Source organism: Vibrio sp. YT-17, from assembly GCF_033337375.1.
In the GTDB taxonomy this organism is placed as follows: Bacteria; Pseudomonadota; Gammaproteobacteria; order Enterobacterales; family Vibrionaceae; genus Vibrio; species Vibrio alginolyticus.
Genome location: NZ_JAWOQP010000025.1, coordinates 1 through 57,671, shown reverse-complemented (window position 1 = coordinate 57,671; position 57,671 = coordinate 1). Strand labels below are relative to the sequence as shown.

The 57,671-nt window shown below is 46.2% G+C and carries 50 protein-coding genes and 1 tRNA gene; 19 read left to right on the top strand and 32 right to left on the bottom strand.

What is annotated here, in order from left to right; genetic code table 11:
* Window positions 1–41 precede the first annotated feature (41 nt).
* From acs to R7F67_RS20075, 3 genes are all read right to left on the bottom strand, one after another.
* Window positions 42–1,994 carry an acetate--CoA ligase gene (gene acs / locus R7F67_RS20085; RefSeq protein ID WP_086047083.1) on the bottom strand — a complete coding sequence of 651 codons (1,953 nt, stop codon included), beginning with the start codon at window positions 1,992–1,994 and terminating at the stop codon, window positions 42–44.
* A 237-nt stretch (window positions 1,995–2,231) separates the two neighbouring features.
* On the bottom strand, window positions 2,232–2,861 hold the full coding sequence (locus tag R7F67_RS20080) for a 3'-5' exonuclease (RefSeq protein ID WP_005382363.1): 630 nt from the start codon (window positions 2,859–2,861) through the stop codon (window positions 2,232–2,234).
* A 33-nt stretch (window positions 2,862–2,894) separates the two neighbouring features.
* On the bottom strand, window positions 2,895–4,721 hold the full coding sequence (locus R7F67_RS20075) for a DUF294 nucleotidyltransferase-like domain-containing protein (RefSeq protein ID WP_318057319.1): 1,827 nt from the start codon (window positions 4,719–4,721) through the stop codon (window positions 2,895–2,897).
* Between the two features lie 233 nt (window positions 4,722–4,954).
* Here R7F67_RS20075 and R7F67_RS20070 point away from each other — a divergent pair, with 233 nt between their 5' ends.
* Window positions 4,955–6,142, top strand: a complete 1,188-nt coding sequence (locus R7F67_RS20070) for a 3-phenylpropionate MFS transporter (protein WP_053307400.1) — start codon at window positions 4,955–4,957, stop codon at window positions 6,140–6,142.
* A 135-nt stretch (window positions 6,143–6,277) separates the two neighbouring features.
* Window positions 6,278–9,709 (top strand): PAS-domain containing protein, encoded by a 3,432-nt coding sequence (locus tag R7F67_RS20065; RefSeq protein WP_017635559.1) that lies wholly within the window; start codon window positions 6,278–6,280, stop codon window positions 9,707–9,709.
* A gap of 90 nt (window positions 9,710–9,799) precedes the next feature.
* On the opposite strand, the gene R7F67_RS20060 is transcribed toward R7F67_RS20065, so the two are convergent.
* The 5 genes from R7F67_RS20060 to R7F67_RS20040 all read right to left on the bottom strand — a co-directional run bounded on the left by R7F67_RS20060 (window position 9,800) and on the right by R7F67_RS20040 (window position 14,374).
* The gene (locus R7F67_RS20060) at window positions 9,800–11,185 is read right to left on the bottom strand and encodes a class II fumarate hydratase (protein WP_017635560.1); all 1,386 of its coding nucleotides are present in this window, start codon (window positions 11,183–11,185) and stop codon (window positions 9,800–9,802) included.
* Between the two features lie 17 nt (window positions 11,186–11,202).
* On the bottom strand, window positions 11,203–11,580 hold the full coding sequence (locus R7F67_RS20055; RefSeq protein WP_005382370.1) for a hypothetical protein: 378 nt from the start codon (window positions 11,578–11,580) through the stop codon (window positions 11,203–11,205).
* 199 nt (window positions 11,581–11,779) lie between these two features.
* Window positions 11,780–12,262 (bottom strand): hypothetical protein, encoded by a 483-nt coding sequence (locus tag R7F67_RS20050; protein WP_005382371.1) that lies wholly within the window; start codon window positions 12,260–12,262, stop codon window positions 11,780–11,782.
* Window positions 12,263–12,370: 108 nt separating this feature from the next.
* Complete coding sequence (locus R7F67_RS20045) at window positions 12,371–14,098, bottom strand: sodium:solute symporter family protein (protein ID WP_005382372.1); 1,728 nt, start codon at window positions 14,096–14,098, stop codon at window positions 12,371–12,373.
* Window positions 14,099–14,110: 12 nt separating this feature from the next.
* On the bottom strand, window positions 14,111–14,374 hold the full coding sequence (locus R7F67_RS20040; protein WP_005382373.1) for a DUF4212 domain-containing protein: 264 nt from the start codon (window positions 14,372–14,374) through the stop codon (window positions 14,111–14,113).
* Between the two features lie 520 nt (window positions 14,375–14,894).
* On the opposite strand from R7F67_RS20040, the gene R7F67_RS20035 reads away from it, so the two are divergent.
* Window positions 14,895–16,646 carry a potassium/proton antiporter gene (locus tag R7F67_RS20035; RefSeq protein WP_005382374.1) on the top strand — a complete coding sequence of 584 codons (1,752 nt, stop codon included), beginning with the start codon at window positions 14,895–14,897 and terminating at the stop codon, window positions 16,644–16,646.
* Here R7F67_RS20035 and R7F67_RS20030 read toward each other — a convergent pair.
* The 4 genes from R7F67_RS20030 to aspA all read right to left on the bottom strand — a co-directional run bounded on the left by R7F67_RS20030 (window position 16,643) and on the right by aspA (window position 22,405).
* Window positions 16,643–17,272: a response regulator gene (locus R7F67_RS20030; RefSeq protein WP_005382375.1), complete on the bottom strand. Its 630-nt coding sequence runs from the start codon at window positions 17,270–17,272 to the stop codon at window positions 16,643–16,645. The genes R7F67_RS20035 and R7F67_RS20030 overlap by 4 nt on opposite strands.
* A gap of 194 nt (window positions 17,273–17,466) precedes the next feature.
* A complete protein-coding gene (locus R7F67_RS20025; protein ID WP_258475766.1) occupies window positions 17,467–19,308 on the bottom strand; it encodes a protein-disulfide reductase DsbD in 1,842 nt (613 codons plus the stop codon).
* 161 nt (window positions 19,309–19,469) lie between these two features.
* Window positions 19,470–20,777 carry an anaerobic C4-dicarboxylate transporter gene (locus R7F67_RS20020; protein WP_005382378.1) on the bottom strand — a complete coding sequence of 436 codons (1,308 nt, stop codon included), beginning with the start codon at window positions 20,775–20,777 and terminating at the stop codon, window positions 19,470–19,472.
* A gap of 176 nt (window positions 20,778–20,953) precedes the next feature.
* A complete protein-coding gene (gene aspA / locus R7F67_RS20015) occupies window positions 20,954–22,405 on the bottom strand; it encodes an aspartate ammonia-lyase (RefSeq protein WP_005382379.1) in 1,452 nt (483 codons plus the stop codon).
* A gap of 431 nt (window positions 22,406–22,836) precedes the next feature.
* Here aspA and R7F67_RS20010 point away from each other — a divergent pair, with 431 nt between their 5' ends.
* Complete coding sequence (locus R7F67_RS20010; protein WP_005386383.1) at window positions 22,837–23,355, top strand: FxsA family protein; 519 nt, start codon at window positions 22,837–22,839, stop codon at window positions 23,353–23,355.
* Between the two features lie 70 nt (window positions 23,356–23,425).
* Here R7F67_RS20010 and trmL read toward each other — a convergent pair whose 3' ends face one another.
* The 4 genes from trmL to R7F67_RS19990 form a co-directional block, all read right to left on the bottom strand.
* On the bottom strand, window positions 23,426–23,905 hold the full coding sequence (gene trmL, locus R7F67_RS20005) for a tRNA (uridine(34)/cytosine(34)/5-carboxymethylaminomethyluridine(34)-2'-O)-methyltransferase TrmL (protein WP_025768811.1): 480 nt from the start codon (window positions 23,903–23,905) through the stop codon (window positions 23,426–23,428).
* A gap of 136 nt (window positions 23,906–24,041) precedes the next feature.
* A complete protein-coding gene (locus R7F67_RS20000) occupies window positions 24,042–24,650 on the bottom strand; it encodes a superoxide dismutase (RefSeq protein WP_005382382.1) in 609 nt (202 codons plus the stop codon).
* 174 nt (window positions 24,651–24,824) lie between these two features.
* Entirely contained in the window at window positions 24,825–26,219 is a 1,395-nt protein-coding gene (cpxA, locus tag R7F67_RS19995) for an envelope stress sensor histidine kinase CpxA (RefSeq protein ID WP_318057318.1), read from the bottom strand.
* Window positions 26,219–26,908, bottom strand: coding sequence for a response regulator (locus R7F67_RS19990; protein ID WP_005382384.1), 690 nt, complete (start codon window positions 26,906–26,908; stop codon window positions 26,219–26,221). Before R7F67_RS19990 ends, cpxA begins: the two co-directional genes overlap by 1 nt.
* A gap of 190 nt (window positions 26,909–27,098) precedes the next feature.
* On the opposite strand from R7F67_RS19990, the gene R7F67_RS19985 reads away from it, so the two are divergent.
* The 3 genes from R7F67_RS19985 to pfkA all read left to right on the top strand — a co-directional run bounded on the left by R7F67_RS19985 (window position 27,099) and on the right by pfkA (window position 29,877).
* Window positions 27,099–27,611 (top strand): CpxP family protein, encoded by a 513-nt coding sequence (locus tag R7F67_RS19985; RefSeq protein WP_005386388.1) that lies wholly within the window; start codon window positions 27,099–27,101, stop codon window positions 27,609–27,611.
* 111 nt (window positions 27,612–27,722) lie between these two features.
* A complete protein-coding gene (fieF, locus tag R7F67_RS19980) occupies window positions 27,723–28,631 on the top strand; it encodes a CDF family cation-efflux transporter FieF (RefSeq protein ID WP_318057321.1) in 909 nt (302 codons plus the stop codon).
* 283 nt (window positions 28,632–28,914) lie between these two features.
* Window positions 28,915–29,877, top strand: coding sequence for a 6-phosphofructokinase (gene pfkA, locus R7F67_RS19975; RefSeq protein ID WP_182016935.1), 963 nt, complete (start codon window positions 28,915–28,917; stop codon window positions 29,875–29,877).
* Window positions 29,878–29,968: 91 nt separating this feature from the next.
* Here pfkA and R7F67_RS19970 read toward each other — a convergent pair whose 3' ends face one another.
* Window positions 29,969–31,351, bottom strand: a complete 1,383-nt coding sequence (locus R7F67_RS19970) for an MATE family efflux transporter (RefSeq protein ID WP_017821828.1) — start codon at window positions 31,349–31,351, stop codon at window positions 29,969–29,971.
* Window positions 31,352–31,591: 240 nt separating this feature from the next.
* Between R7F67_RS19970 and R7F67_RS19965 the strand changes: the two genes are divergently transcribed.
* From R7F67_RS19965 to R7F67_RS19955, 3 genes are all read left to right on the top strand, one after another.
* Entirely contained in the window at window positions 31,592–31,882 is a 291-nt protein-coding gene (locus R7F67_RS19965) for a co-chaperone GroES (protein WP_005381516.1), read from the top strand.
* 77 nt (window positions 31,883–31,959) lie between these two features.
* Window positions 31,960–33,606, top strand: a complete 1,647-nt coding sequence (gene groL / locus R7F67_RS19960; protein ID WP_005381509.1) for a chaperonin GroEL — start codon at window positions 31,960–31,962, stop codon at window positions 33,604–33,606.
* A 313-nt stretch (window positions 33,607–33,919) separates the two neighbouring features.
* Window positions 33,920–34,483 carry a VC2662 family protein gene (locus tag R7F67_RS19955; RefSeq protein ID WP_005395435.1) on the top strand — a complete coding sequence of 188 codons (564 nt, stop codon included), beginning with the start codon at window positions 33,920–33,922 and terminating at the stop codon, window positions 34,481–34,483.
* A gap of 100 nt (window positions 34,484–34,583) precedes the next feature.
* On the opposite strand, the gene R7F67_RS19950 is transcribed toward R7F67_RS19955, so the two are convergent.
* Both R7F67_RS19950 and epmB read right to left on the bottom strand, forming a co-directional pair.
* On the bottom strand, window positions 34,584–35,081 hold the full coding sequence (locus tag R7F67_RS19950; protein ID WP_005381504.1) for an MgtC/SapB family protein: 498 nt from the start codon (window positions 35,079–35,081) through the stop codon (window positions 34,584–34,586).
* Between the two features lie 95 nt (window positions 35,082–35,176).
* Window positions 35,177–36,199, bottom strand: a complete 1,023-nt coding sequence (epmB, locus tag R7F67_RS19945; protein WP_053350697.1) for an EF-P beta-lysylation protein EpmB — start codon at window positions 36,197–36,199, stop codon at window positions 35,177–35,179.
* A 32-nt stretch (window positions 36,200–36,231) separates the two neighbouring features.
* On the opposite strand from epmB, the gene efp reads away from it, so the two are divergent.
* Together efp and R7F67_RS19935 are read left to right on the top strand one after the other, a co-directional pair.
* Window positions 36,232–36,798 carry an elongation factor P gene (gene efp / locus R7F67_RS19940; RefSeq protein ID WP_005381500.1) on the top strand — a complete coding sequence of 189 codons (567 nt, stop codon included), beginning with the start codon at window positions 36,232–36,234 and terminating at the stop codon, window positions 36,796–36,798.
* Between the two features lie 267 nt (window positions 36,799–37,065).
* Window positions 37,066–38,469, top strand: a complete 1,404-nt coding sequence (locus R7F67_RS19935) for an SPFH domain-containing protein (protein WP_005381498.1) — start codon at window positions 37,066–37,068, stop codon at window positions 38,467–38,469.
* 102 nt (window positions 38,470–38,571) lie between these two features.
* On the opposite strand, the gene frdD is transcribed toward R7F67_RS19935, so the two are convergent.
* The 4 genes from frdD to frdA are packed head-to-tail and all read right to left on the bottom strand — an operon-like array spanning window position 38,572 to window position 41,904.
* Window positions 38,572–38,949 (bottom strand): fumarate reductase subunit FrdD, encoded by a 378-nt coding sequence (gene frdD / locus R7F67_RS19930; RefSeq protein ID WP_005381493.1) that lies wholly within the window; start codon window positions 38,947–38,949, stop codon window positions 38,572–38,574.
* An 11-nt stretch (window positions 38,950–38,960) separates the two neighbouring features.
* The gene (frdC, locus tag R7F67_RS19925) at window positions 38,961–39,344 is read right to left on the bottom strand and encodes a fumarate reductase subunit FrdC (RefSeq protein ID WP_005381491.1); all 384 of its coding nucleotides are present in this window, start codon (window positions 39,342–39,344) and stop codon (window positions 38,961–38,963) included.
* 2 nt (window positions 39,345–39,346) lie between these two features.
* Window positions 39,347–40,105 (bottom strand): succinate dehydrogenase/fumarate reductase iron-sulfur subunit, encoded by a 759-nt coding sequence (locus tag R7F67_RS19920; protein WP_005381489.1) that lies wholly within the window; start codon window positions 40,103–40,105, stop codon window positions 39,347–39,349.
* Window positions 40,105–41,904 carry a fumarate reductase (quinol) flavoprotein subunit gene (gene frdA, locus R7F67_RS19915; RefSeq protein ID WP_005381487.1) on the bottom strand — a complete coding sequence of 600 codons (1,800 nt, stop codon included), beginning with the start codon at window positions 41,902–41,904 and terminating at the stop codon, window positions 40,105–40,107. Before frdA ends, R7F67_RS19920 begins: the two co-directional genes overlap by 1 nt.
* A 435-nt stretch (window positions 41,905–42,339) precedes the next feature.
* Between frdA and epmA the strand changes: the two genes are divergently transcribed.
* The 4 genes from epmA to R7F67_RS19895 all read left to right on the top strand — a co-directional run bounded on the left by epmA (window position 42,340) and on the right by R7F67_RS19895 (window position 45,453).
* Window positions 42,340–43,311: an elongation factor P--(R)-beta-lysine ligase gene (gene epmA, locus R7F67_RS19910; protein ID WP_005381485.1), complete on the top strand. Its 972-nt coding sequence runs from the start codon at window positions 42,340–42,342 to the stop codon at window positions 43,309–43,311.
* 9 nt (window positions 43,312–43,320) lie between these two features.
* The gene (locus R7F67_RS19905) at window positions 43,321–43,695 is read left to right on the top strand and encodes a VanZ family protein (protein WP_005381482.1); all 375 of its coding nucleotides are present in this window, start codon (window positions 43,321–43,323) and stop codon (window positions 43,693–43,695) included.
* A gap of 21 nt (window positions 43,696–43,716) precedes the next feature.
* Window positions 43,717–44,352: a TetR/AcrR family transcriptional regulator gene (locus R7F67_RS19900; protein ID WP_005381480.1), complete on the top strand. Its 636-nt coding sequence runs from the start codon at window positions 43,717–43,719 to the stop codon at window positions 44,350–44,352.
* A gap of 144 nt (window positions 44,353–44,496) precedes the next feature.
* Window positions 44,497–45,453: an acetyltransferase gene (locus tag R7F67_RS19895; RefSeq protein ID WP_054577184.1), complete on the top strand. Its 957-nt coding sequence runs from the start codon at window positions 44,497–44,499 to the stop codon at window positions 45,451–45,453.
* 74 nt (window positions 45,454–45,527) lie between these two features.
* On the opposite strand, the gene R7F67_RS19890 is transcribed toward R7F67_RS19895, so the two are convergent.
* The 5 genes from R7F67_RS19890 to R7F67_RS19870 form a co-directional block, all read right to left on the bottom strand.
* Window positions 45,528–46,673: a murein hydrolase activator EnvC family protein gene (locus R7F67_RS19890; RefSeq protein WP_005381476.1), complete on the bottom strand. Its 1,146-nt coding sequence runs from the start codon at window positions 46,671–46,673 to the stop codon at window positions 45,528–45,530.
* A gap of 27 nt (window positions 46,674–46,700) precedes the next feature.
* Window positions 46,701–47,522: a serine O-acetyltransferase gene (cysE, locus tag R7F67_RS19885; RefSeq protein ID WP_005381475.1), complete on the bottom strand. Its 822-nt coding sequence runs from the start codon at window positions 47,520–47,522 to the stop codon at window positions 46,701–46,703.
* 78 nt (window positions 47,523–47,600) lie between these two features.
* Window positions 47,601–48,638 carry an NAD(P)H-dependent glycerol-3-phosphate dehydrogenase gene (gene gpsA, locus R7F67_RS19880; protein ID WP_262643760.1) on the bottom strand — a complete coding sequence of 346 codons (1,038 nt, stop codon included), beginning with the start codon at window positions 48,636–48,638 and terminating at the stop codon, window positions 47,601–47,603.
* Window positions 48,639–48,833: 195 nt separating this feature from the next.
* The gene (gene secB / locus R7F67_RS19875) at window positions 48,834–49,298 is read right to left on the bottom strand and encodes a protein-export chaperone SecB (protein ID WP_262643759.1); all 465 of its coding nucleotides are present in this window, start codon (window positions 49,296–49,298) and stop codon (window positions 48,834–48,836) included.
* Window positions 49,299–49,523: 225 nt separating this feature from the next.
* A complete protein-coding gene (locus tag R7F67_RS19870; protein WP_005381472.1) occupies window positions 49,524–49,958 on the bottom strand; it encodes a rhodanese-like domain-containing protein in 435 nt (144 codons plus the stop codon).
* A 547-nt stretch (window positions 49,959–50,505) separates the two neighbouring features.
* Here R7F67_RS19870 and gpmM point away from each other — a divergent pair.
* Window positions 50,506–52,038, top strand: a complete 1,533-nt coding sequence (gpmM, locus tag R7F67_RS19865; protein ID WP_005386416.1) for a 2,3-bisphosphoglycerate-independent phosphoglycerate mutase — start codon at window positions 50,506–50,508, stop codon at window positions 52,036–52,038.
* A gap of 86 nt (window positions 52,039–52,124) precedes the next feature.
* Here gpmM and R7F67_RS19860 read toward each other — a convergent pair whose 3' ends face one another.
* The 4 genes from R7F67_RS19860 to rsgA form a co-directional block, all read right to left on the bottom strand.
* The gene (locus tag R7F67_RS19860; protein WP_005386417.1) at window positions 52,125–53,012 is read right to left on the bottom strand and encodes a DMT family transporter; all 888 of its coding nucleotides are present in this window, start codon (window positions 53,010–53,012) and stop codon (window positions 52,125–52,127) included.
* 132 nt (window positions 53,013–53,144) lie between these two features.
* Complete coding sequence (locus R7F67_RS19855) at window positions 53,145–54,560, bottom strand: SLC13 family permease (RefSeq protein ID WP_005381467.1); 1,416 nt, start codon at window positions 54,558–54,560, stop codon at window positions 53,145–53,147.
* 166 nt (window positions 54,561–54,726) lie between these two features.
* Entirely contained in the window at window positions 54,727–55,584 is an 858-nt protein-coding gene (gene asd / locus R7F67_RS19850) for an archaetidylserine decarboxylase (protein ID WP_005381465.1), read from the bottom strand.
* Window positions 55,585–55,700: 116 nt separating this feature from the next.
* Entirely contained in the window at window positions 55,701–56,765 is a 1,065-nt protein-coding gene (rsgA, locus tag R7F67_RS19845; protein ID WP_005381463.1) for a small ribosomal subunit biogenesis GTPase RsgA, read from the bottom strand.
* A gap of 129 nt (window positions 56,766–56,894) precedes the next feature.
* Here rsgA and orn point away from each other — a divergent pair, with 129 nt between their 5' ends.
* A complete protein-coding gene (gene orn / locus R7F67_RS19840) occupies window positions 56,895–57,440 on the top strand; it encodes an oligoribonuclease (protein ID WP_005381461.1) in 546 nt (181 codons plus the stop codon).
* Between the two features lie 156 nt (window positions 57,441–57,596).
* A tRNA-Gly gene (locus tag R7F67_RS19835) sits at window positions 57,597–57,669 on the top strand.
* Window positions 57,670–57,671: the final 2 nt, after the last annotated feature.

Below are 57,671 nucleotides of genomic sequence, written 5' to 3'. Positions count from 1 at the left end.
GATGGCGGTTTTTAAAGTGCTTTTAAAACAGTTGGTTGAATTTATGCCAATTCTGCTTTCTCTGCGATAAGTTTATCTACAACGCTCGGATCGGCAAGCGTTGATGTGTCTCCGAGGTTGCTAGTATCACCCGTTGCAATTTTACGCAGGATTCGACGCATGATCTTACCAGAACGAGTCTTCGGTAAGGAATCCGTCCAGTGCAGTACATCTGGTGTTGCAATTGGACCAATTTCTTTACGCACCCAATCTTTCACTTCTTTGTGTAGCTCTGCTGACGGGAATTCACCATCGTTCAAGGTAATGTAAGCGTAGATAGCTTGGCCTTTGATATCATGCGGAATGCCCACAATAGCGGCCTCAGCAATTTTATGATGTGCGACAAGAGCCGATTCTATTTCAGCGGTACCCATGCGGTGACCCGACACGTTTAGTACGTCATCAACACGGCCCGTGATCCAGTAGTAACCGTCTTCGTCACGACGAGCCCCATCACTAGTAAAGTACATTCCCTTGAAGGTTGAGAAGTAGGTCTGTTCAAAGCGCTCGTGGTCGCCATAAACAGTACGCATCTGACCTGGCCATGAATCAAGGATCACCAAGTTACCTTCTGCTGCGGTTTCTTCAATGATGTTGCCCATGTTATCAACCAGTGCAGGTTGGACTCCGAAGAATGGTCGAGTTGCTGAGCCTGGTTTTAAGTCTGTTGCACCTGGTAGTGGTGCAATTAAGATACCGCCGGTCTCTGTTTGCCACCAAGTATCAACGATAGGCGAGCTTTCGTTACCAATCGTTTTGTAGTACCACTCCCACGCTTCAGGGTTGATAGGCTCACCTACTGAACCCATCACACGTAAGCTTGAACGAGATGTCCCTGCTACCGCTTCGTTACCTTTTGCCATTAGTGCACGAATAGCGGTTGGCGCAGTGTAGAGAATGTTCACTTGGTGTTTATCAACCACTTCACTCATACGAGCCGTGCTTGGGTAGTTTGGAACACCTTCAAACAGAATGGTTTTGGCCCCGTTCGCTAGTGGACCATAAATTAGGTAAGTATGGCCTGTAATCCAGCCCACATCCGCGGTACACCAGAAGGTTTCACCTGGTTGATAATCGAAGACATATTTAAAGGTCATTGCCGCGTAGACGAGGTAACCGCCTGTAGTATGTAGTACGCCTTTAGGTTTACCTGTCGAGCCAGATGTGTAGAGGATGAACAGCGGGTCTTCGGCTTTCATCTCTTCTGGTGGGCAAACGTCAGAAACGTTGGCTGTTGCTTCGTGCCACCAAACATCACGGTGTTCATGCCATTCAACATTACCACCTGTACGTTTAAGCACGACGACTTTATTGATGGTTTTTACGTCTGGGTTGGTTAGTGCTTCATCCACGTTCTTTTTCAGTGGAACAGCGCGTCCGCCACGTACGCCTTCGTCTGCGGTGATCACGACTTTAGCGTCAGAGTCGATGATACGGCCGGATAGCGCTTCTGGTGAGAAACCGCCAAATACTACGGTGTGAACCGCACCAATACGGGTACAAGCGAGCATAGCCACAGCGGCTTCTGGCACCATTGGCATGTATAGACACACCACGTCGCCCTTGCGTACGCCTTGCTCTTTCAATGCGTTGGAGAATTTACACACTTCTTTGTGCAGTTCGTTGAAAGTGAGTGTTTTGTCGTCGGCTGGATCATCGCCTTCCCAAATGATGGCGACGTCATCCCCGTGTTCTGCAAGATGACGGTCAATACAGTTGGCCGAGACGTTCAGTGTGCCATCTTCAAACCAGCGAATATCAACATGGCCAGTGTCGAAAGAAGTGCTTTTTACTTTGGTGAAAGGTTTGATCCAATCAACGATTTTGCCGTGTTCGTTCCAGAAGCCCTCTGGATCGGTTACCGACTGCTGATACATGGCTAAGTAAGTATCATTATCCGCGTGTGTATGAGTTTTAATATTTTCTTTTACCGGATAAACGTGGGCTTCGCTCATGGCTTCTCTCCTTGTGCCTTATTTCTCGGCCTTACACCAATCTAGATAAGATTTTGAATATATTTTTGTAGGGCTGTTTTTTGGTTCTAAATAACTTGGTCGTGGTAATGACGACGTTGTGCTTATAACTGTCAGTCACCGCGCGTAATTCCACAATTAGACTTTAGGATGAGAGTGATAGAAGCGCCGGGAAATCGCTGAAACAAAAGTATTTCTGGGAGCTAGGTCAACTGATTTTTATGTATACGGTGCGGTTAGGTTGGGTAAATCGCCTTTCGTTAAGCGGACAAAGACCAAAGCGGCAGAAATCGCGTCTTGCAAGGCGTCGTGTTTGTCTTGGATAGGAAGTTCGAGGTGTTTACAAATGGCATCCAGACTTAAGTCGAAATAGGCATTCGGCAAATGTCGTTCCAACTTATCGTGATAAATCTGACTGACCTCGATGAGTGGGTTAGGAAGTGGGAAGCCAAGTTGCCTCAGACAAGCAAGGTCTAAGATCTTTTTATCGTAACGAATGTGATAGCCCACAAGTGGTCGGTTGCCGATAAAGTCGAGCAGCTCGAGCAGCGCCTCTTTTTCACTGATGCCATCGACTAAGTCTTGGTGGCGAATTCGATGGATCTTGACCGAGCCTGAGTCGAGCGATTGCGGCGCGCGTAAGCGGACTTCAAATGGTTGACTGGTGATGATGCGGTTGTCGATGATCTTGGTGGCTGCAATAGTCACCAGCTCGGCGCGATTTGGGTCAAGGCTGGTGGTTTCGCAGTCAAGAGAGACGTATTCTGTTTTATCTGGCGTGCAAAACAGCGACTGATAAGGCGAGCCTTTCAATTTGTAATGCCAGTATTTGCGTTGTAACCAGTTCATTGCTTACGCCTCTGTGATTTATGAAAATCAGGGTTAATCACGAATTTGATAATGGAAGCCTAAAAATTGCTTAAATTTCTTCACCACATGTAAGCTGTGGCGAAGCAAATCACGCTCAGTTCTATCCAGTTGTTTAATATCAATGTTATTCAACGCTTCTTGCTTTTTGAGTTGCTGATTAAGACGAAGTTTAAAGAACAATTTAAGTGCTTCGTTGAGATTATCTGCCGTTTCGGATTCTAAGATGCGCTTATTTCTCAGAGCTTCAATGCGTTCAAACGTGTTCTGCTCTTCAATGGCATACTCCAAAGACAAGGTGCGAATGCCGTGTACAATTGGGAAAATACCGCCGCGTTTAATGTCCAATCCGTCTTTAGCACTTTTTACGTTGCCAAATAGAGTTAGGGGCACCGAAAACTGCAAGGCAGGGCGAGTAAAATCAGACAATATCAACATGCGATCTTTCATTGTGTCACGAAGATGCGCCGCAATTGGAGCCAGCAGCTCGCAATTCCCAGCAACAGCATGGGCGTCACTGAAAATGGCTAAGTCCATGATTTGTTCTGGTTCGGCTTTAGCTATCCAGTGGTTTAGGGTGTTTATCCATTCTTGCTGTGTTTTGACCCACTTCGGGTTGTTAACCATCACTTTGCCAGGGCAAAGTGGATAACCGAGCTGTTGTAGGGTGTGTGTGAAGGATTGCATCACTTGTTCGCAATGAGGCCATTCCAGACCATCTTGAATAATCAGGGCATTGTCTTGATCGGTTTTGAGAATTTGCTCTCCTCGGCCTTCAGAGCCGAGTACGATCAAGCAACAATGGTCGTGCAAGGCTGGTGGTATCACTAACTCGAACGCTTTCTCGATAATTTGCTCGTTTACGGCTGAGATAAGCTCCATGATGAAGCGAGTGCGGATACCGTTTTTCAATAAGCTCTCGACCAATTGACATTGGCGGTTTGAGGCCAAAGCGAGCTCTTCCACGCTGCTTGCTCGAGCAATACTGAGCGTTAACACGTGGGAGTGGGTTGAGAACGCGCTGAGAATTTGGGTCATATCCAGCATGCCGACGGCTCGGTTGCCTTCACATACCATGAGGCGTTTCATTCTATTTCTGGTCATTGTGATCATGGCGTTGAATAGAAAGTCACCATCATCAACGTGATAAACAGGAAAGCTCGCGATCTCACCCACTGGTGTGTCGAGCGCGCAACCATCTATCATCACAGAATGCAGCATATTAGTACGAGTCACTATTGCGTACGGGTGGGCTGATGGCCATTTTTCCAATCGTGGATCATCGCCATGGAGTTGAACCAATGCGGCGTCAATCCCATTTTCTTTTAAGGAACGTGTTACCTCGTTAATTGGTGTATTTGGTTCAAGGATCATCGGTGGGTGATAAATGCTGCGGTCAACTTTAGTGAGAATAAACTCCGCTAAGTTTTGCTGTTGATGGGCCGCTTCGATGAGCTCTTGCCGTTTCGATAAATTGTTATCGAAATAGGCTGCAAACTGGCCATTTTCGTTGTAAAGGGCAAGGAAAATTTCTTTCGGCAGTAGGTAAGAGAGCGTGTCCTCAAGCGCGATGTAGTGATGACGTACCTTGTCTTCAAGTAACGAGCGTACATCGAACATATCGTCGTTGGCATAATGTGCGAACACTTCCTGTTGATCGTTGGAGCGCTCTTCTACCGCGCCTTTGATCAGAATATGTAAGTGGGGGTTCTTCTGTCCGCAGGATAAAATAACATCTCGAGCTCGATAGTAGGCGACGTCCAGAGACGATCGCAGTCGCGTTTGTTGTGCTTCAGTTAAGCGATCGAACGGTGGAGATTGCATGTTAAATTTGTCAGGCATGAGAACACCCAATAATGATGGAAGGAACACTCTCTAAGTCTGACAAATTTCTTACCGGAAGCCAGACGACTTTGGTCTAAATTACGATGTTTTCGCTTGAAGATGCCAAATGTCGCAAAGTTAGTATTCCATCGAGGAAACGATAAGTTTCTTATTCTTCCCTTTTTATAATACGTATGGCGATCCATAATTCCCGGCTCGAACGTTGGTGTTCCCGTTTTAGGATATTAGTAATGTTGAAACCTTCTCCGTATGGCTGGATTTCCCAGTACTTTCTCGGATTCTTCTTTGCGTATGGCGTGTATCTGCCATTTTGGTCACTTTGGTTTAAGGATCAGGGCGTATCTTCGACAGATATCGGTTTGCTGGTCGGGTTAGGCCTTGCGACACGTTGTGTTGCCAATATCGTGATCACCCCACGAGTACACAAAGTCGAACATCTTATGCCTGCTTTACGTTGGTTGAGTTTCGCTGCCCTCCTTTTTGTTGGATTTCACTTTTTTACGGGTGGTAGCTTTTGGTTAATGGCACTAGCGACAGTGTTGTTCAATCTTTGTTGTGGACCGATTATTCCGTTGTCGGACGCGATGGCAAATTACTACGCTCGCCTGAAAATGCTCGATTATGGCCGCACGCGGCTATGGGGTTCGATCGCCTTTATCGCAGGCTCGACGGCAGTGGGCTACCTGGTGGCTGAATTTGGCTCCGATATGATCTTGTACACTGCGATGTTCGGCGTGTTTATCTCGTTGCTGTTTGCTATGCGACCGACTAACCCAATGCCTGTAACGCACGGTGGGCAAAGCGCAGAACGTCCAAAGCTGACCGCTCTTTTGACCGACAAGCCGATACTAAAATTCTTAGTGTTGGTGTCACTAATTCAGGGCAGTCATGCGGCTTACTACGGCTTTAGTGCGATTCACTGGAAGGCCGCTGGTCACTCGGAAGATGTCATTGGCTACTTGTGGAGCTTAGGAGTGGCCGCAGAAGTGGCAGTGTTTGCATTGAGTAAGCGCTTATTCGTAGGTTGGTCAATACGCGCGCTGTTTATTGCTGCTGCCGTTGGTGTAATGATGCGTTGGGGTATTACGGCGTCGACAACATCAATTATTGCTTTGGTGGTTGTTCAACTATTGCATGGTGTGACTTTTGCTACCGCACACATTGCCGCGATCCAATATATCCAAAACTCCGAAGAAAATAAGATCGTAGCGTTGCAAGCGTTGTATAACGCGATTCCGTTGGGCGCATTTATCGCGTTAATGACCGTATTGAGTGGCTGGGGTTATGAGCACTGGGGACCGCTTGTGTTCTGGGGCATGGCCGCGATGGGGTTATTGGCTCTGTTCATCAAGCTTGATTCGCAAGACCCACATCAGGTGGTTGATGTATCAGACAAGCCACTTGAAACTCAGAATTAGACTTATGTAACAAAGGTTAAAAACTAAGCTTTGTCTCCGTTATCAAAGCAGTGTTAAATGAAACCTCTCCCTCATGGAGAGGTTTTTTTATTCTCTTGCTTTAAAAGTAGCAAGAAAGGCAAGAAAGGATATCGGATGCAAGGATGGCTGGTGGTTCCCGTTTCTTTAGCGTATTTGGGAGCTTTATTTATCATCGCGTGGTACGGCGACATTCAGAAAAGGTGGCTAGCGCGCTGGCGGCCTTGGATTTATAGCCTTTCCATTGCGGTGTACTGTACATCGTGGACCTTCTACGGCACGGTCGGGCAGGCCAGCAGTAATCCTTGGTCTTTCTTGCCCATTTATATTGCTCCCATTTTAGTGTTTACCATCGGATGGCGCGTTTTAGCTCGGCTTATTTTGATTGCTAAACGGGAACACATCACGTCGATTGCTGACTTTATCGGAGCACGCTACGGTAAATCCCAAGGTTTGGCCGTGGTTGTTACGCTCATAGCGGTTGCGGGAATTTTGCCGTACATCGCTTTACAGCTGCGTGGTATCACTATGGGGCTTGAAATCATTGCTCCGGAGCTGGCTACTGATTTTGGTTATCAAAACGATAGCGTGTCGTGGTTTGTTGTGGTCGCATTGGCGATTTTTACGATGCTATTCGGTACCCGCCACATTGATAACACGGAACACCATCGTGGGATGATGATGGCAATTGCCTTCGAATCCATTATCAAACTGCTGGCTTTTTTAGTGGTTGGTGTCTTCATTGTTTGGTTGGCGATGAACACCGAGAATTTGAGCTTACTTGATGTTGCCGCACAGACGTATCAGTCACCAAATATCCCGACTATATTGATTCATACTGTACTGACCATGCTGGCGATCGTTTGCCTTCCGCGACAATTCCATACGATGGTGGTGGAAAATGAACGTGCTCAAGATTTGCACGTGGCTCGTTGGTTGTTCCCCATTTATCTGATCTTAATGGGGATTTTTGTTTTACCTATTGCGTGGGTAGGGCAAGGTCTCTTGAGTGGCGCTTCGCCTGATACTTATGTCATCAGTGTGCCGATGTCGGTAGGGGCGAGTGAAATCGCCTTACTTGCGTTTCTAGGCGGTACTTCAGCGGCAAGTGGCATGGTTATCGTATCGACGATTGCCTTAGCGATCATGGTCTCGAATGACTTGGTTATGCCATTGCTATTGCGTCGCATGCGACTGACGCAGCGTAACCATCACCATTTTTCTGAATTATTACTGCGGATCCGCCGTGGTTTGATTTTAGTTTTGTTGATTGGCGCGTGGTGTTTCTATCAAGCGTTGGACACCATTCATTCACTTTCTGCTATCGGCTTTCTCTCGTTCGCGGCTATCACGCAATTCGCTCCTGCGCTGGTTGGTGGTATGTATTGGCGTCAAGGGAATAAGAAAGGTGTGTATGTTGGCCTCGCGGTGGGTTTTGCTACCTGGTTGATTACGTTAATGAGCCAAACAGACATGCTTGCCGGAGACGCCAGTAATAACTTCCTGATCTGGTTGATTACGCCACCAGAGGTATTGGCTAGTTTTGATATCGCGATTTCAGATTGGGGGATGATCCTCAGCGTGGTCGCTAATGCAGTGTGTTTTGTTGTGGTTTCTATGGCTACCCGACCAAGCCTAAGTGAGCGCTTACAATCGGCATCATTCGTTGGTACACCGTTGCCTGAAAGCGAAAATATGAGTCTGTACCAGAGCCGCGTTACGGTTGCAGAACTGGAAATGCTAGCGTCCAGATTTGTAGGACGAACGCGAGTTAAAGCGGCGTTTCAAGCCTACTGGAGCCAGCAACGAGAAGAGTTGATGCCGAATCAACAAGCGCCATCTTCTCTGATTCGGCATACGGAGCGTGTGCTAGCAGGGGTATTTGGAGCATCTTCTGCCAAGTTAGTACTTACTTCCGCTCTGCAAGGAAGAAACATGCAGCTTGAAGAGGTGGCGACTATCGTCGATGAAGCCTCTGAACTGTACGATTTTAGTCGGGGTTTACTCCAAGGCGCGATTGAGCATATTGGACAAGGTATTGCGGTCGTCGATAAGCAACTACGCTTGGTTGCGTGGAACCAACGCTATTTAGAACTCTTTGAATTTCCGCCAGGCCTGATTCAAGTAGGTCGACCGATTGCGGATGTGATTCGGCACAATGCAGAGCAGGGGTTGTGTGGCCCTGGTGACCCTGATGACCACGTCCGTCGCCGTGTTTATCACCTTGAGCAAGGGACTCGGCACACCTCTTCTCGGGTTCGTCCCGATGGTCGCGTGATAGAGGTGCAAGGTAACCCAATGCCAGGTGGTGGCTTTGTGATGAGCTTTACCGACATCACCGTATTCCGTGATGCAGAGCAAGCACTGAAAGACGCCAACGAGACATTGGAAGAAAGGGTACGTCTGCGGACTCGAGAATTAGAACAACTTAACAAGCAGCTGGTGGAAGCGACGCAGCGCTCGGATTTGGAATCGAAGTCCAAATCACGGTTCTTGGCGGCAGTAAGCCATGACTTGATGCAACCGCTCAACGCGGCGCGTCTATTCGCATCTTCACTATCGGAAGTCGCCAAAGACAGTGAAGCCAAAAAGCTGTCAGCACACATTGAAAGTGCTTTAGAGGCTGCCGAAGACTTAATTGGAGATTTGCTGGATATCTCGCGTTTGGAATCGGGCAAGTTGGAAGTCAACGTGCATGGCTTTGCGTTAAATGATGTGTTATCGAATTTGAATGCTGAGTTTAGTGCGTTAGCCAAACAGCAAGGTATAGAGTTCACCATGATTCCGTCCTCACTCATGGTTAAGTCGGATCCCAAACTGCTGCGCCGTGTGGTGCAAAACTTCCTGACCAATGCGTTTCGTTATAACCCGAATGGCAAAGTCGCACTCGGTGTTCGCCGCGTGAAAGGGCGAGTGCGTATTGATGTATGGGATAATGGAGTGGGGATTGAAGAAGAGAAGCAGCAAGAGATTTTTGAAGAGTTTAATCGCGGAACTCAAGTTCGTTCCGACCAAGGTCTCGGACTTGGTTTGGCGATTTCGAAAGGAATTGCTCAGGTACTTGGGCATGAAATTTCGATGCGCTCTTGGGTTGGAAAAGGCAGTGTTTTTTCCATCACCCTAGATAAAGCTGATCATGTTCAGCCTCATCCAGTTCACGTGGCGATGAATAAGCAATCTGAACTTGGTCATCTGAGAATCCTTTGTGTCGATAATGAGCCTGACATTCTAGTCGGCATGGAAAACTTACTTTCCCGATGGGGCTGCGATACACGAGTTGCGATTGATTTAGTTGAAAGTCTACAAGCGCTTGAGGATGGTTGGATTCCGGATGTAATTTTCTCCGATTACCGACTTGATGATGGTCGTACTGGTTTAGAAGTGCTACAGCAATGCCGCCTGAGATTAGGCCACAGCTTTGAAGGCGTCATCATCAGTGCAGATCGTACCGATGATATGCTTGATGGCATCAAAGCAAATGGGTTCAGCTTTATTGCTAAGCCAGTTAAGCCGCTTAAGCTGCGTTCGGTGCTCAATCGAGTCGCTTAGGATTGGAGTGTTTGAAAAATCGCTATAAAAGAGACCTCCGAATGGAGGTCTCGATATTTGTAATCTTAGTTGATAGGCTGAGTTTGCCGTTTATTCTGCGACGCCGCCTTGGGTCAGTTTGGCTGGATTAAGCAATCGCTCTAGTGTGGCTCTATCCAAATCAGTTTCTTCTTCCGCGACATCAATAATCGCGCGCCCCTGTTTGTAGGCTTTTTTCGCGACTTCTGCCGCTTTTAGGTAACCAATGACCGGGTTGAGAGCCGTGACCAAAATTGGGTTTTTGGCGAGTGCTACATCCAAGTTATCTTGGCGAACTTCAAACGTCGCAATGGCTTTGTCAGCTAAAGCGGTTGCGCTGTTAGAGAGTAACTCGATGCTCTCCAATACGTTATGAGCAATAACTGGCAACATGACGTTAAGCTGGAAGTTGCCCGCTTGGCCTGCGACGGTAATGGTGGTGTCATTACCAATGACTTGCGCTGATGCCATAGCTGCGGCTTCTGGGATCACAGGATTTACTTTGCCAGGCATGATGGAAGAACCCGGTTGCAAGCCTTGTAATTCTATCTCACCTAAACCAGCCAATGGGCCTGAATTCATCCAACGAAGATCGTTTGCGATCTTCATGATCGCAACTGCTGCTGTTTTGAGCTGTCCCGACAGAGCGACGATCGCATCTTGACTGCTTAAATTGAAAAAGAAGTTATCACTGGCCGTGAACTGAATACGAGTTGACTGGGTTAGGTTGCTAGCGAATAAGTCTGCAAAGCGTGGATCGGCATTGATCCCCGTTCCAACCGCCGTACCACCTTGGGCTAAGGCTTTTACAGCAGGAAGTGCTTGTTCAATCGCTTGTTTTGCGTGCTCGATTTGGAACTGCCAACCGCCAAGTTCTTGAGCAAAGGTAATTGGCATCGCGTCCATTAAGTGGGTGCGACCGGTTTTTACAACATCTTTCAATGCTTGTTGCTTAGACTCTAGTGTTTGGCTTAGGTGTGACAGGGCCGGGAAGAGCTGTTTTTCAATGGCTAATGCTGCGCTAACTTGAATGGCCGTCGGTACCACATCGTTGCTGCTTTGTCCCATGTTGACGTGATCATTAGGGCTGACAGTGCCGCCTAGATGCTGGGAGGCCAGTGTTGCAATTACTTCATTCGCATTCATATTTGAGCTAGTGCCTGATCCTGTTTGGAACACGTCAATTGGGAATTGCTCAATATGATTGCCTTCGATAATTGCTTGAGCTGCGTCAGCAATCGCGTTGGCAATATCTCCTTCAAGCAGCCCTAGCTGTGCGTTGGTGAGTGCCGCAGTCTGCTTGATGTGTGCTAACGCTTTGATAAAACCAGATGGCATTTTATGTTGACTGAATGAGAAGTTATCGACGGCGCGTTGAGTCTGGGCTTGGTAGAGAGCATCTGCAGGGACAGTAACTTCGCCCATACTGTCAGTTTCTATGCGGAATTCGGTGCTCATGGTAGGGATCCTTTTGGTTAATCAAGTGAGATTTGAATCAGGCGTAATTGTTGTTGTAGTGCGAGAAATTTCACGTCGCCTTGTTCAAACTGGTAGTAATAGCGTTTGAGACAGAATAATGGCGTATGGATAGAATCGAGACAGACACGACGGAAGATACGACTGCGAGTTGAGTCTTGAATTGCGTCTAGTAAATGGAAATAAACCTGACGTAAAAACAGCTCACACAACAATAGATTTTCTTCATCGGCATCGTGTTCATAACAAGAAGACAACACCATTCCCCAATGAATATAGTCATGAATCACGTCTGGCTCAAAGCCATGTGGTGCGGCGAGAAGGAATCTATCTTGGGCTTTAAAAAATGCGTTAAAGATGTCCCGTTTGTTGTCCATAACCACCTCTCATTAAATGTAATGATAATTATTATCAATTAACTTGTGAGTTGGCAACCCTTTTTAGAGTAAGAGGTTGTTGAAGAAAGACTTACGGAAACAAAAGCCGACGCAAAGGCGTCGGCTGAGTAGGAATTCATTTATGCTGAGTGAAACTAAGTCACTGTCGTTTGAATACCGGTGAATTAGCTTGTCACCGTTATTCAGTAAATAAGGTTTCGTACTTCACAAATGCGGTTTGTGTTTCACCATAATACAGTGTACCGCCTGATTGAATGACGACTCTTAACCAGCTTTCTGCAGATGCAGGCTTTGGTAAGGTGATGTACCAGCTTTGGCCTGCTTGATCGGCGGGCTTCATATCAATCGGTTGAGCGTTTTTCTCTTTGTCACTCACAATAGAAACTTTAACCCCTTCGAGTGGGTAAGCGGCGTTGAGTGATAATTCTAAGTTATTTTTAGTGAGTTTTTCCGAGCGAAATTTCACTTTAAAATCGCCATTTTCCATATCACACAGACCACTGGTGTAACGACAATTAGACTTACTCGCGAGTTTGTAAGTTTCCCCTTCTTGCGCCGCGTGGGGCTTCTCGCTGAGGGCCATATCGGTACCGAAGTAAGCGATCAAAGAGAGAACTGGCGCAATCAGTAGAGCGAGAATAAAGTGCTTGTTTTTGAACATCTTGGCTTCCTTGCAACGACATACTGCGAATATGGTAACTGAAAAGTGAGAATAAAAAAGCCCCGGACGGCTGGTTCCAAACGGGGCTTTTGTGGTTTTGATTAGTTTTTAGTGATCCACTGCACTACCAGCACCTACTGGCACGCGAACGTGTTCGACTAGGTCTTTTACTTCTTGTGGCGTTTCTGCTGTTACTTTGGATACAGCGAATGCGACGATGAAGTTAAATAGTGCGCCAATAGCACCAAACGCGTTTGGCTCAATACCCAGGAACCAGTTTGTTCCCCAGCTTTCTAGATATTTCCAATCAGCAACGAAAAGGATGCCTTTGTGTTGGAATACGTAGAACAGCGTAATACTGATACCCGCAATCATACCGGCGATTGCGCCTTCTTTGTTGATGCTCTTGCTGAAGATGCCCATCATCAATGCAGGGAAGATGGATGAAGCGGCAAGACCAAAGGCGAGTGCTACCGTACCTGCGGCAAATCCAGGCGGATTTAAACCGAGATAGCCTGCGGCTGCTATCGCTACTGCCATTGATATTCGACTAGCAAGTAGCTCTTTTTTCTCGGATATGTTCGGATTGATAACCCCTTTGATTAAGTCATGGGAAATAGCTGAAGAAATGGCGAGTAGTAAACCTGCTGCGGTAGATAGTGCAGCTGCAAGACCACCTGCTGCCACAAGTGCAATCACCCAGTTTGGTAGTTTAGCGATCTCTGGGTTAGCCAATACCATGATGTCGTTATCAACGCGCAGTTCGTTGGTGGACGCATCTGAAGTGTATTGGATATTGCCATCGCCATTTTTATCGTCAAAACCGAGTAGTCCAGTTGTTTCCCAGTTTTTGAACCACGCAGGACGCTCGTCATACGCTAGGTGCTGACCCGGAGCTGGATTTACCGTATTCATTAGGTTGAGACGAGCCATCGCTGATACCGCTGGTGCAGTAGTGTAAAGGATGGCGATGAAGATCAGAGCCCAACCTGCTGATGTACGTGCGTCGCGAACCTTCGGCACGGTAAAGAAACGGATAATTACGTGTGGTAGACCGGCAGTACCAATCATCAGTGACATGGTGTAGACAAACATATTAAGTGTGTCGCCACGTACTTGGGTCGTGTATTCACTGAATCCGAGTTCGGTCACCACTTGGTCAAGCCGATCGAGTAGATAGACATCGGTACCAGCCATGGTACTCCCTAGACCAATTTGTGGGATTGGGTTACCAGTGAGTTGCAGAGAGATAAAGATTGCAGGGATAGTGTAAGCAAGAATGAGTACGCAATATTGAGCAATCTGCGTGTAAGTGATGCCTTTCATGCCGCCAAGAACCGCGTACATGAAAACGATACACATACCAATTAATAGGCCAGTGGAGTAATCCACTTCTAAGAAGCGACCAAACGCAACGCCCACGCCTTTCATCTGACCGATAACATAAGTCACTGATGCGATGATAAGACAAACAACCGCTACGATACGTGCTGTGTTGGAGTAAAAGCGTTCACCAACAAACTCTGGCACCGTAAACTTACCAAATTTGCGTAGGTAAGGCGCTAGCAACAGCGCAAGCAGAACGTAGCCACCAGTCCAACCCATTAGAAATACGGAGCCGCCATAGCCCATGAAGGCAATTAAGCCTGCCATTGAGATAAACGACGCTGCGGACATCCAATCGGCTGCGGTTGCCATACCGTTTGCAATCGGGTTTACACCGCCACCAGCAACATAAAACTCTTTGGTTGATCCGGCGCGAGCCCAAATAGCAATCCCGATGTACAGGATGAACGTGGCGCCAACGACCAGGTAGGTAATAGTTTTCAAATCCATCTGAGTGACTCCTTATTCGTCCACGCCGAATTCACGGTCAATTTGGCGCATCTTCCATGCGTAATAGAAAATAATTCCTAGGAACGCATAGATGGAGCCTTGTTGAGCAAACCAGAAACCGAGTTTGTAACCGCCTAGTTGAAATTGATTTAGTACGTCGACAAATAAAATGCCGCAGCCGAAAGACACGACGAACCAGATGACCATTAGGCCGATCATGAGCTTCACGTTTTTGTCCCAATAGGCTTTGGCTCTTTCTTCGCTTTCAAATGCCATTGCCGTCTCCTTACGATTGGTATTGTTGTTAATGAAATGTTTCAATATGTACATTAGCAAGGTGTTGGCAATAACTCTTTTCAACTTTAGTCGGGGTGTTAAAAATGAAGAACCCCCATATTATGGGCTTTTGCAGCGAACAAAGGGGCAAAACGTTATGTTAATAAACTGTTAAGTTAGCCAAAGGTCTAAAGGTTGATTGGATAAACAGGCATGATTAAGACGGGCCATTAATCTTTTCTTCATTGAACTTGGAGATGCTGTGTAAGTATTGGTGGTGATCTTGTGGCTCTTAAAGAGAGAAGGCGTAGATAAGAAAGCTCACAAGTAATTTATTTACATAAAGTTTTCGCATCAAATCACCGTTTTAACGCACAATAAAGTAATATAACTGAGTCATTCTCGTACAACCTCGCATTTTGAGACGGTGTAAAGGGGAGGCAGATTAGGGCATTACCTCATTAACGAAGTAGCCTTGCTCATCACAATTATTATCGTTTTTCATTAAGGGAGGGTGAGAATGGACGCAGACACCATTAACAGTTTTTTTCTAATAGGTGCGTTGTTAATCGCACTTAGCGTTCTTTTAAGCCCAGTGTCTTCTAAGTTGGGAATCCCAATTCTTTTGGTATTTTTAGCCGTTGGAATGCTAGCGGGGGAAGACGGCTTAGGCGGCATTTTATTCGATAACTTTTCGATCGCTTATTTGGTTAGTAACCTCGCATTAGCCATCATTTTGCTTGATGGTGGGATGAGAACGCGGGTCGCCAGCTTTAGGGTTGCGTTATGGCCCTCGGTCTCTTTGGCGACATTTGGCGTTGCGATCACCACCATTTTAACCGGGCTGATGGCAACGTGGTTATTCGACTTAGATTTATTGCAAGGCATATTGGTTGGAGCGATTGTTGGTTCCACCGATGCTGCCGCGGTCTTCTCTCTACTCAAAGGTCGTAGCCTGAACGAACGTGTTGGTTCAACGCTGGAAATTGAATCCGGCACCAATGACCCTATGGCGGTGTTTCTGACCGTAACTCTGATTGCTATTTTAGCGAACCCTGGCGCAGATTTAAGTGCGGGCTTTTTGGCGTTCAGTTTTCTTAAGCAGTTTGGTATTGGCGCGTTACTTGGCTTCGCTGGTGGCTGGATCTTATGGAAAGTTATCAATCGCAATCAATTACCAGATGGGCTGTATTCTATTTTAACGGTCAGTGGTGGCTTGCTTATTTTTGCTTTATCTAACACTTTGGGTGGCAGTGGTATTTTGTCGATTTACCTCGTTGGTCTTTTATTAGGTAACCGTCCAACACGCAGCCGCCACTCTATTCTTCATGTTTTAGATGGTATGACGTGGCTAGCTCAAATTGGTATGTTCTTGGTGCTTGGCTTGTTGGTTACACCATCCAATTTACTCTCTATTGCGTTGCCAGGTCTTGCGCTTGCCTTCGGGATGATTTTGTTTGCCCGACCAATCTCAGTTTGGATTGGTTTACTGCCATTCAAGAGTTTCACGCCACGTGAAAAGTGGTTTGTCTCTTGGGTAGGATTGCGTGGCGCTGTACCTATCATCCTCGCGGTATTTCCGATGATGGCAGGGTTGCCAGATGCTCAACTGTACTTCAATTTGGCATTCTTTGTAGTAATGGTGTCTTTGATAGTACAAGGGGGCACGTTGACCAAGGCGATGTCTCTTGCAAAGGTCGAGCTACCTTCTAAGCCTGAGCCAATTTCGCGTACGGGGGTGGAGATTTACCCGACCAGTGAGTGGGAGCTGTTTATCTATAGACTTAAAGCAGATAAATGGTGCATTGGTGAGCCATTACGTAGTCTTTCGATGCCGGAAGGAACGCGTATCGCCGCTGTATTTCGCAGTAAAGAGCTATTGCACCCATCCGGCAGTACGCGCCTTGAGGAAGATGATACCTTGTGTGTATTAGCACAAGAAAAGGATTTAGATGCACTGAGCTTACTGTTTAGTGAAGCCCCAGAGAAAGCGTCGCTAGCGCGATTCTTCGGTGACTTCTTCCTCGATATTGAAGTGAAGCTTGCCGATATTGCCGTGATGTATGGTTTGAATCTGGGGGATGAACCGCTGGATAAAAGTTTGAGAAACCTTGTCGAAGAGCAATTAGGTAGCACGCCAGTATTGGGAGACCATTTCGAGTGGCAAGGTTTGCATTGGATCGTCGCTGATGTTGTTGATCAGCAGGTCACTAAAGTCGGTATCCGATTGCCAAACGAAAAAAGTAAGTCTGACGATAAGACGTCAATCTAGTCGCTCATTTCCGTCAGCATAATCACGGCTTGCGTGCGGTTCTTTACACCGAGCTTACGGAAAATCGCTGTCATGTGCGCTTTTATGGTGGCTTCTGAAACATTCAATTCGTAAGCGATTTGCTTGTTCAGCAAGCCATCGGACAACATTCCCAACACTTTATATTGCTGCGGTGTTAGCGCAGCAATCTTTTCCGCTAAGTCATTACATGCCGCGTTATTGGTGATCAACCCTTCAGGGAAGTATGGGTCGCCATTCAGCACTTGATTGAGCGCGTTCACTAATTCGCGCATGTCGCTGGACTTGGGAATAAAACCAAATGCACCATGGCTTTTCACCTGCGTCACGATCGCCGGCTCTTCACTCGCTGAAACGACGACGATAGGTAAATCTGGATGCTCTGCTCGCAAATGAATCAAGCCAGACATACCATTTGCTCCTGGCATTTTGAGGTCCAATAGCACTAAATCTGGCTCTTCCTCTCGTTCTAACAAAGCCAGAAGTGCGTCGAGTGAGTCCGCTTCCAGCAAATTTGCACCACTAATAGCCATGTGGATAGATTGAAACAAGGCATTCCGGAAGAGTGGGTGATCATCTGCAATAATGATGGTGTAGGTCGAATCCATGACGTTAAACACTTTTGACTATTTCGTTAAATTTATTATTGTCCAGCTTTGAGAGAGTGGACAATATTTATTCGCTAAAAGTCTGAACCAAATCGACTTTTATTAGGAAAATTGCATATAAACGCAATGTTCTTATTCAAATCTGAGCAATAAAAAACGCCAGTGGACATCACTGGCGTTTGAATATCTGGTTATCAGAACTGCTTGATATGCTCTAAGAAAGGCTCGGCTTGCATGAATCCCGTCAAACGAGCGTTTGAAACGTGTTCACCACTGGCATCCCAAAACTCAATTGTTGGTAAACCAAGCACACTCATGTGCTTCAGTAGTTCGATGTCTTGCACTTGGTTTTTGGTCACGTCCGCTTGCAGAAGAATGAAGTCTTGCAGTTTGGCTTCGACGCTTGGGTCATGGAAGGTGTACTTTTCAAACTCTTTACATGCTACACACCAATCGGCGTAGAAATCGAGCATGACGGGTTTACCTGCCGCTTTCGCAAGTGCCAGTTGTTCTTCAAGATCCGCCACGTTAGCAATGCGAGTAAAGCTAACAGTGGCTTGCTGAGTTTGTGTTGTGCTGTTGCCAAACCAGTAATTTAAGATAGGTTGTGCTGAGGCTAGCAAACCTAAGACGGCGATTATGCCCACGGCACTTTGTTTCCAGCCACCAAACTCTAGACTGTTTTTGATGTGGTATAGCCAACCAAAAGCAGCAATACCCAGTGCTGACCACAGAATCGTTGACCACATTTCTGGCATGATGCGTTCTAGTAAGAAGATAGGTGCGGCAAGCAGAATAAAGCCGAAGAGTGTTTTCACTCGGTCCATCCAACCGCCGGCTTTTGGTAGCAGTTTGTTGCCGAAGACCGCAACAAGAATCAGCGGAATACCCATGCCCATCGCCAGCGCGTATAACGCGATACCACCGGTAAGCAAATCGCCGCTTTGTGCCACGTAAAGTAGCGCACCAGACAGAGGTGCCGTGGTACATGGTGAGCACACCAGTCCAGAAATCGCCCCCATGGCGAATACGCCTGCACTGCTGCCGCCTTGCTGTTTGTTGCTGAGGTTGTTTAACCACGTTTGAACGTTGCTTGGTAGCTGTAATGAGTACAGACCAAACATAGACAAAGCGAGTGCGATGAACAGTACGCTCAAGCCAATCAGCACATAAGGGTGTTGCATTGCCGCTTGGAACTGCATACCTGCAGATGCCACCACAAGGCCGAGTAGGGTGTAAGTCAGTGCCATGCCTTGCACGTAGACGAATGACAAGCCTAGCGCACGGCGTTGGCTTAGTTTGCCACTGCCAAGCACTATGCTGGTCAGAATTGGGTACATAGGCAGCACACAAGGTGTAAACGCCAAGCCCACACCAAGCGCCAAGAACAGAAGTGGTGTCCACCAGTTATCAGCAAGGTTGGCTGCAAGGCTATCTTGCTGTGTTACTGGCGCTGATGATGTGTCACCAGACGTAGATGATTGCGCCGCTGGTGGCGTTGCTGTTGGTGTCTGTTCTGCTTTTGATGCAGTTGTCGCCGTTGTCGCCGTTGTTGAATCTGAGTTCGACGAAGTAAACGCGCTGATAGGAATCACGCGAGTTTCTGGCGGGTAACAGAAGCCTGCTTTCGCACAACCTTGGTATTGCACGACTACGCGAGCACCGTCTTGCCAATCATGCATTGGTACATTAACGAAGAGAGGTTGAGTATAGATATGCACGTCACCAAAGAATTCATCTTTATGCGGTGTGCCGTCTTCCATTTGCAGTTCGCCTAGCGATACTTTCTCACCAGCTACAGACAAGCGCTCTTGATATAGGTAGTACCCGTCACGTACCTGCCAATCGAGCATCAATTTGTCATCTTGCTGGTAGAAGTTAAATGGAAACGCCTGATCAACAGGAACAAAACTGTCGCTGCTGCTACCAAAACTGTTGTTCTGGCTACTGTTAAACTGGTCTTTGCCAAATAAAGCTAAAGACGGAGTGGAAAAGGTAATGAGCCCTAAGAGTAAAACGGAAAGTAATGCGCGCATAAAAGAGTCAATTCATCTTAGATAATTGCCGTTAGTGTAACTCAATCAGACCCGGAGGCGAGTCAATAAGTTTCATGAAAATGAAGATTTATTGAGCATAAATCAAGACAACAGGCAATAAAAAAGGGAGCCGAAGCTCCCCGAGTAAGACTCTGTTTCTACTAGATCAGTAGACCACCGAATGCGAAGCCAAGTGCTACCGCAGAAGCGATGGTTACCACACCAGGTACAAAGAATGGGTGGTTGAATACGTACTTACCGATACGAGTTGAACCCGTGTCGTCCATCTCAACCGCTGCTAGAAGCGTTGGGTAAGTTGGCAGCACGAATAGCGCACTTACTGCTGCGAAAGATGCAACTGCGGTAAGTGGTGCCACACCGATAGCAAGTGCTGCTGGCATCAGCGCAACAGTGGTTGCACCTTGTGAGTAAAGCAGCATTGAAGCGAAGAATAGAACGAGTGCTAGCATCCATGGGTAGTCTGCTAGTAGCGCACCCGCAACTTCTTTGATGCCGTCAACGTGCGCGTTAACGAACGTAGAACCTAGCCATGCCACACCAAGAACACACACACATGCTGTCATACCAGAGCGGAATGTTGCTGCTGCTGGGATTTTGCCAGCATCGATTTTACAGCTCATTACGATAGCTGCCGCAGCTGCTAGCATTACCGTCATGATAGCTTCGTTACGACCTAGAGCAGGGTTCTCGATAAGGCCAACAGAGCCAGAAATTGCTGCTGCGTAACACACGACAAATGCGATTGCGCCTAGGAAGATGAATGTTGCTTTCTTCGCTGTTGGTAGGATTTCGCGTTTTGCTTCTGTATTTAGCTTGATTAAGCCTTTTTCTAGACGCTCTTGGTATTCAGCATCGTCTTTTAGCTCACAGCCCATGAAGTTCGCCACGAACGCACCGATCATGCACGCGATGAACGTCGTTGGGATACAGATTGCTAGTAGTGTTAGGTAGTCAACGCCAAATGGGTGCAGCATTGCCGCGAACGCTACAACAGCCGCTGAGATTGGTGATGCGGTGATAGCGATTTGCGATGCTACGACCGCGATAGACAGTGGACGAGAAGGGCGCACGCCTTGGCCTTTCGCTACTTCTGCAATCACTGGCAAAGTAGAGAATGCCGTGTGGCCAGTACCCGCCATTAATGTCATTAGGTAAGTTACGATAGGCGCATAAAAGGTGATGCGCTCAGGATGCTTGCGCAAAAAGTTTTCAGCAACTTGCACCATCCAGTCTAAACCACCCGCTACCTGCATTGCTGCGATAGCGGTGATTACAGACATGATGATCAAAATTACGTCAACGGGAATGTAAGCTTGGCTTGTTGGTACGCCCAAGATCAAAGACAACGCAATGACCCCAGCACCACCGGCAAAACCAATGCCGATACCACCGATTCTTGCCCCCAAATAGATGAAGAGCAGAACCACGAAGAGTTCGACCATGACCATATTGATACCTCTTTAGTTTTTTATTTGATTCTGATTTTTTGAACACTCAGGAACAGGAGTAAATGCTCAGAGAATGAGAACCTAGTGGTTTAGCGGCAATAAAAGCATATAAAAAATGTGGTTAACCGTATGAGAGCCTAAAAAAGGGGCCTGAGTGGCCCCCTTCGGATTCGTTATTACTCGTAACGTTTTGCTTTGTAAGTAGGATGCATGAAGTTTTCTACTGACAAGATTTCATCAAGCTCCTCTGCTGTAAGCAGACCGCGCTCTAGCACGACTTCACGAACACTCTTACCAGTTTCTGCACAAATCTTACCTACGATGTCACCTTCGTGGTGGCCGATGTATGGGTTTAGGTAAGTGACGATACCGATAGAGTTGTAAACGTAGTTTTCGCAAACTTCTTTGTTCACAGTGATGCCGTCGATACATTTATCGCGTAGGTTCACACACGCATTGTGTAGTAGAGAGATAGACTCAAACACGCTTTGTGCGATAACTGGTTCCATTACGTTTAGCTGTAGCTGACCGCCTTCTGCTGCGAAAGAAACCGTGTTGTCGTTACCGAGAACTTTGAAGCAAACTTGGTTTACTACTTCTGGGATAACTGGGTTTACTTTAGCTGGCATGATTGAAGAGCCTGCTTGCATTTCAGGTAGGTTCAATTCATTTAGACCCGCACGAGGACCAGAAGAAAGTAGACGAAGGTCGTTACAGATCTTCGATAGTTTCACTGCTAGGCGTTTTAGCGCGCCGTGAGTCATTACGTATGCACCACAGTCAGACGTTGCTTCGATAAGGTCTTCTGCTGCAACAACGTCAAGGCCTGTTACTTCCGCTAGGTGTTTTACTGCAAGTGCTTGGTAGCCAGTTGGTGTATTTAGACCAGTACCGATTGCGGTTGCGCCTAGGTTGATTTCTAGGAGGAGTTTAGATGTGTAATCTAGAGCACGAATCTCTTCGTTTAGTGTTACCGCCCACGCATGGAACTCTTGACCTACTGTCATTGGTACTGCGTCTTGAAGCTGAGTACGGCCCATTTTCAGTACATCTTTAAACTCAACGGCTTTAAGTTCGAATGCGCCTTTTAGGTACTCAATTGCTTCCATTAGCTTATGTACGCTGTTGTATACCGCAATACGGAAACCTGTTGGGTACGCACAGTTGGTTGATTGGCTCTTGTTTACATGGTCATTTGGGTTAACAAATTCGTATTGGCCTTTCTCTTTACCCATCAACTCAAGCGCAACGTTTGCGATCACTTCGTTCGTGTTCATGTTAACTGAAGTGCCTGCACCGCCTTGGAATACGTCTGATGGGAACTGATCCATACACTTGCCAGTTTCTAGGATCAAATCACACGCTTCGATGATGTAGTTTGCAACGTCTTTTGGAATAGCGCCAAGTTCTTTGTTTGCTAACGCTGCTGCTTTTTTGGTCATTACCATGCCGCGTACAAATTCTGGTACGTCAGAGATGGTCATATTGGAGATGTTGAAGTTCTCGATCGCACGTAGCGTATGAATACCGTAGTACGCATCTGCAGGGACATGACGTTGACCTAATAGATCTTCTTCAATACGAGTGGCTGGGTTTGCTGTTTTTGGAGCATCAGATAGGGTAGCCATAGCAGGATCCTTAGATGATAATTCTGATAATAAAGTTATTTATTAGCCATTTCTGCAATCTAGAATCCATTCATCAGAATTTTTGGCTGGAAAATCCGTCCTGACTTATGTGGCACATGATACTGCACCTAGCGCATAAAAATAGTAACTAGATCACCTTTTTCGTTTTTCATGAGTCAATAATTTGCAAAGTATGAACGGGTTATTAATAACCCTTTATAGGTACTCGATTTTCCTCGACAAACATGAGTTTTTAGAGTTCGAAATTAGCACTTTAAAAGCACGAAAAAATCGGTATGCAATTGAATGAAACGCGTTCCCGCTACTTTGTCTAAAAGAGAAGGAGACCAGTATGAACACGCTTTTTTACAACGATTCGTTTGAGCTTAGTCTGCTTTTACCATTACACTGAATTAAACAAAGGAGGGCGTGTGTTTCCTATCTTATTATTAGCGTTTATTTTTGTTCCGATCATTGAAATCGGCTTATTTATTCAGGTGGGCGGCTTTTTAGGTTTATGGCCGACCATTGCACTAGTCTTAATCACTGCATTTGTTGGTGCGTCGTTGGTTCGTAGCCAAGGTATACAAACACTGATGTCAGTACAGGGGCGTCTTGAACAAGGTGAAATTCCAGCCCAGCAAATTTTTGAAGGCGTAATGCTAGCGGTGGCTGGCGTGCTACTGTTAACCCCGGGCTTTATGACCGATGCCCTTGGTATGTTGGTGTTGCTTCCTGCGCCACGCGCCGCGATAGCTAAATACTTGATGAGCAAAATGGTGGTGAAAACCATGCATGGTGGTGGCTTCCAAGGTGGTTTCTCTAACCAGGGGCCATTTGAGCAAGACCCGTTCCGTCGTGACCCTTTTGATTCCCAGTCAGATAATGGCAAGACCTTCGAAGGGGAATACGAGCGTAAAGACGATGATGATCGCAACAAGCTCAACTGATTGAGTTAGACAGTAAAGAAAACAAAAGGGCGCACCAAGCGCCCTTTTCTGTATTTGGAATTCGTGCTGCTTACAATGCGCCTTCAAAGCCCATTTGACGCCATGCTTCAAAAGCAATGATCGCAACGGCATTCGAAAGGTTTAGGCTGCGCGCATCTGGCATCATTGGAATGCGAATACGCTGCTCCATTGGCAAGCTATCGATGATTTCAGCAGGCAAACCACGAGTTTCTGGACCAAACATCAAAACATCACCCGTTTGGTATTGTGCATCAACGTGGTGACCTGTGGTTTTGGTGGTGCAGGCAAACAATCGGTAGTTACCTTGCTTCTCTTTCTCTAAATATTCTAAGAACGCTTGATAGTTTTTATGACGCGTTACGCGAGCTAAATCATGGTAATCCAAACCAGCGCGGCGGACTTTTTTCTCTTCAAGATCGAAACCCAGAGGTTCAATTAAGTGAAGGTTTGCACCGCAGTTGGCGCATAGTCGAATGATGTTGCCGGTGTTCGGCGCGATTTCTGGTTCGTATAAAGCGATATCAAACATGGTATTGAAATAGAGTTGGTCAAAGAGAGGGGCAGTATATACCCAAGTCACCGAAATATGCGAGATTCAGCAAGATTGACCTGGGTATGAAAGCAGGCATTAGCGCGGATGTTAATACCGTACGTATCGATGCTCTTTATAAGAGAGCGTGAGCATAGTTTTCTTCAACTGCTCGCCAGTTGACGACGTTCCACCACGCATCAATATATTCTGGGCGACGGTTTTGGTAACTGATGTAATACGCGTGCTCCCACACGTCTAATGCGAGGATTGGTTCACCGCGCACATCCACTACGTCCATCAGAGGGTTATCTTGATTGCTGGTGGACGTAATGTGAATCTCACCATCTTTTACGATCAGCCATGCAAAGCCAGACCCAAAGGTATTGATGGCAGCTTGGGCAAACGCCTCTTTAAATTGCGCAAAGCTACCAAATTTATCGTTAATTGCTTGAGCAAGCGCGCCTTGAGGCTCTCCGCCACCGTTTGGTGACATGCAATTCCAATAAATGATGTGGTTGTAATAGCCGCCACCATTATTACGTACTGCTGGACTGAGCTTAGAGATATTGTCAAAGATCTCGTCTAATGACTGAGTTTCGAGCTCACTCCCTTCAACGGCATTTACAAACTTATCAAAGTACGTCTTGTGGTGTTTGCTGTAATGCACTTCCATGGTTTTCGCGTCGATGTACGGCTCTAGTGAATCGTACGGGTAAGGCAGAGCGGGAAATGTATGTGACATAGTAAATCCTCCTTAATTGGAAAATTCACTTTAATGCTAACGATAATTATTATCAACTTTGATCTTTGTAAGGGTATTCTAAGAAGCCTCACCAATTTCTAAAGTGAGGGTGGGGCTGTGAATCACTCACTCTAGAAATATGGTGCGAATTATTGTTAGTTCATCAAATTGAGACTAACAATTGATCGGTAAGGTGATACTCATACGCAATCCGCCTAAAGGACTTCGGCTGGCTGCGATCGTGCCACTGTGCTGGCGAATGGCACTTTCGGTAATGGTTAGGCCGAGACCTGTGCCGCCAGAGTGGCGATCGCGTGCCGTGGAAACGCGATAGAATGGGCGAAAAATCGCGGCCAGTTCCTCTTCTGGTACACCTTCTCCATTATCGTCAACCGTGATACGAAGCGTATCGTCATCGGCTTTGATGTCGATTTGTACCTCATCTTTTCCGTAGTAAATGGCGTTACGAACGATATTTTCCACCGCACTCATCAGCAGTTTAGGGTTACCGGAAATATTGCGCTTAGGTAATTCTGAATAGTGTAGCTGTTTGCCCATTTGCTCTGCTTCAAACTGCGCATCTTTAATGATTTCTTCCCATAAACTTTCTAGTGGCTGTGTTTCGCGAGTCATATGACTGTTCGCCTGCATGCGAGAAAGCTCTAATAGTTCGCTGATCATCTGTTCCAAGCGCTGCGCTTCGGTATCGATACGAGTCAGTTCTGGGCTTTCGCCTTGTTTACGCGTCGCTAATGCGCTTGCCATGCGCAGACGAGTTAAAGGTGAGCGCAGCTCGTGAGAGATATCGGATAGCAAACGTTGTTGTCCTGAAATCATTTGATTAACCGCTTCGACCATCTGGTTGAAGCTGCTGCCTGCTTGACGAAATTCCGCCGTACCTTTTTCTAAATTTGGGTCTGTGACAAATTCACCTTTCGCCACACGTTGAGCAGCGGCTTCAAGACGACGCGCTGGCTGACTCAAAGCCCAAGCAAGCCATAACAGCAATGGTGTACTAACCAGCATGACCGCAAGCAAGAGCTGGAATGGGTGATCAAACAGACGCAGGAGTAGAGGTGGTGGCTCATTCCACTTGAAGCCCACGTACATCAAGATATCGGAACCTGCCAAAGTGATAGGAATTGGGCCCGCAATCATGTATCGACCATACAGCTTCTGCTTTGGATTATTGTAATCTTCGATACTGGTGACAAAGTTTTGCATGGCACGCAATTGAAAATTGCTGCGTTTTTCTGTCGTAAGAACATTACCGCTGTAGTCAGAAAAAAACACTCGTGGGCGAGGGTCGTGCTTGCCGTGGCGGTTGCCCTCGATACGAAAAAGTATGCGGCCTAAATCAGTTTGCTGGCTGTATTTTTGTTGGATTGAGTCACGCGTTTCTACCATACGTTTGTAGTGTTCTTCTGGAATATCGCGAGCTTTGCGTGGGTCCAAATGTGGCAGTGATAGCACGGCTATCAATACTAATAACATGGTGAACCAAAAAATGGCAAAGATGCGTCCATACAGGCTATTGATGTTTGGCAGTTTGATGCGTGATAGGAGCATTAATCCTCCTCAAGCAGCATGTAGCCACGACCACGCAGGGTTTTAATTCGCGGCTTGCCATTGCTTTGATCTGGTAATTTTTTACGTAAGTTCGAGACATGCATATCGATAGCGCGATCAAAAGCAGCGAGTCGTTTACCAAGCACATCTAAGCTCAGTGTCTCTTTGGTCAGCACTTGTCCTGGGTTTTGTACGAAGTGGGTGAGTAGCGCAAACTCGGTTGCCGTGAGATCGAGCAACTGTTGCTCACAATACGCTTCTTGCTTACCGGGATAGAGGCGGATTTCTTGATACTCAATGCAATCGCTGTTTTTGGTATTTTTTTGTGTGCTGCTAGTGCGGCGTAAAATCGCGCGGATTCGCGCTAACAGCTCTCGGTCACTAAAAGGTTTTGGTAAATAATCATCCGCGCCCAGTTCCAAGCCGATCACGCGATCAATTTCTTCCCCTTTAGCGGTCAGCATCAAGACGGGAGTTTCCCAATTTTCACGTAAGCGTTTCAGCGTTTCCATGCCATTGAGTTTTGGCATCATGACATCCAACAAAATCAAATCAATCTTATCATTGATCGCGGCTAAGCCGGCTTCACCGTCATTTGCTTCGCTGACGTCAAACCCTTCGAAACTGAGTACTTCTTTTAATAAGCTAGTTAGCTCGATATCGTCATCGATTAAAAGAATGTTTGCCATGGGGGCACCTATAGTAAGTTACCGATAGCCTAATATTACATTGGAATGATGCGCAACGAAGAGGAGAAAAATCACTCTTTACGATTCTTTACGCTCCCTATACGTCGCTTTACCTAGTGGGTCGTATTCTATACTCAAGCGCTGTGAGAACAGCTCAGAAGAACCACTCACCTGTGTAAGGAATCGTATTATGAAGTCTGCAAAAAAACTTGTGTTAGCTGCTGTTGTTCTACCTCTTACTCTTGGCGCCGCAAGCGCATTCGCTTACGGTGGTAAAAACCATCATAAAGGCCCTCGTGACGAATGCGGCATGGGTATGGACCGAGGTGTCATGCGTCAACTAGACCTGACTGATGCACAAAAAGATCAGCTAAAAGAAATGCGTGAAGCAAACAAAGCAGAAATGAAAGCAAAATTCGCTGATGGCAAAGAAGCACGTATGGCTGAGCGTCAAGCGCATCACGCAAAAGTACAATCGCTTTTGCTGGCGGATAACTTTGATGAAGCTCAAGCTAGCGAATTAGCAAAAGAGATGGTTGAGCGCCAAACGGAACGTCGCGTGCAAATGCTAGAAAGAAAGCACCAAATGCTTAGCGTATTAACACCTGAGCAGAAAGCGAAATTTGTTGAGCTACAAAATGAACGTATGCAAGAGTGTGGCGACAGAATGCACAAGCGCATGGAAAAGTCGCGCAATAATTAAGTCATGAATTGATGTTATATAAAGAGGCAGCCATTGGTTGCCTCTTTTTGATCTGGTTATTTCATGGTCATTCAATATACTCAACGTATGGTTTTAGTTAACTCTTTGATTATGAAACAGCAATACGCACGTTTAGTTACGACCGCCGCTTGGACTGCAACCATTGTGGCGACGCTTCTTCTGATAGTAAAAGTCATCACGTGGTGGGTAACCGGCTCAGTGAGCTTATTGGCGTCATTGATTGACTCCATGTTAGATATCGCGGCTTCGGTTGTGAATCTTGTGGTGGTTCGTTACGCCTTACAACCGGCAGACCGCGAACATACGTTTGGACATGGTAAAGCTGAGTCCTTAGCGGCCCTAGCCCAAGCAATGTTTATTTCGGGCTCGGCAGTATTTTTGATTCTTAACGGGATTGACCGATTTTTCCGCCCGCATGCTTTACACGCACCGGAGTTAGGTGTGTATGTATCGCTGTTTGCGATTGTGGTCACACTTGGCTTGGTGATGTTCCAAAAACATGTGGTTCGCGTGACGGGGAGCCAAGCAATAGCGGCGGATTCTCTGCATTATCAGACTGACTTGTATATGAATGCTGCGATCATGGTGGCTCTGGGGCTCAGTTATTTGGGAGTGACTCAAGCGGATGCTGTGTTTGCGATTGGTATTGGTGTCTTCATTCTTTATAGCGCTTTCAAAATGGTCAGCGAAGCGATTCAAACCTTACTTGATAGAAAGTTGCCCGATGAAGAGCTTGAGCAAATTAACCAAGCTTGTTTGAGCGTAAAAGGGGTATTGGGCGTGCATCAGTTACGCACGCGAATGTCAGGACCGACGCGCTTTATACAGTTGCATTTAGAGCTAGACGATAACTTACGATTAATTGAGGCGCATTACATTGCTGATAAAGTGGAAGATAATTTATTGGCTCTGTTTCCTGATGCGGATGTATTGATCCATCAAGATCCATTGTCTGTCGTTTTCGGACCAGAGAAAGAGCAGAAAGCGCAAGATTGGTAGGCTTGAAAAATCCATCAGTGCCCGACGACAAACAGGTACTTATTGACTATCTTTCCATCAATACTTATTAAGATTCGTGATCCTGATATGAATCAACAAAGTTTCATAGAGAAACTGTAATACTCTTACATAAGTAGAAAAGTTACATAAAAAAGTGCGTTTTCATTGGTAATCCTGTAGAGGAAATGTAACATAACGCACAGTTCTGGATTATGCAGGTTGCTTGGTAACAAGGGGCCTAAAAGAAAATTAAATAATTGATTGCCAAAGATCGAGGGTGAGCATGATTAAGAAGATCGGTGTTTTAACAAGTGGCGGTGACGCACCTGGTATGAACGCTGCGATACGCGGCGTAGTACGTACAGCACTATCCGAAGGATTGGAAGTATTCGGTGTGTACGACGGCTACCTAGGCCTATACGAAGGCCGCATCGAGAAGCTAGATCGTTCTAGCGTTTCAGATGTGATCAACAAAGGTGGTACGTTCCTAGGTTCTGCACGTTTCCCTGAATTTAAACAAGTGGAAGTTCGTGAAAAAGCGATTGAGAACCTGAAAAAACATGGTATCGATGCACTAGTGGTAATCGGTGGTGATGGTTCGTACATGGGTGCGAAGAAACTGACTGAAATGGGTTACCCATGTATCGGTCTTCCGGGCACAATCGATAACGATATCGCAGGTACGGATTACACTGTGGGCTACCTAAGTGCACTAAACACCGTTATCGATGCAATCGACCGTCTACGTGATACTTCTTCATCTCACCAACGCATTTCAATTGTAGAAATCATGGGCCGTCACTGTGGTGATTTGACTCTGATGTCTGCAATTGCGGGCGGTTGTGAATACATCATCACTCCGGAAACTGGTCTAGACAAAGACAAGCTGATCAGCAACATCCAAGATGGTATCGCTAAAGGTAAGAAACACGCGATCATCGCGCTTACTGAGCTAATGATGGATGCTAATGAACTAGCACGTGACATCGAAGCCGCGACAGGTCGTGAAACTCGTGCAACAGTACTTGGTCACATCCAACGTGGTGGTCGTCCAACTGCATTTGACCGCGTACTAGCATCTCGTATGGGTAACTACGCTGTTCACCTATTGATCGAAGGTCATGGTGGTCGTTGTGTAGGTATCGTGAAAGAGCAACTTGTTCACCACGATATCATCGACGCAATCGAAAACATGAAGCGTCCAATACGCAACGATCTATACAAAGTTGCTGAAGAGTTGTTCTAAGCAAGCTTGAAATAGATAAACAAAACCGCGGCTTTCCGCGGTTTTTTTGTATTTGAGAATCAACAAAAAAGAAACTAGCGATAGACGAGTGCTAAGACACGCTGCTCTGCTCTATGAGCGTTAACTTGCGCTCGCGCAGCGCAAACAAGTAGCCCAGTAGCCCACCCAACGTATTTCCAACCGCGATACCGATAAACAAGCCTTCAATGCTGTAGATTTGGCTCCCGATCCACGCCGATGGCAAGGTAAAAATGAACAGCCGCATAAAGCTCCACTGGAATGCACGCAATGGCTTGTGCATCGCATTCAAACCACTGACTAACATCATCACGATGCCTTGGAAGCCATAACTAAATGGCACCACCAGTAAATAATGCCAAAGCAGGTTTTTCACCGCATCTTCCTGAGAAAATAGCGCAGCCAGAGGAATGCTCAGTGGCACCATCATCAAGAAGATAAACCCTTGGAATACCACTGCAAAACGCATGCTAATAAATAAACCGGAAAAGGCTCGTTGCGGTTGTTTGGCTCCTAAATTTTGTGCCATAAACGGTGTGAGGGCAGAGGTCAGCGACATCAATACTAAAATCAATATAGACTCAATACGCTGCGCTGCGCCGTAAGCAGCAACCGCCGCTGTACCGTGGTTGGATAACAGCATCATCAGAATGGCACCGGACAACGGATTCATCGCGTTTGATAGCGCTGCAGGGGTACCAATTTTTAGTGTCTGTTGCCAGTCTTGTTTCAGCAAAGCCCATTGGGGTTGAGCAAGCAATTTTTCCCGTTTAATTAGCACATAGAATGAGCCACACAAAGCACCTAACCAGCTAAAGGCACTTGCTATGGCTGCGCCTTGAATGCCAAGTTCCGGAAAAGGGCCATAACCGAAAATCAACAATGGATCGAGCATGCCATTAATCAAACCAGCCAACATCATGACTTTTGCTGGTGTTTTTGTGTCGCCAGTAGCTCGGATAGCACTGTTGCCCGCCATTGGGATCACTAGCAGAGGAATGGTGAGATACCAGACCTGCATATATTGCTCAATAAGAGGGATGAGATCATCAGACGCACCAAGAAAACGAAACAATGGCGCAATGGTGGTAAAGCCAATAGAAGACGCGATAGCCACAAGTAACACGGCTAACAACAAACCGTGGGTGGTGAACCGAGCAGCTTGTGGTGCATGACCTTGCCCAAGCAAGCGACCAATATTGGTCGATAGTCCCATCCCAATCCCCATCGTAATGCAATTAACCGCAAAGGTGACAGGAAAGGTATAGCTGATAGCCGCTAGCGCTTGAGTGCCAAGCAACGAGATAAAAAACGTGTCCACCAAGTTAAACATCAAAATTGCGATCATGCCCATGGTCATGGGTACGGTCATTTTCCGCAGCGTTTCAGGAATGGGTGCGGTCAACAAACCATGCTTATCGGTCGCTTGGGGTTCCAGCTTGTTATTTTCCTGCATGTGTGACAACTATCTGGTGAGCAAACTGCAAGGATACAAGAAAGCGAGATGCCGAGCGAGTGAGCATTTCTAACGCAAACCGTTGCCTAGTTGTTCGTTATTTTAACTAAGTCACAAAAATTTTGTGCCACCCCCTTGGGATCGCTGCTTCGACCCCTTATATAGGGATCACGTGTCTGGGGCTACAGTCCCTAAGGACAATTATCAAATAAACATGGAAATTTTCAGGAGAGACGACCGATGAACATTCGTCCATTACATGACCGAGTTATCGTTGAACGTAAAGAAGTTGAATCTAAGTCTGCTGGTGGCATCGTTCTGACTGGTTCTGCTGCAGAAAAATCGACTCGCGGTGTTGTTCTAGCTGTGGGTAAAGGCCGCATCCTAGAAAACGGCACCGTACTGCCACTAGACGTTAAAGTCGGTGATACCGTTATCTTTGCTGAAGGTTACGGTACAAAAACTGAAAAAATCGACGGTAAAGAAGTGCTTGTCATGTCTGAAAACGACATCATGGCGATCGTTGAATAATAGCAATCATTGAGTAATTTTTTGCTCAGATTCAATTACGAAATTACACACAAAGAATTTTAGAAAGGAAATCAAAGATGGCTGCTAAAGACGTTAAATTTGGTAATGACGCACGAGTTAAAATGCTGGAAGGTGTAAACGTTCTGGCTGACGCAGTAAAAGTAACACTGGGTCCTAAAGGACGTAATGTCGTTCTAGACAAATCTTTTGGTGCACCGACTATCACTAAAGATGGTGTATCAGTAGCGCGTGAAATCGAGCTGGAAGATAAATTCCAGAACATGGGCGCACAAATGGTTAAAGAAGTTGCGTCTAAAGCAAACGACGCAGCGGGTGACGGTACAACAACAGCAACGGTACTAGCACAATCTATCGTTAACGAAGGTCTAAAAGCAGTCGCAGCGGGCATGAACCCAATGGATCTTAAGCGTGGTATCGACAAAGCTGTTGCTGCGGCAGTTGAGCAACTAAAAGAGCTTTCTGTTGAATGTAACGACACAAAAGCGATCGCGCAGGTTGGTACTATCTCTGCAAACTCAGACGCAAGCGTAGGTAATATCATTGCAGAAGCAATGGAGCGTGTGGGTCGTGATGGCGTTATCACGGTTGAAGAAGGTCAGGCGCTACAAGACGAGTTAGACGTAGTAGAAGGTATGCAGTTCGACCGCGGTTACCTGTCTCCTTACTTCATCAACAACCAAGAATCAGGCAGTGTTGATCTAGAAAACCCATTCATTCTTCTTGTTGATAAGAAGATCTCAAACATTCGTGAGCTTCTTCCAACGCTAGAAGCTGTCGCGAAAGCATCTCGTCCACTGCTTATCATTGCAGAAGATGTAGAAGGCGAAGCGCTAGCAACATTGGTTGTGAACAACATGCGTGGCATCGTAAAAGTTGCGGCTGTGAAAGCACCTGGCTTCGGTGACCGTCGTAAAGCAATGCTACAAGACATCGCTATCCTAACTGGCGGTACTGTGATTTCTGAAGAGATCGGTCTAGAGCTAGAAAAAGTTGCACTAGAAGATCTAGGTCAAGCGAAGCGTGTTTCTATCACGAAAGAAAACACGACTATCATCGATGGTATCGGTGAAGAAGAGATGATCTCTGGCCGTGTTGCTCAGATTCGTCAACAAATCGAAGACGCAACTTCAGACTACGACAAAGAGAAACTACAAGAGCGCGTTGCTAAACTAGCTGGCGGTGTTGCAGTAATCAAAGTCGGTGCAGCGACCGAAGTTGAAATGAAAGAGAAGAAAGACCGTGTAGAAGATGCGCTAGCCGCAACTCGCGCAGCGGTTGAAGAAGGTGTTGTTGCTGGTGGTGGTGTTGCACTTATCCGTGCGGCATCTAAGATTGCTCACCTAACGGGTGACAACGAAGAACAAAACGTTGGTATCCGCGTTGCACTACGTGCAATGGAAGCGCCAATCCGTCAAATCACGAAGAACGCAGGTGAGGAAGACTCAGTGGTTGCGAACAACGTGAAAGCGGGTGAAGGTAGCTACGGCTACAACGCGGCAACAGGCGAATACGGCGACATGCTAGAAATGGGTATCCTAGATCCAACTAAAGTTACTCGTTCTGCACTACAATTCGCAGCATCGGTTGCAGGTCTGATGATCACAACTGAAGCGATGGTTACTGACCTACCGCAAAAAGACGCGCCAGCGATGCCTGACATGGGCGGCATGGGTGGCATGGGCGGTATGGGCGGCATGATGTAAGCCAGCTTATCTCATCGCTCTAAGGAAGCCCTTATAGCGGAAAGATAACCGACCAAACCTTTAAAAGTCGAGGCAGATGCCTCGACTTTTTTATGCGTGCCACCTGAGAAACATGACGTCCTGGTGTGGCTTATCATGAAATTTTTGAGCGTAAAAAGCGCCATTTCAGAAGCAAAAAATCGAAGAGAAATATTTTTCTTTTGAGTCAGATGGTTAAATCTGACCTATTGCTAACACTTTTTGAACGGGGACAGAGCAAAATCTGAACATTACACTATGTTGTAAATTGTTGCTTCCCATCATGGAGATGAAAATGAAAAAGCTTATGACGTCATTGGCGGTTGCAGCCGCTATCGCATCACCTGTTGCTTTAGCCGACAGTACACCTGTGATGTTCTCTACTATCGATAACACAAACGCACCCTCTAATTCCTCAGTAGGTGGCGTTCGTTTAGCTGTGTTGCATGGGCAGGTAAATGAGGTTAAAGGTGTCGACTTTTCACTGCTTGGTATGTCAGAAACGGATCGTACGACAGGTGTGAACTTTGGTCTGTTTTTTGGTGCAGCAAAAGTAAATCAAGAAATGAAAGGCGCGTCTTTAGGCTTAGTTAACTGGAACCAAGGTCAGACGACGGGTGTTAACTTGGGTGCTGTTAACATTACGAACAACGTAAAAGGCTTGAACTGGAGCGCGGTGAACTATTCTGAAGGCTACACCATGGCGGATGTGGGCTTAGCGAGTATCTCTAAGAAGTCTAATTTCCAGTTTGGTTTCTTCAACATGACCGATCAAATCGATGGCGTGCAAATTGGTCTTTTGAACTGTGCGGATAACGGTTTCTTCAAGTGTTTCCCACTCATCAACTTTGCTAAGTAATCCCTGAGAAAGTCAGAATCTTTATATACAGAAAGCCCTCGATGTTTGTCGAGGGCTCTTTAATTACTGATGAGATGAAGCGAGTTTCTCGGAGCGTTAACTATTTAATTAATCGTGATGAAGTTTTGCGTTGTTGAATTCTTTGATGAACACCGCGGCGTAATGCTTTGATGTGGTTTTCTGCTTTATCCACACCTAACAACACGGTTAGTGTCAGGAGAGTAATAACCACCGACTGCGTTAAATAACCCAAACCTATCATCAAACCTAAACCTGCTAGCACCCATATTACAGCCGCGGATGTTACGCCATGGATTTTTCCATCAAGTGTCATCATAACGCCAGCGCCTAAGAAGCCGACGCCAGTAATGATCTGACCAAGCACTCGTGCTTGATCAAGTGTATTTGGCGATAACGACACTGCCATCGACATAAACAGGTAGGTGCCTGAAATAATTAATATTGCTGTGCGAATGCCAACCGGTTTACCACGAGTTTGGCGCTCTATACCGATCATGAGCCCATTAATGGCGCAGCATAGTAGGGCAGGCCAACTGAATGGGCCAAGATCGAAAATTTGTTCGAATGCTGTATGCATCTTGACCTCCAAAAGTGCGGAGTATGCATAGACTTACCGTGCAAAGCGAACAAAAATAATCAATCTAGACGACAAATTTAATTGAGTGTCAGAGCTTATTCTAAATGCAAATCCAACGGCGTTTTACTTGGCCTGCCACCAACTTCTCGTGTGAGTTTTGGTACCAGATAACCCGATACACGCGTGATGAGTCCGCGCATAATAGCTTTCGCTTCTTCGTCCGAAATAAAGTAGTGCGCTGCGCCTTGCACCTTATCAAGAACGTGGAGGTAATAAGGCAAGATACCCGCGTCAAATAAGGCCTCACTTAACGCCACTTGAGCTTCTACCGAATCATTCACGCCTTTCAGCAGAACGCCTTGGTTTAGAAGCGTAACGCCCGCTCTTTTGAGCTTGAACATCTGTTCAGCAAATTCGTCATTGATTTCGTTAGCATGGTTGATGTGAGTGACGAGGATGATTTGTAACCTTGATGCTTGCAGCAGTTGGCATAGTTCATCAGTGACTCGAGCAGGAATCACCACAGGTAAACGGCTATGAATACGCAGACGTTTGATGTGAGGAATATGAGCAATGTGCTCTAAAAGCCAATGAATCTCATCGTCTTTTGCCATTAATGGATCACCACCTGAGAAGATGATTTCGTTCAACTCTGGTTGTTGTGCCATGTACTCTAAGCACTTGGTCCAGGCTTGTTTCCCGCTTTTGTTCTCTTGATAAGGGAAGTGACGACGAAAACAGTAACGGCAATTTACCGCGCAGCCACCTTTGACAATCATCAGGGCGCGGTTGCGATACTTGTGTAGCAGGCCAGGGACTTCATTGTCCTGCTCTTCCAATGGATCATTGGAGTAACCCGGATGCACCTCAAATTCGTCGCTCAGTGGTAAAACCTGACGTAAAAGAGGGTCTTTAGGGTTGCCTTTCTCCATCCTATCGACAAAACTTTGCGGTACACGCTGTGCAAACAGCTTGCGCGCGGCAAACCCGTCTTGCCACGGTGAAGGATCAATTTCCAGTATTTCGAGCAATTTTGCAGGATCAGAGATCCCATTCGCCAACTGTTTGAGCCAGTTTTGCTCAACAGATTCGACTTTTCGGGTTATTATGTGCGGCATTGAATTTAGCTCTAAGAATGTAAGAGGAAAAAATGGCTACAGTTAGCACCAATGAATTTAAAGGCGGTCTTAAGTTAATGCTTGATAACGAGCCTTGTGTAATTCTGGAAAACGAATACGTTAAACCAGGTAAAGGCCAAGCGTTCAACCGTGTTAAAATTCGTAAACTTCTTTCTGGTAAAGTGCTAGAGAAAACATTCAAGTCTGGTGACACTTGTGAAGTGGCAGACGTAATGGATATCGACCTAGATTATCTATATTCAGACGGCGAATTCTACCACTTTATGAACAGTGAAACGTTTGAACAGATCGCAGCGGATGCAAAAGCGGTAGGTGAAAACGCTAAGTGGTTGGTAGAAAACAACACTTGTATGATCACACTTTGGAACGGTAACCCAATTACTGTTACTCCACCAAACTTCGTTGAGCTAGAAGTTGTAGACACAGACCCAGGCCTGAAAGGTGATACTCAAGGTACTGGCGGTAAACCAGCGACGCTATCAACTGGCGCTGTTGTTCGTGTTCCTCTGTTCATCTCAATTGGTGAAGTGATTCGCGTAGATACTCGTACTGCTGAATACGTAGGTCGTGTGAAGTAAGCACTTTATATGATTGTTAGAAAGGTCGCTTCGGCGGCCTTTTTTATTGCCTGTGATTCTTCTCTTTTAATCCCTCTGCGTAAAACATCGATATCCTCCGCAAATTTTTGATGATTTTGTATTATTCGTAAAAATCTTATTTATTCCATGAATCTGTCGATTATTCCTTAATGTAACATTTTGATACATTAGTACTTGTTGCTGAGTTGCATAGCAATCTGATTTTTATCGATTTAACTCAGTAACAATCCAAAAAAGGAGAACAAAATGGAAAGCAGAGGTTTAGGAAGGGGTTTAAAGGTGGAAGAAAGACGTCAGTTACTACATAAAGGATTAAAAGCAGCCGTATTTGGCGTACCGCTGTTGGCAATAGGCTTAACGATTAATAGCTCGGTGCTGATGACCGATGCGGGTTACAGCTACGTGCATCAGAATAATATTACTGGTGAGTTGGATGTGTTTACTGAACCTGGCATTCATTTTCGTATGCCATTTCTGTCCAAAATCACCAAGTATGACCAAGTGATCACCGTGTCATTCGGTAACAGCAAGGGCGAAGATTTTTATCAACGTCTTGATGCGATTCAGGTTCGATTTGCCGACACCTATATTGGTCAGATCCCCGTAACATTCCGCTTTAAGCTCAGTAATGACCCTGAAGCGGTGAAGAAGATGCATAAAGAGTTCCGCAACAACAGTAACTTGATCGATGCGCTGCTTGTAAAGAACGCACGTAACGTAACGGTGATTACCGCAACCCAATACACGGGTGAAGAGTTTTTCCAAGGTGGTTTGAACCAGTTCAAATCGAAACTTGGCGATCAGTTACGAGAGGGGATTTATCTAACAGAGCGACGTCAGGTTGAAGTGGAAGAGTTGGATCTTGCGCCTGTTGGGGCGAATCAAGCCAATCCGAACCAATTACAGCGCACCAATCAACTGGTATGGAAAACTGTGCCAGTCGTAGACAAAACCGGGCAACCAATTCGTCAAGACAATCCGTTACAACAATACGGTATTCAAGTGACGCAGGTGACCATTGGTGACCCGCAGCCAGAAAAGCAATTAGATCAGTTATTGGCAGATAAAAAGCGTCTAGTGGCGGATCGTATTCGCGCGATTCAGGAACAAGAAACGTCGAAAGCACAGGCAGAGACAGAGCAGTTACGCAAAGAGATTCAACGAACACGTGAGGTGCAAGACGCTCAGCGTGGTAAAGAACTCGCAATTATTGCTCAGCAAAAAGAAGTGGAAGTTGCACGTCAGATTGCAGAGCGTGAAATCGTTGAAGTGGAAAAAACCAAACGACTTGCTGAAGTCGAGAAGGAGAAAGAGCTAGCTATCGCAGAGGCTAACTTAGCGATTCAAAAAGCGAACGCACTTTCTGCTGAGTTTGAAGCGAAAGCGATATTAGCGAAAGGTCGCGCAGAATCTGAAGTCCTTAAAGGTAAGTATGCGGCGTTAGGAGCAAACCGTGAAGTTTACTTGGCAGAATTGAATCGAGACGTAGCGAACTCGCTGTACAACAATTTGCAAAACTTCCAAGTTCAGATGCCACAAAATTACATTGGTGGAAGTGACGAAACGGGCTTGAAAACAAACCTAGATGTGATTACTGGCTTTGGTGCTCTGGGTCTTATGGACCAGACAAAGAAGGTCACACAGCAATAAGATCATGGGTGGTCAAAAGCTTAAAAAGCAAAAAGATCATAGGTAACCCAAAGCAATAAAAAAGCTGGCATTTAGCCAGCTTTTTCTTTTTTGGTCAGTCTCTTAAATCATGAAGATAAAGATAACTGCTAGTGCAGTGATGAGGCCTGCAAATGCATAGCATGCAATTTTACCAATCACACCAGTGTGGAACTTAAGGTCGTGCATGCCGTGGTGTACACGGTGCATTGCATGCCACATTGGCAATGCTAGCGTGCCAATGATGAATAGCGCACCGATGATGCTGGTTGCGAATGCGGAGACACGCTCGTAGCTCATCGCTTCTGCATCAATCACGCCTAGTGGGACCAAGATGCCCAGCACCAATACCGTGATTGGCGTGATCATCGCGAACCAAGTACCACCTGCGCCAAACAGACCCCACCAGATTGGCTCATCAGAACGTTTTGGTGATGTGTTTACACTATAATTCGGTTTCATTGCTCAGCTCCTTACACCACGATGAGAACGATCAGTGAGATAAACGCAACAGCGGCCCACTGAGTCAATACGATGATCTTCTTGTCCACTGGTTTGCCTTTCAAACGAATTGGCATTACTTGTGGCATCATGCTGAAGAAAGTTTGAGCGTGGAATAGGCTACCGAGTAGTGCAACGATGTTGATTGCGACTACGATTGGGTTCGCCATGAATGCTAACCAACCTTGCCATGCTTCAGGACCTTTCACCAAGCAACCTAAACCGAAAGTTAGGAACAGAGTGAATAGGATTAACGGAAGCACCGTAGCTTCGCGTAGCATGTAGAAGCGGTAGAAAGGATGGTTCTTCCACCAAGTGCGTTTTACTTCACGAACGTAAGGTTTACGATTGCTCATCCTTATGCCTCCACTTTCTTTGGTGAACCATCAGGTTTCAACATAGCAATCACGAAGTCCATAGAAGACTCCACTTTGCCTTGGTTTACTGCCGCTGCTGGGTCAACGTTCTTCGGACAAACTTCAGAACAGTAACCAACAAACGTACAACCCCAAGCACCGTTTTCACCGTTGATAAGCTTCATGCGCTCATCTTTACCGTTGTCACGGCTGTCTAGGTTGTAGCGGTGGGCTAGCGTTAGTGCAGCAGGACCGATGAACTCTGGGTTAAGACCAAACTGAGGACATGCGGCATAGCACAGACCACAGTTGATACAGCCAGCGAATTGCTTGTATTTCGCCATCTGTTCTGGCGTTTGCAAGTTCGTACCGTCTTCTGGTTTACGATCGTTACCAATGATGTATGGTTTGATTGCTTCTAGGCGCTCGATGAATGGCGTCATATCAACAATCAAGTCTTTCTCGATTGGGAAGTTCGCTAGAGGCTCGATAGTCACGCCGTCTGGGTAGTCACGTAGGAAGCTCTTACAAGCAAGTTTCGGTACGTTGTTCACCATGATGCCGCAAGAACCACAGATCGCCATACGGCAAGACCAACGGTAAGACAGATCTTTGTCTAGGTGGTCTTTGATGTAACCAAGTGCGTCAAGTACAGACATGGTTTCATCGAATGGGACTTCGAATGTTTGCTTGTATGGTTCTGCATCTTTCTCTGGGTCGTAACGCAGGATGTCTACTTTTTGAATGCGATTTGCTGACATTATGCTTGCTCCTCTGCGTTCTTCTCTTCAGCCGCTGCTTTTTCTGCTGCTTCACCGTATAGACGAGCTTTTGGCTGTGACTTAGTGATGGTCACATTGCTGTAATCGATACTTGGTGCTGACTCTGGCTTGTAGAAAGCAAGTGAGTGTTTTAGGAAATTCACGTCATCACGTTCTGTACAACCGTCGTCTAGACGTTGGTGCGCGCCGCGAGATTCTTTACGTAGAATCGCAGAGTGAACCATCGCTTCTGCGACTTCTAGGCCGTAACCCACTTCGATTGCGTATAGAAGGTCTGTGTTGAACACTTTACCTTTGTCTTTGATGCTGATGCGTTTGTAGCGTTCTTTCAACTCAGTGATTTTGTCGATAGTCGCTTGCATCAAATCTTCTTGGCGGTATATACCACAGCCCGCTTCCATGGTGTGGCCCATTTCTGTGCGTATTTCTGCCCAGTTTTCGTCGCCTTCTTGGTTCATCAGTTTCGCGATGCGCTCTTCAACGGCTTTGACTTGCGCGTCAATTGCCGCGTCGTTCCAGCCTTTGAATTCTGCTGCGCGTTTCACTGCATTTTCACCCGCTACGCGGCCAAATACCACGAACTCAGCCAGTGAGTTAGAACCTAGACGGTTTGCACCGTGAAGACCAACAGACGCACATTCACCCACCGCGAATAGGCCTTTAATGCGAGTTTCACAACCGCCGTCCGTTTCAATACCACCCATGGTGTAGTGAACGGTTGGACGAATTGGAATTGGCTCTTTTGCAGGGTCCACGTTTACGTAAGCTTTTGCTAGCTCACAGATGAACGGTAGACGCTCTTGTAGGTACTCTTCACCAAGATGGCGAAGGTCTAGGTGCACCACGTCACCCAGTGGGTGTTTGATGGTGTTGCCTTTCTGTTGTTCGTGCCAGAAAGCTTGAGAAACTTTGTCACGAGGACCCAGTTCCATGTATTTGTTCTTCGGTTGGCCAACTGGAGTTTCAGGGCCCATGCCGTAATCTTGTAGGTAACGATAGCCGTTCTTGTTAACGATGATACCGCCTTCACCACGACAACCTTCCGTCATCAGGATACCTGTGCCTGGAAGACCGGTTGGGTGGTATTGAACGAATTCCATATCACGTAGAGGAACGCCGTGACGGTAAGCCATTGCCATACCATCGCCCGTTACGATACCACCGTTGGTGTTACAGTGGTAAACACGGCCCGCGCCACCTGTTGCTAGAACAACCGATTTTGCTTTGATAGTAACAAGCTCGCCTTCAGACATGTGAATAGCAATCAGACCTTGAACTTCGCCTTCATCAACAAGCAGATCCACCACAAAGTACTCATCAAAACGTTTGATGTTGCTGTACTTCATTGATGTCTGGAATAGCGTATGAAGCATGTGGAAGCCAGTTTTGTCTGCAGCGAACCAAGTACGTTCAACCTTCATACCACCAAAGCGGCGTACGTTGACTTCACCGTTCTCTTTACGACTCCATGGGCAACCCCATTGCTCCATTTGGATCATTTCGCGAGTCGCGTTCTCTACAAAGTATTCAACAACATCCTGTTCACATAGCCAGTCACCACCGCCAACAGTGTCGTTGAAGTGGTTGTCTAAGCTATCTTCATCCTTGATAACTGCTGCTGAGCCACCCTCTGCAGCGACCGTGTGGGAGCGCATTGGATAAACTTTAGAAATCAGAGCGACTTCTAAGTCTGGGTTTGCTTCAGCCGCTGCAATAGCAGTACGAAGACCAGCGCCGCCTGCGCCGATGACTGCGATATCTGTGGTGATAATTTGCACAGTTATCCTCCAGTGTGTGATTGCGGAAATCCGCTTGTTATTGTCATTACGAGGCGCTCTTTAAAAAGAACTCCCCAAAAGTAGTAGGGTTAGTGTAGATGAGCCACATGGCAGAAAAATTGATGTAATTGGGTTTTTGCTTCGGTAATGCACTTAAGGGCATAGAATTTATAGGTTATGTGACTGCTATCACGGCATCGAGGTTTTGGCCCTCAAGCATTAACATTAGGGATGTTAAACCTGTGTTGCGTGACATTAACCGCATGGATAATAGGTTTTTAACTGAGTGTTTTTTGTGCTGCGGCACGAGTAATGCTTGCCTCAAATTGGCGAGCACATTAGTAAAAAGAAGAAGGGATATTCCTCTCTTCTTGAAGAGTAAAAAGCATGTAGAATGAGGCTTTCCTCGCTGAATTAAAGTTTGAGAGACTTGTTATGCAAACCAACTGGCAACCTACTGCTTCCATTGACCAACTTCGTCAACGTGCGACGTTAATCGCGTCGATTCGACAATTCTTCGCTGACCGACAGGTGATGGAAGTCGATACGCCAGCCATGAGTCACGCAACCGTGACTGACATTCATTTGCATACTTTCCAAACCGAGTTTGTTGGCCCAGGCTATGCCGATGGCAGTAAGCTGTTTTTTATGACCAGCCCAGAGTTCCATATGAAGCGCCTTTTGGCTGCGGGCAGCGGTTGTATTTATCAAATCAACAAAGCATTTCGTAATGAAGAGAATGGTCGCTACCACAACCCTGAATTCACGATGTTGGAGTGGTATCGCGTTGGCTTTGACCATCATAAATTGATGGATGAAATGGATGACCTGTTGCAGCTGGTATTGAAGTGTGGCGCAGCGCAGCGCATGACGTATCAGCAAGCCTTCATTGATGTGTTGGGTGTGTGTCCACTGGAAGGCTCGATGACTGAGCTGAAAGCGGCGGCAAGCAAGCTGGGTTTGAGTGACATTGCTGAGCCTGAAGAAGATCGCGATACGCTGCTGCAACTACTATTTAGCGTGGGAGTAGAAAACAAAATTGGTCAGGACGTGCCAGCTTTTGTGTACGACTTCCCTGCATCACAGGCGGCGCTTGCGAAAATCAATCCTCAAGATCATCGCGTCGCGGATCGTTTTGAAGTGTACTTTAAGGGGATAGAGCTGGCGAACGGATTTCATGAACTGGATAACCCGAAAGAGCAATTAGCGCGCTTTGAACAAGATAACGCAAAGCGTATCGAAATGGGTTTAAAACCACAGCCGATCGATTATCATCTGATCTCTGCACTGGAAGCAGGGTTGCCAGATTGTGCAGGGGTCGCGTTGGGTATCGATCGTTTGATCATGCTGGCGCTAGGCTGTGACCACATTGATCAAGTGACGGCCTTTCCATTTCCAATTGCATAAGGACGTCCAATGAACCTGACGGCTGCACGTTTCGTCATCTTTAGCTACGCCATATTGATCGCTTTTTTATCTCTGAGTTCAGGTGAACTGCAAGACTGGGGCAATATTGCGTATCTCGACAAAATGCAGCACGCCATGGCGTATAGCGGCTTTGCGTTTTTAGGTTGCTTTTGCGTGTGGCGTTGGCGTCAACGTTGGGCGGTGGCGATTGGTATTTTGCTATTCAGCGCCGTTATTGAGTGGTTGCAAGGGTATGTAGGGCGACAAACTTCTTGGTTAGACCTTGTCGCCAACTCAACTGGCATCTTAACTGGTCTGTTATGTTACCGTATTTGGAGCCTCTATCGACCTAGGTTGGTGAAGTCGCTATACTCGATTCGTTAATGAAGAGGGAACACGATAACAATGAAAACGCGCGACAAAATCGTCTACGCGGCACTGGAGTTGTTCAACCAACATGGTGAGCGAAACATCACCACCAATCACATTGCCGATCACATCGAAATTAGCCCTGGTAATCTGTATTACCACTTCCGCAATAAGCAAGAAATCGTTCGTGAGATCTTTGCGCTTTATTCAGCAGAACTTTTAGAAAGATTTACCCCTATTCAAGGTTCGCAAGAGAGCCTGACTATGCTGAAGAGCTACCTAGACTCTATTTTTACCTTGATGTGGAAATACCGCTTTTTCTACGCAAACTTACCAGAAATCTTGTCACGAGATGAACAGCTACACGAACAGTACATCGATGTGCAAGAGAAGCTGCAAGCGAACCTCATTGCTATTATGCAAGAGTTCGTAACGATGAAGCTGTTGAATGTCGATCAACAACAGTTGAAGTCATTGGTATGTACATTGCACTTGATTGCGTGTAGTTGGTTGGCGTATCAATCCGCGATGGCTTCAAAAACCAACATTACCGAGCAAATGGTGAAGCAAGGGATGTTGCAGATGCTTAATGTCGTTAAGCCATTAGCAACTGAACAGGGCTTAGAGCAGCTACTGTTATTAGAAGATGCGGTTAGCAATCTACACAGTTAAACGTCAAACTGCTTAATATTTCGAGAGTCACTCTCATTTTCGAGTCGTGGCTCGAGTTGACTTGTCAAATATGCCACGCACAATAGTCCCATACGCTAAAAACCCTTGCAGGGATAAGATTCTCGATAAAGGAACTATCGCCCCATGAATTACGACATTTTTAATGGTGATGCTGATGGCATCATTGCTCTTCTGCAATTACGTTTGGCTGATCCTGTCGATGCCCAGTTAATAACTGGTGTAAAGCGCGACATCAAGCTGGTGGAAAAAGTAGACGTGCAAGCGGGTGATGAGCTGACTGTGTTAGACATTTCGATGGAAAAGAACATGGCAGGTCTAGAGCAAGCTTTGGCTCAAGGCGCTCACGTCTTTTACGCCGACCATCACAAAGCGGGTGACATTCCTCAGCATGGTAATTTGGATGCGCACATCGATCTCGATGCCAACATGTGCACGGCGTTGATTGTCGATAAGTTGCTTGATGGGCGTTTTTATGACTGGGCGATTACGGCGGCTTATGGCGATAACATGATTGCTAAAGCCGATGAGTTAGCGAATAACGCGGGCTTGTCGCAGCAACAGAAAGAGCAGCTAAAAGAGCTGGGCACTTTAATTAACTACAACGGCTACGGCTCGAAAGTCGAAGATTTACACTTTCATCCTGCGGAGCTGTACCGAGCTTTGCTGAAGTACACGTCGCCATTTGAAGCTATTGAAGATACGGCCTCGCCATACTACCAATTGCAATCGGCTTACCAACAAGACATGGAGGCGGCTCTCGCAGTGCCTGCCATGCATGAGAGCGGTAAGCTGAAGTTGTTTGAGTTACCAAACACGGCGGCATCACGCCGAATCAGTGGTGTTTATGGCAACTGGCTAGCAAACCAAGCCCCTGACTCTGCGCATGCGGTACTTACTGAAAATCCAGATGGTACTTATACGGTTTCACTCCGTGCCCCGTTAAACAATAAACAAGGTGCCGTGGCCGTGTGTGGTCAGTTCCCGACAGGTGGGGGGCGAGAGGCGGCGGCAGGAATCAACGCGTTAAGCAAAGATGATGTGAATGCTTTTATTGATGCGGTAGAAACCTACTACGCATAGCATTTTCCAAAACCATGAATACAACAAAGGAGCCGAGTGGCTCCTTTTTTATTATAAGTCGATGAGTCAGATAATCAGCGTTTTAACCAAGATTTCGGATTCTGCGCTTCACTATTACGACGAATTTCAAAGTACAGCGATGGCCTGTCTTGACCACCTGTATCACCCGCGAGAGCAATCACTTCGCCGGCGGTGACTCGGTCGCCTTCTTTTTTAGTTAAGGCTTGGTTGTAACCATAGAGGGTCATGTCACCTTTGCCGTGGTCGAGCAGTACCACTAAACCGTATCCGCGCAGATACTCCGCAAATACGACAGTACCAGGATAAACGGCTTTCACTTGTTGACCATAGTTGGCAGACAGCACCATGCCCTTCCAGTTTACCTGCCCGGTTTGTCGCGTACCAAAGTTGTGTAACACACTGCCTTTTAGTGGCCAAGGCAGCTTACCGCGCTGTTTGCCGAGTCCGTCCATTGGCACCGCATTACGCTTCGCTGCTTTGGCGATCTCTGCTTTTAAACGGGTTTCGTTGCGTTGCAGCTCGGCTAAGTAGCGTTTGTCATTCTTGATACTGCTCTGAATTTTATTCAGGGTTTGCTTACGCTTGGATTGTGTACTCGCTAGCGCTGTACGTTTTTCGGATTGCTGCTTGAGCAGAGTCTCGATTTGCTCTTTTTCTAGCTCGAGCTGGTTTTTGTTGTGCGCTAATTCTTGGGTTATTTTGGTGATCGCATCAATCACTTCAGCACGTGCTTTAGCTAAATGCTGGAAGTATTGGCTCATGCGGTCTTCTTCCACACCTTGATTTAACAAGTGACCATTGGCCTTCGCTCGCTCGGTTACGTAATACGTTTGCAGCAGCTGTTTGAGTTCTTCTTCTTGCTCTTGACGCTGTGCTTCTTGCAAGGCAATTTTCTCTTCTAGGTTTTCTATGTTTTTGTCTGCTTGTGCGAGGTTAGACTTGGTTTGTCGTATTTCACGCTCAAGCTTAGAAATACCAAGCTCTTGATCTTTTAGTGATTTCTGTAACTCATTGAGCTGCTTTTCTTGGGAAGAGAGCGATTTGCGCTGACGGCTTATCTCACTGGATACGCCTTTGAGCTCTTGCTGACTCACAGCAGAGGAGGTAATGGGATAAGTGGCGGATAAAGCACAAGTTAATAAAATAGCCGAGCGTAGAACAGGGTGATTTTGTTTTCGCACTTGAGAGTTACCTACCACGTTGTTGTCAAAAAGGTTTGTTGACGATTAAATACCATCCCCATGGATAAAGCTTTGCGACTTGCCGTTAAAGCCTTGATCCATATCGAGAGAAGGTTTGTCCGTTTTTGGACGTCCGACGATTTTTGCAGGCACGCCAGCCACCGTTGTGTGAGGAGGCACGGCTTGCAATACCACAGAGCAAGATCCGATTTTCGCGCCTTCACCAACTTCGATATTGCCAAGAATCTTTGCACCAGCGCCGATCATTACGCCTTCGCGAATTTTCGGGTGACGATCACCGCATTCTTTACCAGTACCACCAAGGGTGACATCTTGCAGTATAGACACGTCGTTTTCGACCACGGCAGTTTCACCAATCACGATGCCTGTTGCATGGTCGAGCATGATACCACTACCAATGCGCGCTGCAGGGTGAATATCGACCTGACATGCTACCGAAATCTGATTTTGTAGGTAAGTCGCAAGAGCGTGACGACCTTGCTTCCACAGCCAGTTTGCTACTCGGTAGCCTTGCAGTGCGTGATAGCCTTTTAGGTACAGCAATGGCATTGAATACATTGAAACAGCAGGGTCGCGATTGACCGTGGCACAAATATCACAAGCCGCACCGTCAGTGATGGTTGGATCAGCTGCAAAGGCTTCTTCAACCACTTCACGCACAGCCATCGCTGGCATGGAAGCGGTGTTCAATTTGTTAGCCAGAATATAACTCAGAGCGGCACACAAACTTTCATGCTTGATAATGGTGGCATGATAGAAGCTCGCCAGCATAGGCTCTTGTTCTGACATTTCACGGGCTTCTGAGACAATTTTGTTCCAGACTTTTTGTTTTTCGCAGTGTTTCATTCTCAATATCCAGAGTGGTTCTTCCGTGACCCGACAACTTCAATTTTTCTCAGATGAGCTGCAAAGGGCGGTAGATTGCTACTTTCCTTCGGCTTTTTTGTCACGAGCAAGTAAATCTTGCGCTGCTAAGCGCGCATCTTTTCCTTGATACAATACTTGATAAATTTGATCAACTATCGGCATCTCAACACCCATACGTTGAGAAAGTAGCCATACTTCTTTTGTATTGCGGTAACCCTCAACCACTTGACCAATTTCTTCTTGAGCTGTATCAACGTCTTTACCTTGGCCTAATGCCAAGCCAAAGCGTCGGTTACGTGATTGGTTATCGGTGCATGTCAGGACAAGATCGCCTAAACCCGCCATGCCCATAAAGGTTTCTGGCTGTGCACCCAGCGCAGCACCAAGGCGACTCATTTCAGCCAAGCCACGAGTAATTAATGCAGTACGTGCGTTAGCGCCAAAACCGATACCATCAGACATACCTGCACCAATCGCAATAACGTTTTTCACAGCGCCGCCCAGTTGCATACCAATAAAGTCACTATTGGCGTATACGCGGAAGGTTTTGCTACAGTGGATTTTTTCTTGTAGATCCGCAACAAATTCAGAATCTGGAGACGCAACTGAAATTGCAGTCGGCATACCCATTGCGAGCTCTTTCGCAAACGTTGGGCCAGACAATACTGCTAGTGAGTAGTTTTCACCGATAATGTCATAAGCGACGTCTTTCAACAGGCGCCCCGTTTCAGGTTCAAGCCCTTTGGTTGCCCAACAGATGCGAGAGTCTTCGCGCAAGAATGGTTTACAGCTGTTTAGCACGATGCCAAAGACATGGCTTGGAACCACAACCAACAAATCTCGGCTTGCTTGAACGGCTTTTTCTAAATCCGATTCAATGATCAAGCTTTCAGGGAAATCAACACCTGGTAAAAAGGCATGGTTAGCTCGGTCTGCTTCTAGGCGAGCCATGTGCTCTGGCTCGTGTCCCCAAAGGACAACGTTCGCGCCGTTACGAGCGAGTGAGATTGCCAAAGAGGTGCCGTATGAGCCTGCGCCAATCACAGTCATTGCGATGTCTTTACCGTAAGCATTGTTTGTACTTGCTTGTGTCATGCTACCGCCTAATTGTCTTGCTACTAGTAGAATCTAGTTCCTAATCGTCAAATTTTACGCCTTCTGGCGATTAGGAACTAGGAACTTTTGTCAGAAATAAAAAATGCACATTGCATCGGATGGTAGACGCTCTGTGCATTTTATTTGATTCGGTGACGTCAGCACTGTGGCTATTCGTCACTTATAAAACGTGAATTACGCTTCAGCTTCGCCTTGTTGAGCTTGCTGTTGTAGGTAGTTCATGAATAGCGCGTCAAAGTTTACTGGCGCTAGGTTCAGTTGAGGGAACGTACCTTTAACGACTAGGCTTGAGATAGTTTCACGAGCGTATGGGAATAGGATGTTCGGGCAGAATGCGCCTAGGCAATGTGCAAGTTGACCAGCTTCCATTTGTTCAGCAGTGAAGATACCACCTTGTTGAACTTCACATAGGAACGCAGTCTCTTTTTCGTTCTTCACAGTAACGGTTAGACGTAGAACAACTTCGTACACGCCTTCACCAAGCTCACGGCTTTGAGTGTCTAGGTCTAGTTTAACGTCTGGGTTCCACTCTTTCTGGAAAATTACTGGAGAGTTCGGCGCTTCAAAAGAAACGTCTTTTAGGAAGATGCGTTGAATTGCGAAGTTTTGTTGTGCGTCTTGAGGTGCTGCTTCAGCCATTTTTTAATCCTTAAATCAATATTTGTTGAGCCTAGAAACGTCTAAGCTCAGAAAACTGGTATGTCCTGAGACTAACTGAGCCAATCTACCTTGACTAGATGAAGCGTGTATTACGTGCAAAGCGTCACAACTTAGTGCTCCAACTGCTTTCAATTTGCTCAGTTTTTTGTCCGCGAGGCTTGGTAAAAGCGCGTTTAAACGCGAACTTTCGTTCTTGCCACGTTCCTACTTTTTACCGCGAACTAACGGCAGGTTCGCTTCGTTCCACGCAATCAAACCATTTTTTAGTAGGCTCACTTTTTCGAAGCCAGCTTTTACTAATAGGTTTGCGCTTTCTTGAGCGGTCTGTCCTGTCTTGCATACCACAATGATTGGGTCTGATTTGTGGTTTTCAAGGCTACCCAAGTTACCCGCTTTGATGTCTGACGGTAAAATGTGAAGTGAGTCGGTGATATGACCTTTTTTGAACTCGTCCTTGGTACGGATATCCACTACAACGCCGTTTTCACGGTTCATAAGATGAGTCAGTTGGTTTACGTTGATTTCTTTGTATGCGGCTGTCGCTGACTTCACGATGTTCATGATAAAGGCGACAAGAAGACCTACCCAAACCAAAGATAGAATCATGTTCTGTTGGAAAAATTCAATGTACTCTTGCATGTCTTGAGCTCTTACGCTGTTGGCGGAAAAATAAAGCAGGAGTATAGCGAGGTTACGGCTCTTAGGCGAGAGGGTTAAAATTTTCTAACGAATAATTGAGATCTCTATAAACCCTTTATGCCCTTACTATCCGTACATTTCGCTCTGGTAGCTTGATTGCTTTTGCCTATTGGACTTATCGGTTTAAGTGACTTCTGTTTTACTGAGAAAAGAGAACAATAGGTATTAACCCATCTTGTTTGATGTTGCTTTAAATTAGCACTGTTTCAAGTGCAAAAATAAGAATGAGAAGCGTAAGAAAACCGAACTTAGACTGGGGTGTACAAAGCGTATTAGAAATGACTATGCTTGTGGAACACGTTTGTCGGCACTGACTCGTTGTTCGCTTAACTTGTAAGATAGCAACAATAAATCGCAAACATTATTTGATCTTAACCTACAGTTTTGGTTAAAAAGTGTAGTAAAATTACGCTAGTTTTGTTTCAAGGTTAGATAGGGCAGCGAGGCCCTACGCCAAAAGTTACTTAAATTTGATGAGGTCATCACTATGTCAGCTAAGAAGCCACTGGCTCTAGTTATCCTTGACGGTTACGGTTACCGTGAAGACACAGCAAGTAACGCAATTGCGAATGCGAAAACACCAGTAATGGATGCTCTGATTGCGAATAACCCACACACATTAATCTCTGCTTCAGGCATGGATGTTGGCCTTCCTGATGGTCAAATGGGTAACTCTGAAGTTGGTCACACTAACATTGGTGCAGGCCGCGTTGTATACCAAGACCTGACTCGTATCACTAAATCAATTGCGGATGGTGAGTTCGAACAAACGCCTGCGCTAGTTGAAGCAATCGACTCTGCTGTGAAAGCTGAAAAAGCAGTACACATCATGGGCCTGATGTCTCCAGGCGGTGTTCACTCTCACGAAGACCACATTTACGCTGCAGTTGAAATGGCAGCGGCGCGTGGCGCAGAGAAAATCTACCTACACTGCTTCCTAGACGGCCGTGACACACCACCACGTAGTGCTGAAAACTCACTACAACGTTTCCAAGACCTATTTGCGAAACTAGGTAAAGGCCGCGTTGCTTCTCTAGTAGGTCGTTACTACGCAATGGACCGTGACAACAACTGGGATCGCGTCCAAGTTGCTTACGATCTTCTAACTCAAGCTAAAGCTGAGTTCACAGCAGAAACGGCAGTTGCAGGTCTAGAAGCGGCTTACGCTCGTGAAGAAAACGACGAATTCGTTAAAGCGACAGCTATCAAAGCGGAAGGTCAAGAAGACGCAATCATGCAAGATGGCGATGCGGTTATCTTCATGAACTACCGTGCTGACCGTGCACGTCAAATCACTCGTGCATTCGTTCCTGCGTTTGACGGCTTTGAGCGTGCAGTATTCCCAGCAATCAACTTTGTGATGCTGACTCAATACGCGGCTGATATCCCTCTAGCTATCGCATTCCCACCTGCGTCTCTAGAAAACACTTACGGTGAGTGGCTATCTAAACAAGGTCAAACTCAGCTACGTATCTCTGAAACAGAGAAATACGCACACGTGACTTTCTTCTTCAACGGTGGTGTTGAGAACGAATTCGAAGGCGAAGAGCGTCAGTTGGTTGCTTCTCCAAAAGTTGCAACGTACGACATGCAGCCTGAAATGAGCTCTCCAGAACTAACAGAGAAGATGGTTGCGGCTATCAAATCAGGTAAGTTCGATACCATCATCTGTAACTACCCGAACGCAGATATGGTTGGTCACACTGGCGTTTATGAAGCGGCTGAGAAAGCAATCGAAGCTCTAGATGAAAGCGTGGGTAAAGTGGTTGAAGCAATCAAAGAAGTTGGCGGTCAACTATTGATCACTGCGGACCACGGTAACGCAGAAATGATGATCGACCCTGAAACTGGCGGCATCCACACTGCTCACACTAACCTACCAGTGCCTCTAATCTATGTAGGTGACAAAGCGGTTGAATTCAAAGAAGGCGGTAAACTGTCTGACCTTGCACCAACCATGCTTTCTCTAGCTGGTCTAGAAATCCCAGCAGAAATGACGGGTGAAGTATTAGTTAAATAAATAATTAACTAACGGCTCCGAATGACAAAAGCCCGAGTTTAAACTCGGGCTTTTTTGTATCTGGCAATAAGGGCTGGTCTGTAAGGTTACTGAACCAAAATGCCCGCACCAATCACAGCTAGGGCTGCGCCCAACCATGCAAATCGGTTTGGTCGGCGTTTAGTGTAAATCCAGAGCAGTGGTAGCAACATAATTGGCGTGGTTGAAGATAGAAGTGCAACCATACCTACATTTCCTTCTTGCAGTGCGTATAAGATTAGCGTCATGCCGACGGCCATCGCCAAGAAACCATTAAGGGCAGTAATACCAAATATGCGCCAAGTAATGTGTTGCGTCGAGCGAGCGACTTTGACTCCTAGAATTAACAACATGCTGTGGGCGAAAAAGGCACTGATCATTCGAATAGCAGAAGCCGCAACTGGGTCAATACTGGTTTGCATTACTGGCTTGGCGATGATGCCGCCCAATGCTTGGCACATTGCTGCGGTTAAGCCAAGTCCAATACCCACCCAGATGTTACCTTTAATGTCTTCCAAGACGTTATTCACTTGACCTCTTCGGCCAAAGAATATCGCCATCACCACGCCGCTAAATACCAATGATGCGCCCAGTAGTTCTATTGTGGTCATGACTTCGCTAAATAAGAAGTAGCCCAAGATGGCAGAGAACACGGCGTGGCAAGAGAAGAGTAACCCGGCTTGTCTTGGCCCCATACGATTCAAGCACGCAAACAGAGCGGTATCACCGATGAAAATTCCAATCAGGCCCGACGCCATCATTGGCGTTACATGTTCCCAAGAAACCGTTAACCAGCCGCCAGTTATCCAGGCCATTGTTGATAAGATCACGGCTGTGCAGCCCATACGCCAGCGGCTGTAAGAAAATGCGCCTAGGTGTTGTGCAGGAATGACCGAAATTAGGCTAGAAACTGCCCACAGAAAAGCGGCGCATAAAGCAAGCCATTCGTAACCCATGATGTGTCGACGTCCTTGTAGAGTAGAGGAGTCTTAATATGCACGAAATTTATGGGATGTAAAAGCCGCTCTGTAAGGGCAGTAGCTGGAGAGCAGCTCCATGACAACACGCTTTTTCATGGAGCTCTTCGATTAAAACAGTACCAAAACTGCGCCATACACGATAAGTAGACCAATCAAACCAAGAATCAGCCCCACTTTCGCCATGTCTTTGCTCTCGATGAGGCCTGTTGAATAAGCCAAAGAGTTTGGTGGTGTGGAAACCGGTAAGATCATGCCAAGTGATGCGGAGAAGGCGACGACAACCAGTAAACCTTGTAGGCCACCAACCGCAATAAGGCTTGGCATGGATGTACCAATAGCGGCAGCAATAGGCATCAATAAGTTTGCCGTTGCGGTATTAGACATAAAGTTCGCCATTAACCAACACACTACTGATAGGGCTAAAACAACGGCAAATGGTGATAGCAGGCTGTAATCAATGGCGTGCGCTAATGCTTCGGCTAAGCCCGTTTTGTCTAAGGCAATGCCAATTGCTATACCACCGGCAACTAGCCATAAAACATCCCAGTTAATCAGCTTGAGCTCTTCTTTTCCCATAATGCCCGTTAACGTGAACACTGCTAGTGGGATAATCGCGACAACATATGTATTCATGCCATGCACTTTCGTTGTCATCCAAAGCAAAATGGTTAGTGCAAAAGTGATGTAGACGACGATCGCACGCCAGCTCCTTTTGAATGTACCATCTAGCTTTAGTTTCATTTCTGGTTCGCTAGACGGAAACAGCTTTTGCAACAAGAACCAAGCTACAGTGAGTTGTACCAACACAAAGGGTAGACCCATTGTCATCCACGATAGGAAGTCTATCGCGTTTTCTCCAGTGAGATATTGAAGCGCTATCGCATTAGGTGGCGTGCCTATCGGAGTCGCAATGCCGCCTGTATTCGCGGCAATTGGAATACACAACACCAGTGCTTTAATGCCTAAATCCCCTTTAGGTGCTGAAGCGACGATGGGGCCAAGCAGGGCTAGCATCATCACGGTCGTGGCAGTATTGGACATAAACATTGAAAAAACGGCGGTAATTAACATCAAGCCCAGCATGATGAACTTAGGTTGGGTGCCGAATGGTTTTAATAGTACTCGGGCGAGGTTGTTGTCGAGCTCGTATTTGGAAGCCGCAATCGCAAGAGCAAAACCACCCATAAAAAGAATAATGATCGGTGAAGAGAAGGCCGAGAAAATATCGGTGTAAGCAATTAACTCTCCTAAATCATGCCCCGCTGGTGGATTGCGAAATAGATGCAAACCTTTATCCGATATCATGATCAGTTCAAGAGCGATAATAAGAATGGACGTAGCAAAAACGGGAACCGGCTCGAGAACCCAAAGTAGGGCAGCAAGAAGAAAAATAGCCAACAGGCGATGCTGAATTAAAGTGAGATCGTTAATAGGAATAGCATCGATCGGCATCATCAAAACACCGAGCGGAATTAAAAAGCACACCAGCAATTTCGCCAACGTGTTTACACTCATCTTTGGCATTGGCTGCCCCTCTAAATATTCATTCTAAGCGCAGGATAATTGATTGTGGAATGAGGGTCTTAGAGGCAGGTATGAGTTTGAGAAATAGAGGCTAAATTTCGAACGGAGTTTTGCTTTTTATCAATAAAAAGAGCCCTTAATAAAGGGCTCTTTAACGGTGTTTTACTTATTTTTTCAAGGCGTAAGGTGTGCCCATAACGGTTGGCTTACCGTTTTCCATGCTTGCGTCAAACTCAATCGCGTCTTTGGCAAACAGGTTAATAACAGTAGAACCCAGTTTGAAGCGGCCCATCTCTTCACCTTTTTTCAAGATCACGGCCTTGTCACCCTCTGCTGGGTAATCCCATTTGTAGACAGTGTTTCCACGAGGCGGAGTGATCGTGCCAGCCCATACTTGCTCAATGCTACCAACAATTGTCGCACCAACAAGCACCTGTGCCATTGGACCAAACTCAGTATCGAAGATACACACCACACGCTCGTTACGTGCAAATAGGTTCGGTACGTTTTCTGCTGTCAGAGGGTTTACTGAGAACAGGTCACCTGGTACGTAAATCATTTGGCGCAGAGTGCCGTCACATGGCATGTGTACACGGTGGTAATCGCGCGGAGATAGATACAATGTGGCAAAAGAACCATCTTTAAATTCGTCCGCTAAATTCGCGTCACCGCCCAGCAATTCTTGTGCTGAGAAGTGATGACCTTTTGCTTGGATAAGTTGACCATCTTCAATAGGGCCAAACTGGCTAACACAAGCGTCGGCTGGATGAGTGATGACGTTTTCGCCTTCAGAAATTGGGCGTGCGCCTTCTTTTAGCTCACGAACGAAAAACTCGTTGAACGTTTTAAAATGCTTAGGATCTGAGTGCTTTGCCTCATCCATATTCACATTGTATTGTTTGATAAACCAACGAATAACTGCTGTTGTTAGACCGCCAGCTTTTGCTGAAGCCAGTTTACCCATTAGGCGAGTGAGGCCGTGTTGTGGGATCCAGTACTGCAGTCCAACTTTAAACTTGTCCATCTTTAATTCCGATACTTCTGTTAGATTCGCGCTTTAGGGCGCGTGATGTTACTGAAATTTAATTTGCTTGTCAGTATTAGGTGAAGACTTTTTACACAGTTACAGCCTTAACTCAATTACAGATCGGCTTTTTTATTACGTGAATACTGACGATTTGCTTTATTTTCAACCATGCTTTCCAAAATGCGATGATAGTTTTCAAAGCGAGTTTCGTTAATTTCCCCGTTCTCGACAGCTTCACGTAGAAGGCAGCCTGGGTCATCATTGTGTTTACAATCTCGGAACTTGCAACCACCTAAATATGGTCGAAATTCAATGAATGCTTTTGTTACTTCTTCTGCTTCCAAATGCCAAAGACCAAATTCACGTACTCCAGGTGAGTCGATCAAATCGCCACCCGTTGGAATGTGGTATAAACGTGCAGCCGTCGTGGTGTGTTGGCCCAAGCCAGAGTTCTCAGAGACTTCGCCTTCTTCCACTTCGCTCTCTAGTTCCGGCATTAACGCGTTGACTAAGCTGGATTTCCCTACGCCTGATTGACCAACAAAGATATTAATTCGGTCACGCAGCAGGGTTTCTAGTTCAGCAATGCCTTCTCCAGACTTCTTGCTGACCAGAAGCACTTTATAGCCAATACGTTCATATTCTTTGAGCCATTCTTCATACATTGCACGATCATCGGCTTCTAGAAGGTCGACCTTATTTAAGACCAACAATGGCGCAATATTCAGTGTTTCTGATGCAACGAGATAGCGGTCAATAATATTTAGCGATAGCTCTGGTAATACCGAAGAGACAATGACCATTTGATCAATATTGGCTGCAACGGGTTTTAGGCCATCGTAATAATCTGGACGAGTGAGCACTGAAGAGCGAGGTTCTACCGCTTCAACAACACCAGAGATGCCCGCCATAGACTCCAATCCTTCGCGCCATAAAACACGATCGCCAGATACTAGAGACTCAATACCACGGCGGAGGTTACAGCGTTGAATTTCGCCTGTTTCAAGGTCTTCAATGTCCGCGTGCTGACCAAAACGAGTGATCACGAGACCTTGCTTGCTGGCGCCTAGCATGTTTTCATCCCACTGGATGGACTCTTCTTGCTTCTTCAAACGCTTTTGTTGGTTGCTACGTACGCGTCGCACCTGACCTTTGGTTAACTTTTTCTTCTTTGCCACAATTCTGTACTTTATGTGAATTTACTCAAATGGTTGAGCCGTACTCTTGGCTCCGTGTATGAGTATCGTGTTTCTCGTATTTTGAGGTATAGTACCTCTTTTATCGATAAACAAATAGGCGGCGTAACCATGTCCTTTAGCGATCAAAACCTAATTTGGGTTGATTTAGAGATGACAGGGCTTGATCCTGAAACGCACAAAATCATCGAAATTGCTTCTATTGTCACAGATAGCGAACTAAATATTTTGGCTGAAGGTCCAGTGTTAGCGATTCATCAGCCGGAAGAAGAACTGGTGAAAATGGACGACTGGTGCACTAATACGCATACGGCAAGCGGTTTGGTGGAGCGCGTTCGAAACAGTCAAATCTCAGAACAAGACGCAGTCGCACAAACCATTGAATTTTTAGAAAAATGGGTGCCGAAAGGAGCTTCGCCAATATGTGGTAACAGCATTGGGCAGGATCGCCGCTTTTTATACAAGCATATGCCTGAGTTGGAAGAGTTCTTCCATTACCGATATGTTGACGTTAGTACTCTTAAAGAACTAGCACGTCGCTGGCAACCTGAGGTGCTAAATGGGTTCACAAAACAGGGAACACATTTGGCCTTGGACGACATTCGTGAGTCCATCGCAGAACTTAAGTACTATCGAGGTACTATTTTCAAGATTTAACTGTTAAGGTTGCGATCCAAATTGTTGTAATTTATATCGCTTTTGATTGCTTTTTCGTCGTTCAGTAAAAAAATAAAGTTTTTTTGAAGGAAGGACTTGCATCACAAAAAAATGCTCTTATAATTCGCAGCCCTAAACAGCGGAAACGTTGTTGATGCGACACTAGCTCAGTTGGTAGAGCGCAACCTTGCCAAGGTTGAGGTCACGAGTTCGAACCTCGTGTGTCGCTCC

What these genes read in the sequence shown, in the direction of transcription:
- R7F67_RS20045 (WP_005382372.1), bottom strand. Translation starts at nt 14,098, where the DNA reads ATGGATTTGAAAACTATTACCTACCTGGTCGTTGGCGCCACGTTCATC.
- groL (WP_005381509.1), top strand. Translation starts at nt 31,960, where the DNA reads ATGGCTGCTAAAGACGTTAAATTTGGTAATGACGCACGAGTTAAAATG.
- R7F67_RS19955 (WP_005395435.1), top strand. Translation starts at nt 33,920, where the DNA reads ATGAAAAAGCTTATGACGTCATTGGCGGTTGCAGCCGCTATCGCATCA.
- cysE (WP_005381475.1), bottom strand. Translation starts at nt 47,522, where the DNA reads ATGAAACACTGCGAAAAACAAAAAGTCTGGAACAAAATTGTCTCAGAA.
- R7F67_RS20000 (WP_005382382.1), bottom strand. Translation starts at nt 24,650, where the DNA reads ATGTCACATACATTTCCCGCTCTGCCTTACCCGTACGATTCACTAGAG.
- efp (WP_005381500.1), top strand. Translation starts at nt 36,232, where the DNA reads ATGGCTACAGTTAGCACCAATGAATTTAAAGGCGGTCTTAAGTTAATG.
- frdC (WP_005381491.1), bottom strand. Translation starts at nt 39,344, where the DNA reads ATGAGCAATCGTAAACCTTACGTTCGTGAAGTAAAACGCACTTGGTGG.
- R7F67_RS20060 (WP_017635560.1), bottom strand. Translation starts at nt 11,185, where the DNA reads ATGAGCACCGAATTCCGCATAGAAACTGACAGTATGGGCGAAGTTACT.
- gpmM (WP_005386416.1), top strand. Translation starts at nt 50,506, where the DNA reads ATGTCAGCTAAGAAGCCACTGGCTCTAGTTATCCTTGACGGTTACGGT.
- R7F67_RS19855 (WP_005381467.1), bottom strand. Translation starts at nt 54,560, where the DNA reads ATGCCAAAGATGAGTGTAAACACGTTGGCGAAATTGCTGGTGTGCTTT.
- R7F67_RS19990 (WP_005382384.1), bottom strand. Translation starts at nt 26,908, where the DNA reads ATGGCAAACATTCTTTTAATCGATGACGATATCGAGCTAACTAGCTTA.
- epmA (WP_005381485.1), top strand. Translation starts at nt 42,340, where the DNA reads ATGCAAACCAACTGGCAACCTACTGCTTCCATTGACCAACTTCGTCAA.
- trmL (WP_025768811.1), bottom strand. Translation starts at nt 23,905, where the DNA reads ATGTTTGATATCGCTTTATACGAACCAGAAATCGCGCCGAACACCGGC.
- R7F67_RS19950 (WP_005381504.1), bottom strand. Translation starts at nt 35,081, where the DNA reads ATGCATACAGCATTCGAACAAATTTTCGATCTTGGCCCATTCAGTTGG.
- R7F67_RS20030 (WP_005382375.1), bottom strand. Translation starts at nt 17,272, where the DNA reads ATGGATTCGACCTACACCATCATTATTGCAGATGATCACCCACTCTTC.
- R7F67_RS20025 (WP_258475766.1), bottom strand. Translation starts at nt 19,308, where the DNA reads ATGCGCGCATTACTTTCCGTTTTACTCTTAGGGCTCATTACCTTTTCC.
- fieF (WP_318057321.1), top strand. Translation starts at nt 27,723, where the DNA reads ATGAAACAGCAATACGCACGTTTAGTTACGACCGCCGCTTGGACTGCA.
- R7F67_RS19970 (WP_017821828.1), bottom strand. Translation starts at nt 31,351, where the DNA reads ATGCAGGAAAATAACAAGCTGGAACCCCAAGCGACCGATAAGCATGGT.
- R7F67_RS19905 (WP_005381482.1), top strand. Translation starts at nt 43,321, where the DNA reads ATGAACCTGACGGCTGCACGTTTCGTCATCTTTAGCTACGCCATATTG.
- R7F67_RS19920 (WP_005381489.1), bottom strand. Translation starts at nt 40,105, where the DNA reads ATGTCAGCAAATCGCATTCAAAAAGTAGACATCCTGCGTTACGACCCA.
- R7F67_RS20075 (WP_318057319.1), bottom strand. Translation starts at nt 4,721, where the DNA reads ATGCCTGACAAATTTAACATGCAATCTCCACCGTTCGATCGCTTAACT.
- R7F67_RS19900 (WP_005381480.1), top strand. Translation starts at nt 43,717, where the DNA reads ATGAAAACGCGCGACAAAATCGTCTACGCGGCACTGGAGTTGTTCAAC.
- R7F67_RS19985 (WP_005386388.1), top strand. Translation starts at nt 27,099, where the DNA reads ATGAAGTCTGCAAAAAAACTTGTGTTAGCTGCTGTTGTTCTACCTCTT.
- R7F67_RS19860 (WP_005386417.1), bottom strand. Translation starts at nt 53,012, where the DNA reads ATGGGTTACGAATGGCTTGCTTTATGCGCCGCTTTTCTGTGGGCAGTT.
- R7F67_RS20080 (WP_005382363.1), bottom strand. Translation starts at nt 2,861, where the DNA reads ATGAACTGGTTACAACGCAAATACTGGCATTACAAATTGAAAGGCTCG.
- R7F67_RS19870 (WP_005381472.1), bottom strand. Translation starts at nt 49,958, where the DNA reads ATGCAAGAGTACATTGAATTTTTCCAACAGAACATGATTCTATCTTTG.
- frdD (WP_005381493.1), bottom strand. Translation starts at nt 38,949, where the DNA reads ATGAAACCGAATTATAGTGTAAACACATCACCAAAACGTTCTGATGAG.
- R7F67_RS20055 (WP_005382370.1), bottom strand. Translation starts at nt 11,580, where the DNA reads ATGGACAACAAACGGGACATCTTTAACGCATTTTTTAAAGCCCAAGAT.
- cpxA (WP_318057318.1), bottom strand. Translation starts at nt 26,219, where the DNA reads ATGCTCCTATCACGCATCAAACTGCCAAACATCAATAGCCTGTATGGA.
- pfkA (WP_182016935.1), top strand. Translation starts at nt 28,915, where the DNA reads ATGATTAAGAAGATCGGTGTTTTAACAAGTGGCGGTGACGCACCTGGT.
- acs (WP_086047083.1), bottom strand. Translation starts at nt 1,994, where the DNA reads ATGAGCGAAGCCCACGTTTATCCGGTAAAAGAAAATATTAAAACTCAT.
- epmB (WP_053350697.1), bottom strand. Translation starts at nt 36,199, where the DNA reads ATGCCGCACATAATAACCCGAAAAGTCGAATCTGTTGAGCAAAACTGG.
- R7F67_RS19895 (WP_054577184.1), top strand. Translation starts at nt 44,497, where the DNA reads ATGAATTACGACATTTTTAATGGTGATGCTGATGGCATCATTGCTCTT.
- R7F67_RS20020 (WP_005382378.1), bottom strand. Translation starts at nt 20,777, where the DNA reads ATGGTCATGGTCGAACTCTTCGTGGTTCTGCTCTTCATCTATTTGGGG.
- R7F67_RS20065 (WP_017635559.1), top strand. Translation starts at nt 6,278, where the DNA reads ATGCAAGGATGGCTGGTGGTTCCCGTTTCTTTAGCGTATTTGGGAGCT.
- asd (WP_005381465.1), bottom strand. Translation starts at nt 55,584, where the DNA reads ATGGACAAGTTTAAAGTTGGACTGCAGTACTGGATCCCACAACACGGC.
- secB (WP_262643759.1), bottom strand. Translation starts at nt 49,298, where the DNA reads ATGGCTGAAGCAGCACCTCAAGACGCACAACAAAACTTCGCAATTCAA.
- R7F67_RS20050 (WP_005382371.1), bottom strand. Translation starts at nt 12,262, where the DNA reads ATGTTCAAAAACAAGCACTTTATTCTCGCTCTACTGATTGCGCCAGTT.
- R7F67_RS20070 (WP_053307400.1), top strand. Translation starts at nt 4,955, where the DNA reads ATGTTGAAACCTTCTCCGTATGGCTGGATTTCCCAGTACTTTCTCGGA.
- R7F67_RS19965 (WP_005381516.1), top strand. Translation starts at nt 31,592, where the DNA reads ATGAACATTCGTCCATTACATGACCGAGTTATCGTTGAACGTAAAGAA.
- orn (WP_005381461.1), top strand. Translation starts at nt 56,895, where the DNA reads ATGTCCTTTAGCGATCAAAACCTAATTTGGGTTGATTTAGAGATGACA.
- R7F67_RS20035 (WP_005382374.1), top strand. Translation starts at nt 14,895, where the DNA reads ATGGACGCAGACACCATTAACAGTTTTTTTCTAATAGGTGCGTTGTTA.
- gpsA (WP_262643760.1), bottom strand. Translation starts at nt 48,638, where the DNA reads ATGACACAAGCAAGTACAAACAATGCTTACGGTAAAGACATCGCAATG.
- R7F67_RS20040 (WP_005382373.1), bottom strand. Translation starts at nt 14,374, where the DNA reads ATGGCATTTGAAAGCGAAGAAAGAGCCAAAGCCTATTGGGACAAAAAC.
- aspA (WP_005382379.1), bottom strand. Translation starts at nt 22,405, where the DNA reads ATGGCTACCCTATCTGATGCTCCAAAAACAGCAAACCCAGCCACTCGT.
- R7F67_RS19935 (WP_005381498.1), top strand. Translation starts at nt 37,066, where the DNA reads ATGGAAAGCAGAGGTTTAGGAAGGGGTTTAAAGGTGGAAGAAAGACGT.